This is a genomic window from Faecalicatena faecalis (genome assembly GCF_012524165.2).
Lineage (GTDB): Bacteria > Bacillota > Clostridia > Lachnospirales > Lachnospiraceae > Faecalicatena_A > Faecalicatena_A faecalis.
In genome coordinates this window covers 1-57,671 of the sequence record NZ_JABACJ020000006.1, presented here as the reverse complement: position 1 = coordinate 57,671, position 57,671 = coordinate 1, and the positions used below count along the sequence as shown (strand labels likewise).

Annotated in this window: 46 protein-coding genes (1 of these 46 running past the window's edge); 9 read left to right on the top strand and 37 right to left on the bottom strand. The window is 45.0% G+C overall.

Features of this window, described 5'->3' with window-relative positions; all coding sequences use genetic code 11:
• The 5 genes from amrS to HGO97_RS08315 form a co-directional block, all read right to left on the bottom strand.
• On the bottom strand, positions 1–441 hold the 5' portion of the coding sequence (gene amrS, locus HGO97_RS08335; RefSeq protein ID WP_216240851.1) for an AmmeMemoRadiSam system radical SAM enzyme. It extends 387 nt beyond the left edge of the window; 441 of the gene's 828 nt are visible here — the first part of the coding sequence; its start codon is at positions 439–441; its stop codon lies off the left edge, out of view.
• Positions 442–459: 18 nt separating this feature from the next.
• On the bottom strand, positions 460–1,845 hold the full coding sequence (gene amrA, locus HGO97_RS08330; protein WP_216240850.1) for an AmmeMemoRadiSam system protein A: 1,386 nt from the start codon (positions 1,843–1,845) through the stop codon (positions 460–462).
• A gap of 23 nt (positions 1,846–1,868) precedes the next feature.
• Positions 1,869–3,194 carry an amidohydrolase gene (locus HGO97_RS08325; protein WP_216240849.1) on the bottom strand — a complete coding sequence of 442 codons (1,326 nt, stop codon included), beginning with the start codon at positions 3,192–3,194 and terminating at the stop codon, positions 1,869–1,871.
• A 139-nt stretch (positions 3,195–3,333) separates the two neighbouring features.
• The gene (locus tag HGO97_RS08320) at positions 3,334–3,513 is read right to left on the bottom strand and encodes a chorismate--pyruvate lyase (protein ID WP_216240848.1); all 180 of its coding nucleotides are present in this window, start codon (positions 3,511–3,513) and stop codon (positions 3,334–3,336) included.
• A gap of 16 nt (positions 3,514–3,529) precedes the next feature.
• A complete protein-coding gene (locus HGO97_RS08315; protein ID WP_216240847.1) occupies positions 3,530–5,395 on the bottom strand; it encodes an ATP-dependent nuclease in 1,866 nt (621 codons plus the stop codon).
• A gap of 344 nt (positions 5,396–5,739) precedes the next feature.
• Between HGO97_RS08315 and HGO97_RS08310 the strand changes: the two genes are divergently transcribed.
• From HGO97_RS08310 to HGO97_RS08280, 7 genes are all read left to right on the top strand, one after another.
• Positions 5,740–6,705, top strand: a complete 966-nt coding sequence (locus tag HGO97_RS08310) for a Fic family protein (RefSeq protein WP_216240846.1) — start codon at positions 5,740–5,742, stop codon at positions 6,703–6,705.
• A 385-nt stretch (positions 6,706–7,090) separates the two neighbouring features.
• On the top strand, positions 7,091–8,755 hold the full coding sequence (locus tag HGO97_RS08305) for a propanediol/glycerol family dehydratase large subunit (RefSeq protein WP_216240845.1): 1,665 nt from the start codon (positions 7,091–7,093) through the stop codon (positions 8,753–8,755).
• An 11-nt stretch (positions 8,756–8,766) separates the two neighbouring features.
• Complete coding sequence (locus HGO97_RS08300) at positions 8,767–9,450, top strand: propanediol/glycerol family dehydratase medium subunit (RefSeq protein ID WP_216240844.1); 684 nt, start codon at positions 8,767–8,769, stop codon at positions 9,448–9,450.
• The gene (locus tag HGO97_RS08295; protein WP_216240843.1) at positions 9,451–9,843 is read left to right on the top strand and encodes a diol dehydratase small subunit; all 393 of its coding nucleotides are present in this window, start codon (positions 9,451–9,453) and stop codon (positions 9,841–9,843) included.
• Positions 9,840–11,657: a diol dehydratase reactivase subunit alpha gene (locus HGO97_RS08290; RefSeq protein ID WP_216240842.1), complete on the top strand. Its 1,818-nt coding sequence runs from the start codon at positions 9,840–9,842 to the stop codon at positions 11,655–11,657. The genes HGO97_RS08295 and HGO97_RS08290 overlap by 4 nt, the downstream gene beginning before the upstream one ends.
• Entirely contained in the window at positions 11,654–11,983 is a 330-nt protein-coding gene (locus HGO97_RS08285) for a glycerol dehydratase reactivase beta/small subunit family protein (protein ID WP_216240841.1), read from the top strand. Before HGO97_RS08290 ends, HGO97_RS08285 begins: the two co-directional genes overlap by 4 nt.
• Positions 11,984–12,038: 55 nt before the next feature.
• Positions 12,039–12,605, top strand: coding sequence for a cob(I)yrinic acid a,c-diamide adenosyltransferase (locus HGO97_RS08280; RefSeq protein ID WP_216240840.1), 567 nt, complete (start codon positions 12,039–12,041; stop codon positions 12,603–12,605).
• A gap of 146 nt (positions 12,606–12,751) precedes the next feature.
• Here HGO97_RS08280 and pcp read toward each other — a convergent pair whose 3' ends face one another.
• The 14 genes from pcp to HGO97_RS08210 form a co-directional block, all read right to left on the bottom strand.
• Entirely contained in the window at positions 12,752–13,396 is a 645-nt protein-coding gene (pcp, locus tag HGO97_RS08275) for a pyroglutamyl-peptidase I (RefSeq protein ID WP_216240839.1), read from the bottom strand.
• Positions 13,397–13,476: 80 nt separating this feature from the next.
• Entirely contained in the window at positions 13,477–14,472 is a 996-nt protein-coding gene (locus tag HGO97_RS08270; protein WP_246597364.1) for a M29 family metallopeptidase, read from the bottom strand.
• Positions 14,473–14,490: 18 nt separating this feature from the next.
• Positions 14,491–15,441, bottom strand: a complete 951-nt coding sequence (locus HGO97_RS08265) for a DUF979 domain-containing protein (protein WP_216240838.1) — start codon at positions 15,439–15,441, stop codon at positions 14,491–14,493.
• Positions 15,442–15,455: 14 nt separating this feature from the next.
• Positions 15,456–16,154 carry a DUF969 domain-containing protein gene (locus tag HGO97_RS08260; RefSeq protein WP_216240837.1) on the bottom strand — a complete coding sequence of 233 codons (699 nt, stop codon included), beginning with the start codon at positions 16,152–16,154 and terminating at the stop codon, positions 15,456–15,458.
• Positions 16,155–16,380: 226 nt separating this feature from the next.
• Complete coding sequence (locus HGO97_RS08255; protein ID WP_216240836.1) at positions 16,381–17,727, bottom strand: SPFH domain-containing protein; 1,347 nt, start codon at positions 17,725–17,727, stop codon at positions 16,381–16,383.
• Positions 17,728–17,775: 48 nt separating this feature from the next.
• Complete coding sequence (locus HGO97_RS08250) at positions 17,776–18,777, bottom strand: TPM domain-containing protein (protein ID WP_216240835.1); 1,002 nt, start codon at positions 18,775–18,777, stop codon at positions 17,776–17,778.
• 61 nt (positions 18,778–18,838) lie between these two features.
• On the bottom strand, positions 18,839–19,939 hold the full coding sequence (locus HGO97_RS08245) for a hypothetical protein (RefSeq protein WP_216240834.1): 1,101 nt from the start codon (positions 19,937–19,939) through the stop codon (positions 18,839–18,841).
• Positions 19,940–20,074: 135 nt separating this feature from the next.
• Positions 20,075–20,674, bottom strand: a complete 600-nt coding sequence (locus tag HGO97_RS08240) for a VanZ family protein (RefSeq protein ID WP_246597363.1) — start codon at positions 20,672–20,674, stop codon at positions 20,075–20,077.
• A 340-nt stretch (positions 20,675–21,014) separates the two neighbouring features.
• On the bottom strand, positions 21,015–21,962 hold the full coding sequence (locus HGO97_RS08235; RefSeq protein ID WP_216240833.1) for an alpha/beta hydrolase: 948 nt from the start codon (positions 21,960–21,962) through the stop codon (positions 21,015–21,017).
• Between the two features lie 173 nt (positions 21,963–22,135).
• Complete coding sequence (gene pgmB, locus HGO97_RS08230; protein WP_246597362.1) at positions 22,136–22,810, bottom strand: beta-phosphoglucomutase; 675 nt, start codon at positions 22,808–22,810, stop codon at positions 22,136–22,138.
• Positions 22,800–23,648 (bottom strand): MBL fold metallo-hydrolase, encoded by an 849-nt coding sequence (locus HGO97_RS08225; protein ID WP_216240832.1) that lies wholly within the window; start codon positions 23,646–23,648, stop codon positions 22,800–22,802. Before HGO97_RS08225 ends, pgmB begins: the two co-directional genes overlap by 11 nt.
• Before the next feature lie 73 nt (positions 23,649–23,721).
• Entirely contained in the window at positions 23,722–24,573 is an 852-nt protein-coding gene (locus HGO97_RS08220) for an MBL fold metallo-hydrolase (protein ID WP_216240831.1), read from the bottom strand.
• Between the two features lie 36 nt (positions 24,574–24,609).
• Entirely contained in the window at positions 24,610–27,423 is a 2,814-nt protein-coding gene (locus HGO97_RS08215) for an alpha-L-rhamnosidase (RefSeq protein ID WP_216240830.1), read from the bottom strand.
• Between the two features lie 64 nt (positions 27,424–27,487).
• Positions 27,488–29,176, bottom strand: coding sequence for a glycoside hydrolase family 3 protein (locus tag HGO97_RS08210; RefSeq protein WP_216240829.1), 1,689 nt, complete (start codon positions 29,174–29,176; stop codon positions 27,488–27,490).
• A gap of 255 nt (positions 29,177–29,431) precedes the next feature.
• Here HGO97_RS08210 and HGO97_RS08205 point away from each other — a divergent pair, with 255 nt between their 5' ends.
• Positions 29,432–30,550 carry an AraC family transcriptional regulator gene (locus tag HGO97_RS08205; protein WP_216240828.1) on the top strand — a complete coding sequence of 373 codons (1,119 nt, stop codon included), beginning with the start codon at positions 29,432–29,434 and terminating at the stop codon, positions 30,548–30,550.
• Positions 30,551–30,667: 117 nt separating this feature from the next.
• On the opposite strand, the gene HGO97_RS08200 is transcribed toward HGO97_RS08205, so the two are convergent.
• The 11 genes from HGO97_RS08200 to HGO97_RS08150 form a co-directional block, all read right to left on the bottom strand.
• On the bottom strand, positions 30,668–31,210 hold the full coding sequence (locus tag HGO97_RS08200) for a flavodoxin family protein (protein ID WP_216240827.1): 543 nt from the start codon (positions 31,208–31,210) through the stop codon (positions 30,668–30,670).
• 154 nt (positions 31,211–31,364) lie between these two features.
• Positions 31,365–33,629, bottom strand: coding sequence for a glycoside hydrolase family 3 C-terminal domain-containing protein (locus tag HGO97_RS08195; RefSeq protein ID WP_216240826.1), 2,265 nt, complete (start codon positions 33,627–33,629; stop codon positions 31,365–31,367).
• An 85-nt stretch (positions 33,630–33,714) separates the two neighbouring features.
• A complete protein-coding gene (locus tag HGO97_RS08190; protein ID WP_216240825.1) occupies positions 33,715–35,223 on the bottom strand; it encodes a family 43 glycosylhydrolase in 1,509 nt (502 codons plus the stop codon).
• A 90-nt stretch (positions 35,224–35,313) separates the two neighbouring features.
• Positions 35,314–36,699, bottom strand: coding sequence for an MFS transporter (locus HGO97_RS08185; RefSeq protein WP_246597361.1), 1,386 nt, complete (start codon positions 36,697–36,699; stop codon positions 35,314–35,316).
• 424 nt (positions 36,700–37,123) lie between these two features.
• Positions 37,124–39,334, bottom strand: coding sequence for a glycoside hydrolase family 3 N-terminal domain-containing protein (locus tag HGO97_RS08180; protein WP_216240824.1), 2,211 nt, complete (start codon positions 39,332–39,334; stop codon positions 37,124–37,126).
• A gap of 150 nt (positions 39,335–39,484) precedes the next feature.
• Complete coding sequence (locus tag HGO97_RS08175; protein WP_216240823.1) at positions 39,485–41,026, bottom strand: ATP-binding protein; 1,542 nt, start codon at positions 41,024–41,026, stop codon at positions 39,485–39,487.
• A 321-nt stretch (positions 41,027–41,347) separates the two neighbouring features.
• Positions 41,348–43,777 carry a glycoside hydrolase family 2 TIM barrel-domain containing protein gene (locus HGO97_RS08170; RefSeq protein ID WP_216240822.1) on the bottom strand — a complete coding sequence of 810 codons (2,430 nt, stop codon included), beginning with the start codon at positions 43,775–43,777 and terminating at the stop codon, positions 41,348–41,350.
• Positions 43,761–44,666: a glycoside hydrolase family 43 protein gene (locus HGO97_RS08165; RefSeq protein WP_216240821.1), complete on the bottom strand. Its 906-nt coding sequence runs from the start codon at positions 44,664–44,666 to the stop codon at positions 43,761–43,763. The genes HGO97_RS08170 and HGO97_RS08165 overlap by 17 nt, the downstream gene beginning before the upstream one ends.
• A gap of 41 nt (positions 44,667–44,707) precedes the next feature.
• A complete protein-coding gene (locus HGO97_RS08160) occupies positions 44,708–47,254 on the bottom strand; it encodes an alpha-L-rhamnosidase (protein WP_216240820.1) in 2,547 nt (848 codons plus the stop codon).
• Between the two features lie 224 nt (positions 47,255–47,478).
• Positions 47,479–49,602 carry a ferrous iron transport protein B gene (gene feoB, locus HGO97_RS08155; RefSeq protein ID WP_216240819.1) on the bottom strand — a complete coding sequence of 708 codons (2,124 nt, stop codon included), beginning with the start codon at positions 49,600–49,602 and terminating at the stop codon, positions 47,479–47,481.
• Position 49,603: 1 nt separating this feature from the next.
• Positions 49,604–49,849 carry a FeoA family protein gene (locus HGO97_RS08150; protein ID WP_216240818.1) on the bottom strand — a complete coding sequence of 82 codons (246 nt, stop codon included), beginning with the start codon at positions 49,847–49,849 and terminating at the stop codon, positions 49,604–49,606.
• Positions 49,850–49,977: 128 nt separating this feature from the next.
• On the opposite strand from HGO97_RS08150, the gene HGO97_RS08145 reads away from it, so the two are divergent.
• On the top strand, positions 49,978–50,418 hold the full coding sequence (locus HGO97_RS08145) for a metal-dependent transcriptional regulator (RefSeq protein WP_216240817.1): 441 nt from the start codon (positions 49,978–49,980) through the stop codon (positions 50,416–50,418).
• Here the strand turns inward: HGO97_RS08145 and HGO97_RS08140 are convergent.
• The 7 genes from HGO97_RS08140 to HGO97_RS08110 form a co-directional block, all read right to left on the bottom strand.
• Positions 50,370–51,566, bottom strand: coding sequence for an aromatic acid exporter family protein (locus HGO97_RS08140; RefSeq protein ID WP_216240816.1), 1,197 nt, complete (start codon positions 51,564–51,566; stop codon positions 50,370–50,372). The genes HGO97_RS08145 and HGO97_RS08140 overlap by 49 nt on opposite strands.
• 190 nt (positions 51,567–51,756) lie before the next feature.
• Positions 51,757–52,410: an XRE family transcriptional regulator gene (locus tag HGO97_RS08135; RefSeq protein ID WP_216240815.1), complete on the bottom strand. Its 654-nt coding sequence runs from the start codon at positions 52,408–52,410 to the stop codon at positions 51,757–51,759.
• Between the two features lie 94 nt (positions 52,411–52,504).
• A complete protein-coding gene (locus HGO97_RS08130) occupies positions 52,505–54,118 on the bottom strand; it encodes a recombinase family protein (RefSeq protein ID WP_016440803.1) in 1,614 nt (537 codons plus the stop codon).
• Positions 54,119–54,229: 111 nt separating this feature from the next.
• On the bottom strand, positions 54,230–54,439 hold the full coding sequence (locus HGO97_RS08125) for a hypothetical protein (RefSeq protein WP_002303258.1): 210 nt from the start codon (positions 54,437–54,439) through the stop codon (positions 54,230–54,232).
• Positions 54,440–55,425: 986 nt separating this feature from the next.
• Positions 55,426–56,640, bottom strand: coding sequence for an XRE family transcriptional regulator (locus HGO97_RS08120; RefSeq protein ID WP_009243662.1), 1,215 nt, complete (start codon positions 56,638–56,640; stop codon positions 55,426–55,428).
• Positions 56,637–56,789, bottom strand: coding sequence for a hypothetical protein (locus HGO97_RS08115; protein ID WP_009321351.1), 153 nt, complete (start codon positions 56,787–56,789; stop codon positions 56,637–56,639). Before HGO97_RS08115 ends, HGO97_RS08120 begins: the two co-directional genes overlap by 4 nt.
• A 299-nt stretch (positions 56,790–57,088) precedes the next feature.
• The coding region (locus tag HGO97_RS08110; protein ID WP_246597360.1) for an immunoglobulin-like domain-containing protein at positions 57,089–57,671 on the bottom strand (583 nt) is incomplete at its 5' end.

Sequence of the window (57,671 nt, the reverse complement as noted above, 5' to 3'; positions counted from 1 at the left end):
TGTCACCAGGACATTGACCATTCCGGCCTCTTTGACCAGTTTCGCCGTATCGCGCACATACTCGTATCCCACCAGAGGTTCATTGTAAGTGAAAGCCACGCCTGCATTTCCCAGATCTTTACATCCCAGCGCCTTATCTGCCAGATCCTGTGGCGAAATGTATAAGGTTTCTGCTTCTGCCGCACCTTCCATAGAAATCTCATAATTTTGACAGAAGGGGCATCTCAGATTACATCCATAACTGCCCACCGACAGGATCATACTCCCGGGATGAAACATGTTAAGGGGCTTCTTTTCGATCGGGTCCAGTGCCAGTGATGTCACCTGACCATAATTTTCGCATACGACCTTCCCATCCTGATTCTTTCTGGCCCTGCAGATTCCAAACTGCCCTTCTTCAAGCTGACAGCGGTGCATACATACCTGACAGACTGCTTTCATTTTTTCTCCTTTTCTGCGTCAAAAGTGGCGCACTACTTCAAAACGTTCCATTGAAACTTCTTCCCGCTCTCCGATCCCTGCCTTCCTTTTTGCAATGGCAACCTGTTCTTCTACCGTATCCACTCCATCCAGGTTCGGGAGCAGCAGACCTCTTTTGTAGCCCTTTGATACGACCACACCGTAACGCTTTACATCCAGTTCGTCTGTGGAGCTTATTTTTTCTGTGTCGCCCAGGACATCTACGCTGATCGTCAGCTTATCCAGCTCATCTTCTTCAATCGGCTGGAAACGTGGGTCGCGTGTGGAGGCGCTGACCGCATTATCAATAATTTCCTGTGCAATGGATGGCTGCACAGCCTGGATTGTTCCGATACATCCCCGGAGCCGTCCTTCTTCTTTTATTGAAACGAACACTCCGGCGCGCCGGGTATACATTTCCTCCGGCAGTCCACGGGGAACTTCAATCTTGTTGTGGTTCCTGATATATTCTTCGACGGTCCTTCTGGCAAGCTGCACATATGCATCCTCCTGTTGCCGCTGCTCCAGCACATGAGCCTTTTCCTGCTGCTCGTACTGGTCCAAAAAGTTCCGCGCAGGATTGCTGCCGCAGACTGCATAACCGCAGACTCCATAGCCGACCCCGAAGGGTCCTTCATAGGACATCCTCTCCGGGACCACTTCCGTGCGGTCCAGAGCGCCTGCCATGATCGTGAACGAACGGTGGCCGCATTCTGCCGCCTTTTCACAGAATTCCTCGGGAAATTCGAACAGCTCGCCAAATGCCGCCCTTCCCATGACATCCATGATCCGTTCATCATACACAGGACCTTCCGTCTGGAATCCATAAGGCCCCTCCGCCTTTAACCGATGGGAAAGATCGCCGCTGGCAATCAGAACGACTTTCCTGACCAGAACTTCCGCGGTCTCCTTGATACACTGCCCTAATTCGTAATGTTTTGTAAGAGAGAAACCGGAAAGTCCGATCCTGACCAACTTATACTGCTTCCAATACTGGTTGATAAAATATAGCGGGACCATGAATCCATGATCCAAGTGTCTGTCCCGTTCCCCCATTGTCCCGGCTGGCAGATCCCTTGCATCCGCCAGTTTACAGAGATTTTCCACAAATACCTGATCATATTGGGCTTCCATTTTTACCTGTCCTATCCCAAACTGTCCAAAATCTCCTTTCGCACCTTTTCCCGGAGATATATGGAAATAATCGGCATACATCACCTGGTGCGGGGACATTAAAACAATGGTTTCCGGTTCCAGCTCTCTGATTCGTTCTGCCACCTTTTTGTAGGCATTGATTGTCTTTTGAATCTTACGTTCCTCGCCGCGGCCGATGTCCGGCACGATCAACGGCGGGTGCGGTACCATAAATGCTGCGATAATTCCCATGATACGACCTCCTTCTTAAGATCTTACAATTCCTTCCAGGCTTCCTCGATTTTCGCCGGGTCCTGGACCAGCATCCAACTCCCCAGCGCCATACACTGTGCTGCATACAGCATTCCCTTCTGACCGATGCTCATTCCTGCCTGGGCCGTTGTGGACCAGTGATGGAGCGGGGTGCCTTTACACATGGCTGCAGCGCTGAGCATCACCGTCGGTACGGTATGGCTGACATCGGAGACATCCGTTCCGATGGAGAGAATCACTGGCTCATCCTCCAAAGGTTCCAGTCCGGTAAAATAGGTTCCGTCATTTTCCAGACCTGCTGCCGCGGTTATTTTTTCAGCAAACGCAAGCTCCTCTTTCGTGTATTCAGGCACAGGCACCTGCTCCATGGCATAATAAAATACTTCTGCCAGAGTGCGGTTCACCTTCATTTCCTTATTGCTGGTCACCAGCTCGATTTCCACCCGCGTCCCGGTCATCATGGCCGCCCCTTTTGCACAGTCATCGACCCGTTTGGAGGCATCTTCGGTTCTGGAGCGTTTCGCAGAGCGGATAAAATAATTGGTAGACGCATAGTCCGGCACGATATTGGCCGGTCCGTCCGTGTTGGTGTAGGTGTAATGCATCCGCACATCATCTGCCACATGCTCGCGCAGATAGTTCACCCCTACATTCATCAGCTCCGCCGCATCCAGCGCACTGCGGCCAAGCTCCGGGTGTTTGGATGCGTGGGCAGCGGTGCCGTAAAACTTATAGTTTTTCACATCCTGGGCCTGCCAGATATCGTAGCTCACCCGGTTCCGGTCAAACGGATGCCAGGTAACCGCCACAGACAGGTCATCGAAAACACCTGCCGCATTCATTTTGATCTTTCCAATCACGATTTCCTCCGCTGGACAGCCATAGACCCGGATTGTCCCGGCAGCGTTCTCTTTCTCCATCTGCGCTTTCAGGGCGCAGGCCGCCCCTGCACACGCAGTTCCCAGCAGATTGTGCCCACACCCATGTCCTGGGGTATGGGTCGGCTTATATTCACAGTCCGGCTCTTGTCCAAGCCCCGGAAGCGCATCATATTCCGCAAGGAATCCTACGATCGGCTTCCCACTGCCCCACTGTGCAATGAACGCCGTCTGAAAACCTGCGATATTCCACTTAATCTCAAATCCCTGCTTTTCCAGGAAATCCGCCAGACATTTCGAAGAATACACTTCCTCTCTCGAAAGCTCAGGGTGATGGAAAATATCATCCGCGGTATGGATCATCTCCTCCTCATTCTCTGAAAACCAGGTCTCCAAAGCCTCTGCTTCGGATAATTCAATATAGCTGCAATTCGCTTTATATTCTGTCATTTTATCATTCCTCCCCACCGCGAATTTTGCCTTAACCCTCGCGGTGTCTCACTTCCTGTCTTATTCTTTTCATTCCTGCATCAACTGATTTAAGAATATTCTGAAAATGGTAAGCAAAGGGGTCTGACCCCTTTGCATTTTACTCAATGATACTATACTGCAGATATTCATAGAGCAGCCTGGTGCCTTCGTTAATCTCCGGCGGGAGAAGCGCTCTTGCCACCATTTTGGCCTCTGCATTCGGATCTGTCTCATCTGTCCTCCTCAGCATTGCATAATCTCCGTCAATTTTTTCTACTATATAAGTACATGTCAGCATTTTCGTTCCTCCTCATTTATTTTTTTCGATTCTCAAAGTAAATAAACCTGTCGATTGAATCCAGGATATCTTTAAAATCATCCCTCGGCGCAAGATCGATATATCTTGTCAGCAGTTCCTGTTCCTGCTCTCTGTATCTTCCATAAAAGATGTCATACAGGTTATGCCCCCGCATATAAGTCTTGATCTCCTCCATATGTTCCTTCACATCCGTGATGCTTTCCAGGTTCTTGCCCAGCACCTCCTGCAAATGCCGCCCGCTCCTGATTTTATAGAGATATTCTTTCCACTTCTCCAGAAAAATCTCATAAAACGCCTCCTCTGATTCTATCACACCAAGCTCTGCCATAACCTTCGGATTCAGAAAATAGTTCTCGAAGGAATAGTAATGAAGAATCAGAACATTCTGCGGCATGACCCGGGGGAGTTTGTCGATATCCTCTACGCTTCGCTCCTCGTAATACTTACAGAGCTGCCCCTTAAGCTTCTCCGGGTCGTCGCCATCCCCATCGCGTATCATCAAGAACTGGTCTTTTAAATAAATCTGGTTCATATATTTCAGATTCGCATAAGTCTTGATATTTGTACAGCTATTGGTCGTAATGATTGCGATCCTGGACAGATTCCCGTCCGAATCATAAGTCTCGGAATAGTACTTCTTAATCAGCAGAGGCAGTCGGCTTTTATCCTGCTTTCCCTCCACAATAAAAACGAAATTTACATTCATCAGATCATTGGCTGTGTACCCAAGATCGTCCAGGATTGCGCTGATATCCGTTTTCTCTCTTGTCTGGGAATATCCATCTTCATCCAGCACCACCTGCCGGATCTGTCTGCTGTTGAAATTAGCCAGCAGATTCGGAGAATGGGTAGAAAATACAACCTGGTTTTGCCTGGACAGACGGTACAGGATCTCTCCCGATACCTTCTGCAGCTTCGGGTGCAGAAATAATTCCGGGTCCTCCACCATAATAATACTCGGCACCCGCTCCTCTCCCTGCGCATAAGTTTCCAGCAGAGACAGCATATAAATACTGCGCATGCCTTTCCCCATCTGCCCAATCGGACGCGTCGCGCTTCTGGCGGCACTTCTTTCCCGGTTCCTGATCTCCGTTGTCACAAGCAGCATCCGTTCCATATCCCGGTTCATGGAATAAATAATCTCCTCCTGCCCGCCATTCTTCCTGAAGTTCTCATTTACCTTCTTTGCAAATGCATCCAGATTCAGCTGATAAAGCTTATAATCGAGAAGCTTAGCCGTCTCAAATGCGTTCAGTTCTTCCGGCTTCTTCTGGTTGATCAGCCCGATGCAGGCAAAACAATGGTTGCACACCTTGGACTGGTCGAAAATACAGCAGTTGCGGCGCATCCGTTTTAACAGTTCATCCTCCTGTAGCATCAGCATATCGCTCTGCAGCTGGTCCAGTTCCCTCTTTGTGTCCATATAATAAATCTGAGGAAATACCTCTATAATATGAGGGTTATTCTTCTGTACCCCGTCATGGTACCGCACTCTGCCATCCTTATTTGCAATAAATTCAAAGCTTAAGTTCCCATGATCATCATAAGAAGGCAGCTTCTTCCTGAAATCCTTCATCCATGCCTCGCTCCTCCGGTACTGGCTCACAATCCCATTCTCCCGGAACCGCATCAGATCCTCCTCTTCCAATTTCAATGTCACGAAGACTTCAATATTGGAAAAGTCCTCCTGAAAATCCTCCGGCTGAATGCAGTAAGAACCTCCGACTGCACGGATTGCATCCAGGACCGCTGTCTTTCCTGTATTGTTCTGACCCACAAGAATCAGGGCGTTCTCAATATTCTCGATGTACATGTGGCGGATGGATTTAAAATTCCGGATCCGCAGACTCGTAATACGCATAGGCCGCTCCTTTTGGTTAAATGCAAACTGATCAATAAGATTTAATATCATTGTAACAAATTCAGGGGGAAAAGCACAGATATTTTACTTATATGAAAGTAGGAGCAGCATATTGAGTCAGTTGTTGGAAATGGATTGGACTAAAACCGGAGTTACAGCTGACCGAGCTAACCACTGTGGCAATAATTCCAATGAATAAGTTTAAGATCCACGGGGCATACTATTTATCTAAGATTCTGACTTTTACCTTAATTATAGGTCTATTTTAAGGGATAATTCCCTTGCGAATTGACTTTTCCCTTATTTTATAATAATATTTAAGGGAAACAAAAGGAGGTTAAGGGATGAGGGAATTTAACTATTCAAAAATCAGAGAACAGAAATGGGACTCTGATATCCTTGGATATATAGCAGCGATCTATAAAGAAGCCGGTAAACAGGAGCAATACTTAAAGCAGCGTCCAAAGGAGCTGGAAAAGCTTGTTGAGATCGCAAAAGTACAGAGTACCGAGGCATCTAATGCCATCGAAGGTATCGTCACCACCAACACACGAATCAAACAGCTGGTGGAAAAAAAAACGACTCCCAGAAATCGTGATGAACTGGAAATCGCCGGATATCGTGATGTTCTAAATGTCATTCACGAGAACTTTGATACTATTCCAATTTCAAGAAACTACATCCTGCAGCTGCACAAAATTATGTACAGCTACATGAACAATCCACTTGCCCCATTTGAAACACCAGAGGCCCTTGATAGAATCTGTGAAGAGTATAATCGAGTCATTGGAAACATGGAAGTTGAGCCCTTGATTGCAATACCAGTGTTTATTCACGACTTTTTATGTATCCATCCCTTTAATGACGGAAATGGCCGAATGAGCCGTTTACTCACGACACTCCTTTTATACCGAAATGGTTTTTATGTCGGAAAGTACATCTCACTGGAGGCTAAGATTGCACAGGCGAAAGACCTTTATTATGGTGCCCTTAGCCAATCACAGGATGGATGGCATGAAGGCTGCGAGGATACGATTCCATTTATCAAATATTTGCTTAGCATCATACTGGCGGCATATAAGGATTTTGAAGACAGATTTTCCATCGTTGAAACCAAATTACCTGCCATTGACATGGTAAGAAAAGCAACACAAAATAAAATTGGAAGATTCAATAAGCAAGACATCCGGGAACTATGCCCGTCCCTAAGCATCAGTTCCATTGAGAGCTCTTTACGAAAGCTGGTAAAGTCCGGTGAGTTAAGACGGGAAGGCACAGGAAGAGCAACCTGCTACATCCGGTTGAAGTAAATGCCCTTAATCAAATATACTTTCCCTTAAGAGAACCATGAATTTAAGGGGAAGAATAAATATTACGAGAAGCATCTGCCAAAACGGCAGGTGCTTTTTCTTTAGCACTCCTATATATTGCTTTCCCAGTCAGTAAATTTCATAAATGTTGTTTCTTGTGGTTTTCCATCTTCATCTTTGTGGTTTTTTGCTTGTTTCTCACAATATTAGATTGCTATTTCCCTGTGGTTGTTGTATAATAAAATTACTGTAATATTGGGGATATTGTACTTATCAGGCAGTTGATATCTGATAAGATATATCCCAGGAGCACACCGTAATACATGCCCTGCGGGCGGGTCCGCAGGAAGCTGTGGAATAAAGTATGCGTTAGGAGAAGAAAAGGATGAAGAGATCAAAACGTATTGAAACGCTGGATCGACGCCCCGTCAATCTGGATGGCTACATCAATGAGTGGCCGGAGATGGGATTTGTCGCAATGAGCAGCCCTTATGATCCGAAGCCGTCTATTCAAATTGAGAATGGGAAGATCGTGGAGCTGGATGGTAAGAAAAGAGAGGATTTCGATTTTATCGACCAGTTTATTGCAGATTATGCAATTAATATTGAAAGAGCGGAAAGATCCATGACAGTCCCTTCACTGGATATTGCCAGGATGATCGTAGATATCCACGTCTCCAGGAAGGAGATACTGGAGGTAATAAGCGGAATCACCCCTGCCAAGATGGTGGAGGTCATGAACCATCTGAATGTCGTGGAACTGATGATGGGCATGCAGAAGATCCGTGCACGTAAGACTCCGGGGAACCAGGCCCATATTACCAACTTGAAGGACGATCCGGTGCAGATTGCAGCAGATGCTGCCGAGGGCGCTTTACGTGGATTTGCCGAGGAAGAGACGACCATGGGTGTTGCAAGATACGCACCGCTCAGCGCAATGGCTCTTCTGATCGGGTCGCAGGTCGGACGCCCGGGTGTACTGACCCAGTGCTCCGCTGAGGAAGCGACCGAGCTGGAGCTGGGAATCCGCGGACTGACTACATACGCAGAGACCCTTTCCGTATATGGAACTGAAAAGGTATTTATCGATGGGGATGATACTCCATATTCAAAAGCATTTTTGAACTCCGCATATGCCTCCAGAGGCTTAAAGGTCCGTTTTACATCTGGATCAGGCTCTGAAGTACTGATGGGCAACAGCGAGAAGAAGTCCATGCTCTATCTGGAGTGCCGCTGCCTCTATGCGACCAAAGGTGCCGGAAGCCAGGGAATCCAGAATGGTTCCGTAAGCTGTATCGGCGTGCCGGGAGCTGTACCGGGAGGTATCCGTGAGGTTATGAGTGAGAATCTTGTCGCTGCACTTTTGGGACTGGAATGTGCATCCTCCAATGACCAGAGTTTTTCCAACTCTGACATGAGAAGAACCGCAAGGACTATGCTGCAGTTCCTGCCGGGAACTGACTTCATTTTCTCAGGATATGCGGCAGAACCGAACTACGATAATATGTTCGCAGGTTCGAACTTCGATGCGGAAGATTTTGATGATTATAATGTACTGCAGAGAGATATGCAGGTGGACGGCGGACTGAAACCTGTAACAGAGGAAGAGGTCATCCGCGTGAGGATGAAAGCCGGCAAGGCTGTACAGGCTGTATTTGGGCAGCTCGGACTCTCTCCGATTTCCGATGAGCAGGTGGAAGCAGTTGCTTATGCACACGGAAGTAAAGATACGCTTCCCCGTGATGTGACGGCTGACCTGATGGCTGCTGAAGATGTGTTAAAACGTGGAATCACGGGTGTCGATGTGGTCAAAGCGCTGGCAGAATCCGGATACCAGGATATTGCCGAGAGCGTACTGAACATGCTCAAGCAGCGTGTGGTCGGCGATTACATGCAGACTGCTGCCATTCTGGACAAAGATTTCCACGTACTTTCCGGTGTCAATACTCCGAATGATTACATGGGACCGGGAACGGGATACCGCGTAGAAGGCGAACGCTGGGAGGAGATCAAGAAGATCCCTCATATCATTAACCCACAGGATATATAGGAGGAAAGAGCATGCAGGTAAATGAAGATTTAGTAAAACAGATAACAAATGCAGTCCTCACAGAGATGAAGCACAGAACAGACGGAACAGGTGTTAAGGTGAGTGCACCTGCTCCTGTACCATCTATGGAAGGACGCGACAGGATCAATCCGGTCAAGACCTCCTACGCTTCTTATCCAAGGGCAAAGAAGGGAACGGACCCGAAGGAAGTAGTCATCGGAGTCGGCGCCGCTTTCCAGATGGAGATCAAGAAAACGATCTGCGGCATTCCGCTTGAGGACGTCCTGAAAAATGTAAAAGCAGGTATCGAAGAAGAAGGCATGATTCCAAGAGTCGTTAAGATTCTGGACACCTCAGACGTCTGCTTTATGGCACTGGAGGCTGCTAAGCTGTCCGGTTCCGGAATCGGCATCGGCATCCAGTCCAAGGGAACGACAGTCATCCACCAGAAGGATCTGTATCCGCTTTCCAACCTGGAGCTGTTCCCACAGGCACCGCTGATGGACCTGGAGACTTACCGGAAGATTGGAAAGAATGCAGCCAAATATGTCAAAGGCGAGCAGGTCGTACCTGTTCCATGTACCAATGACCCGATGTCCAGACCGAAATACCAGGTCAAAGCCGCTCTGATGCACATCGCAGAGACCGAGCAGCTGGATTCTGAAGTCGGAATTATCGAATGGGAGGGAAGATAAATGCAGTACCCATTAGGAGAACACGAGAAAGAGAAGATTGCGTCAAAGACAGGGAAGAAGCTGACTGACATCACTCTTGATGAGGTCATGAAGAACCATGTCTCTGCTGACGATATCAAGATATCCAAGGACATGTTAAAGGCCCAGGGCCAGGTTGCCAAAGAAGCCGGCAATGACCCGATGGAGAAGAACTTTGAACGTGCCGCTGAGCTGGTCGATGTACCGGACGATGTGATTTTGAAAATGTATGATAAGCTGCGCCCGAACCGTTCCACAAAGCTGGAGCTGGTTCTGATGGCTCAGGAACTGTTGGAAAAATATAATGCGAAAAACTGTGCACGCCTTGTCATGGAGGCCGCAGAAGTTTATGAGAAAAGAGGGATTCTGCTTTGAGTTATATCGCCGGAGTAGACATTGGGAATTCAACAACTGAAGCATGTGTAGGAGAAGTACGCTCTGATGGGAATATTCATTTTCTGACCAGTGCCTCCTGCCCTACGACCGGAACCAAAGGAACGGTCGCGAATACCCATGCCATCAAATCGGCATTAAAGCAGGCCATGAGTAAGATTGGCAGGGAAGTCGAAGACATTTCCCTCATCCGGCTTAACGAGGCGGCTCCGGTCATCGGCGATACGGCGATGGAGACCTTGACCGAGACTATCATCACGGATTCTTCCATGATCGGACATAATCCGTCCACCCCTGCCGGAGCAGGACAAGCCGTAGGTGAGATCCTTCTGATTGATAAGCTTTCCCGCGGGGTGCCGGGCACGCCTTATATTGTTGCATCCCCCAGTACCTATTCCTATGAAGAGGTGGCCGCGATTCTGAATCAGGCATCGGATTCTCTGAATATCACAGGTGTGATTCTGCAGGCTGACGAGGCTGTGCTTGTGGAGAACCGCCTGCGTAAAAAGGTCCCGATCATCGACGAGGTCTCCCGGATCGACAAGCTGCCGGACGGTGTTCTGGCTGCTATCGAGGTGGCACTTCCGGGCCAGACGGTGCGGATGCTTTCCAACCCGTATGGAATCGCAACACTGCTCCACCTGGATGCAGAAGAGACCCGCACAGTGACCCCAATCGCCAAGAGCCTGATTGGAAAACGCAGCGCCGTAGTACTCAAGACTCCCGGCGGAAATGTCCGTGAGAATATCCTGCCTGCTGGAGAGATTTATTTTGATGCTGAAAACAGTTCTTCCATCAATCTGGATGAAGGGGCAGAGAAGATTATGCAGGCTGTAGCCGATGCCGGAAATATCTACGACATCAGCGGACAACCAAATACTAACGTTGGAAATATGCTCACCCGAATTAAGCACGGGATGAGCGAATTAGATCAGACTCCGAATGCGGATATCCGCATCACCGATATCCTGGCCGTCGACACACTGGCACCGGTCCTGATTTCCGGCGCACTGGCAGGTGAGACATGTCTGGAGAAGGCAGTAGGCATCGCCGCCATGGTAAAGACACAGAAGCTTCCGATGCAGGAGATTGCGGAAAAGTTAAAGCTGGACCTCGGTACCGAGGTCAAAGTGGCTGGTGTCGAGGCAGTGATGGCAAGCCTGGGAGCGCTGACCACACCAGGAACGAAGCTGCCGCTTGCGATTCTGGATATGGGCGGTGGTTCCACCGATGCTGCTGTAATCTCCGAGGATGGAAAAGTGACAATGACACATCAGGCAGGAGCCGGGGAGCTGGTATCCATGCTGATTGAGACGGAGCTTGGCTTGGGAGACCGCCATATGGCGGAACAGATCAAAAAGTATCCTCTTGCCAAGGTGGAGAGCCTATTCCATATGCGCATGGAGAATGGACAGATGACCTTTGTTGATGAATCCATTGACCCCAGATTTTACGGCAGAGTCGTGCTTCTGGCTGAGAACGGTTTTATTCGGATTGAGAAGGATATTCCAATGGAAAAGATTGTCCAGGTACGCAGGGATGCAAAACGGAAGGTCTTTGTTACCAACGCTTTTAGAGCACTAAAAAAGGTGGCTCCGGGACACGATCTGAAAAATATTTCGAATGTAGTTCTGGTCGGAGGTTCCGCTGAAGACTTTGAGATACCCGAGATGCTCATGGAGGAATTTGCCGGGTACCGAATCGTATGCGGCCGAGGGAATATCCGTGGTACTGAAGGTCCTCGTAATGCAGTCGCCACAGGACTTGTGCTTTCATATGCAGGAGAAAGATCATGATTATAAAGAAACCATCTATTTTCATATATACATACCAGCCGGACGCTTCCACCTTAAAGGAGGTCTGCGCCGGAATCGAAGAAGAGGGCGTCTTTTACGAAATCAAAGAGATGGAGCAGGCTTCCCCTGACGAACTGGCATGGACTGCGGCCAATGACTCTATGCTCGGCTCTGGAATCGGTATGAATGGATGCAGTATTTCACTGCAGATGCGTGGGATACCAAAAGGCCACAGTATTGAAGGGTATCTAGAACCAGGTCAGGAGCAGTCAAGAAAACTGGGGGCCAACAGTGCCAGAGCTATCAAGAAGCTGCCTTTCAAATAAATGACTTACATATACGACTCGAATCTAAGCTACAACATGAAAAGGGGAGATGACTATGAAGATTTACACTAAAAATGGGGACTCAGGGAAGACCTCCCTCATGAATGGAATCAGTGTCTCCAAGTCCGATGACCGGATCGAACTACTCGGCACAATCGATGAATTGAGCAGTAATATCGGACTTGCAAAGGTAATTGCTGACCAGTCTTTGAGTGACCGTCTTTCCAAGATTCAAAAAGAACTGATGCAGATGATGGCAGGAATCGCTGACCCACGCAATCTGGACTATCGTTTTACGAAAGAAGAGATTCTGGCCCTGGAAGAAGAGATTGACCATCTGGAGGATTCTTTTCCTCGCGCTAAGGAATTTGTCCTGTATGGCGGCTGTGAACAGTCTGCAAGACTGGATGTGGCAAGAGCCGTGGCAAGAAGGGCGGAACGCCGTTTTCGTAAGGTCGCTCAGAATTATGGTGCAGACTCTAAGGCAATGCAGTATATGAACCGTTTGTCTGATTATCTTTATGTAGCGGCTCGGTATGCGGATTATAAGGCATCATCTGACCCGGATGAAGGGATGCGGCAGGAAGTTGTGAAGAATGTCATGAAGAGTATGGGAAGATAAAAACTGTGTTCATAAAAGAATAGTATAAAAAATAACTCCTTTTCAATAAGAATTAAAATATGTAATTCTTATTGGAAAGGAGTATTTCTATGTCAGCAGCGAAGAACTCTGCAGCACCATTCACATCACAAATGAAAGACGTAATCTCAATGAGTCTCCCCAGTGACAGCCTGTATATCTTCCTCATATTCCAACGCTGCCTCTACCGCATACCTAAGTGCATCTGCAATCATCTGGGCCGACATGCTCGGAGTTCCATCCGGCAGATCTGTTACCTGTTCGGGCAAATACGGCACGTGGATGAATCCGCCCCTCATACTTGGATATTTTTTATCTATCATGTAGAGCAATCTATACATAACATCGTTGCAGACGAAAGTTCCGGCTGTATATGATATTTTCGCAGGTATTCCATGAGATTTTATCTCGTGGACCATAGCCTTTACAGGAAGTTTTGCAAAATATGCATTCTCACCATCATCGTGAACCGGGCAATCCAATGGCTGTCTGCCCTCGTTATCAGGAATCCTTGCCTCAATCAGGTTGATAGCGACCTTTTCAATCGTAACGGCTGAGCGGCCTCCCGCCTGCCCAACACAGATCACGATGTCCGGCTTATTTTCAAGAATTCCCTTTTCAAGTATCTCCCCCTCTTTTTCAAAAACCGTTGGAATCTCCATTTTGATAATCTCAGCATCCTTTATCTGATCTGGCAGAAGCTTCACCGCCTCGTATGCTGGGTTAATATCTGCACCGCCAAATGGATCAAATCCTGTTATTAAAACTTTCATTCTCTTCTCCCCCTCTTTCTTTACATCCTACTGATCCGTATCAAATCTGCCGGAAACCTGATTGAACATGTAGTTTTCGTTCAGAAAAACTCCGGCTCTGGAATAATAATTTTTCCGCGTTCTATAATTTTCCGATTATCCACATAGATATCGGGACGTTTTGCCACGAGATCAAAATGCCCGTTTGCCTCGTGTACACCACCAAGAGCAATATTCCTTCCGACTCCTATATGAAAAGTGCCATATGCGGACTCATCCTCTATATAGGAATTACCACGGCATTTGGCATAGGAATTTAATCCAATTCCAAGTTCAGACGCCACATATATTCCGGAGTCATGAAAATCTGACATATATTCCTTTAACCGCTCCCCTTCCCGCGTCATCTCAATCTCGGTAATCCGCCCCTTCTCCAAATAAATGTGAAATGGATCTTCTACCCTTCCAATATACCCCAGAGACCCATCTGGAACAAGAATGCCTTCTGTTTTTGTCTCCTCGATGGGAACATACACTTCAATACTGGCAGAAGAAAACCCGTTTCCATCCTTGACCACTCCATTAAAAAACCCGGCCCTTCGATTCCTCTTATATAATTTCAAATCCGTTCCCAGCTTCGTGCGGACATGTATGACTGAGGAAGAATTCAGATATTTCATAATAATCCCAGCCATCATTTTACTCTTTTTTGTATCCATCATCATAAAACGGTATGACAGCATGGATTTCCCATTATTGGTCGACAATGGCAGAGACAAAAATTTACTTCCCCGCCGGATGGCTCTTTTCGTCGCCTTTGTTGTTACAAGAGAGTAGTCTGTGGCACCGATGACTGCCTGATATCCATCAAATACATCCTCATGATGGTCGAAAAAAATACCGACATGCTTACCTCTCTTCTCCACTACCATCAGATCTACCCGCTTCGAGCGCCTGTGGGCACAATGTCTGAGCACCTCCGCCTCCGGCATATGATTTTCGCTTGTTACAATTAAAAGCTTTTCCCATGGCTTGAGCCTTAGCCAGTCCCGAATCACAATCATGGCACCACGCTCTACTTTGCTATATTCCTTCATTTCTGCACCGCCCTGTTGTTATATGCTCACAAAAATCATATAAATAATCTGGAAAGACAAAATCAGGACGGCTGGAAGAAGCTGATTCTTAATGACGCCCATGCGGTCTTTCATATCAAGCATAGCGACCGGAACAATATTAAAATTCGCAGCCATCGGGGTACATAAGGTGCCGCAAAAACCGCAGGTGAGCGCCAGCATTCCGACCACCGCAGGGTCAGCCCCATATTGAAGTGCAAACGGAGCGCCGATTCCGACCGTCATCACAGTGATAGCCGCAAAGGCATTTCCCATGATCATGGTAAAAAGGGCCATCCCCACTGCAAAAATAATAATCCCCAGGATTACATTACCCTTCGGCACCACTCTGCCCACCAGGTTCGCAATCACACCTCCCACACCGGCCTCTGTAAAAACTGCTCCCAGACTGGCAAGCAGCATCGGCAGCATACTCAAAGGTCCTACCGTAGATAGAAGCCGCTCTGAATCTTTCAGAAAAACAATTGGTTTATTTTCCTTGGATAATATCATCAGAATGAGGATGGAAATGATGATTCCCGCTCCTACTCCGACCACGGCTCCAAGACTGGGCAGGAAAATAGCAAAAATAATCGCAGAAATTCCGATTGCAAGAGCCGGAGCAAAAATTTTCATGCCAATTTTTTCGGACATCCTCTTTATCGATTCTTCTGGAACATCTTCTATTCTCCCGATCTTTACCCTTTTAAAAATAGCCGGAATTGTCATTAGAACGATGAGACCGCCGTTCACTACAGGTGGAATAAACCTTCCGAATGCAAGGACTATCCCTAAAGAACACCAGAAAACTCCAGTTCCGATTTGAGAAGGATTCTCCTTATCCGTGGCATTTTTAATTCCTGTGTATAACGTAATTGCCCCCATCACAAGATAAATGATTTCCAGAAGCTTAGCCCCTAGTGTAATATCAGGACTGGTAAAATAAGACATAAGGCGCCTCCCTTTTATTTTGCTGCACGATTCTCTTTTTTATTTCCATAATACTTTTTATATAATTTTCTATCCTTCAAAAAATAATAGACAGTTCCCACTCCAAGAGCAAAGATTGCCACCGGTATCTCCACCTTCGCCAGGTGAATCAGTTCCACACTATAGCCTAGTGTCTCCAGTGTAGACTTCACCAACAGTGCACCGGAACCGCCAACAAACAGGACCTGCCAGAAAAACCAGGCAATATTTTCCATCCCCGATGCCATTCCTTTGAGCTGTTCCACATGTTCCTCATTCGGTTCATGTCCCCTTGCTTCGATTGCGCCGGAAGCCATCGGCATAACAATCGGCCGTACAAAGCCTGCTACGCCGCCAAAGCTGACATTAAATGCAGCAAACAATCCACGCATAATTCCATATGCGCCGATGACAGCTCCAGCAGAAGCATTTTTAATCCTTCCGATCAATTCTGCGGCGGCATGTTTGAGACCATTGCGTTCCAAAGTCCCTGTTACCAGCATGATCAGGATGAAAATAGCCATATTCCGATTGGAAATAAAACTCGTCCCCAGCGTTTCCAGAAGACCTACAACGCCTAGATCTCCGACCAGGGCCGTAACAATTGCGGCAATCAGGATAATTAGAATCGAATCCAGCTTGAGAGCAAAACCTATAATAACAATTAAAATTCCAGACAATTTTATCAGTTCCATTTCTCATCCTCCTTACATATGTAATAAAGTAAAATATGGAAACCTGATTTTTGCGGTACATGAAAAACTCTACATAATTATTTTCCATATTCAGATATCCGGCTTTGTATATTCTGCCTCATATACCCAAATTTTAGTCAAAAACTTTCATGATTATAAAAAATCCCAAACAAGAAGCCTTATGTAAACATGCTTCCCGTTTGGGATAAAAGTCACTTTCTTTTATTTATATAATATCGCCATCATCGAATGGATCTCCACATTCAGGACAGAACTTAGGAGGATTCGTCATGTCCTTTGGCTCCCAGCCACATTTATCACAACGATATTGTGGTACTCCCGCTGGTTTTTTTGCCCCGCACTCTGTACAGAACTTGCCTTTGTTCACGGTTCCACAGGAACAGCTCCATCCTTCTGCCGGTATCGGCCTTGGAGCTCCACACTCCGTACAGAATTTCCCGGTATTCCCCGTGGCTCCACAGCTGCAGTCCCAGCCAGATGCTATCGGCTGTCCTGCCATTGACGGCTGCCCTGCCGATTCCATATGCTGACTATTCTGTTGCTGCTGTCCCATCTGATAAAGATTCTGGGCGTTCATTCCTCCCATATTTCCTGCCATGCCCATTCCCATAAATGCCATTGATGCACCTGCGTTCTCGTTCTTTGCCGCCGACTGCATAGCTGCTCCCTGCGCACCTGACAAATACGCTGCTGCCATAGTCGGATTCCTGAATACGGCTGATCTCTGCAGTTCCTTGATATACTCTTCATCCTTTTCAGATGCACGAATACTGCTGATCGCAATAGATACAATCTCGATTCCTCTTGTACCATTCCACTTATCTGATAGAATTTCTTTCAATGCATCCGTCAATTCCATGGTATGCCCAGGCAGTGAACTATAACGGATTCCCATATCTGAAATTCGAGCGAATGCAGGCTGAAGCGCATTTAGCAGCTCACTTTTCAACTGACTGTCCAGTTCACTCGTGGAAAATTCAGTCTCCACATTTCCACAGACATTTTTATAGAACAGAATAGGATTGCTTAGACGATACGAATATTCCCCAAAACAACGGATTGCAATATCCATATCCAGCCCTATATTCTGGTCTATCACTCTAAACGGTACAGGGTGGGGAGTGCCATATTTGTTTCCCATCAGCTCCTTTGTGTTAAAGAAGTAAATCCTCTGATCTTTACCGGTATCTCCTCCAAATGTAAAACGTTTTTTAAATGTCTCGAAGGCCTCTGCTACCCCTTCCTCAAATCCACCCCTGAAAATCGTGGGTTCCGTAGAATTATCCCATACAAATTCTCCCGGTTCTGATGAAAACGCTACAATCTCCCCCTGATCAACAATAATCATGCACTGCCCTTCATTCACTGCAATGATTGCGCCGTTGCTGATGATATTTTCCTCCCCCCGCTTATTGGAACTTCTCCTGGACGTACGCTTTCTTCCCTTGGCAGCGATGACACCATCTTCCATAGATTCACAGTAAAAATATTCTCTCCATTGGTCTTCAAGCACCCCTGTTGCCGCTCCGACTCCTGCTTTCAATAATCCCATATCTGGTAACCTCCTAATTTAAAATAACATACATATAGGTTCTTATGTTTAAAACTTCCCACTGGCTCCTCCGTGTTTTTCTCCGTTTGAGCTGGTGTGGGTTGTCCCACCACCGCTTGATTTGGGCTCATGCTTCTCCAAACGTGTTTTTGTTATTTTGCTTGTCAAGAATTCATCATTTTTATAAATCTTGGCCCCAATATCTTTACTTTTATACACATCTGCATCATCCTGAGATTTTACCGCCTTCAGCTTTTTCTTCATTTTCCGCATAATAATCAATGTAATGATAAGACCACATATCAGTGCCGGAATAATATAATCTACCGGCGTCTTTTCATCCTCTTCGTCTTCTTTCTCCTGATCCTGCTCCTCCTGATTCTGTTCCACTTTATCGGTAGTACTACTGTCCTGAGGCTGATCCTTTTCCTCCGAAACTTCTATATCTGCACTTCCATTTGCTTCATCTGCTTCATTCGCTTCATTTGCTTCATTCGCTTCATTCGCTTCATTTGTTCCCTGTTCTGCTATTCCTGCATTATTATCTTTCGCCTGTTCTATTGATTTCATATGATTATCAGCTGTACGGTCAAGTGTATCCAGAAAACTATTAAACCCATTGCTATAATGGCCTTTAGAGAAATATTTTTCCGCTGCCTTCTGCCCCATTTTATTCAGTGCATAGTCAGAAAACATATCAATGGCTTTCCCATGTGTTGAGATTGCCCATTCCCGCTCCTGCATACTAAGCAAAAACAACACGCCATCTTTGGTATCTCCGATTCCGTATCCATTATTGTCGAACAATAAATCTGCCTCATTCTGAATATCCGCACCGTGTTTCCGGCTTTCTGTATACAGAACTACATCTATCTGAAATTTTTCAATCATACTATTGATCTTCTCTGTCAATTCTGCCTCTTCAGTATCCCTCAGGAGATTGGCATGATCAACTACTTTCGGCGGACTTGCTGCATCATCGGCTGAAACTGGCATTACATTTACCAGAAACAAACAAAGCAGTGCTGCCACAAATCGTATCTTCTTCATTCTCTGTCCCTCTTCCATCATATATAGTCACAACGTTTCTTGAAAACATCCTTTTCTAAAATCATAGTAAAAAAATCAACATTAGTATGTATATGATCAGACTGCTGCCAGCAAATATACCCAGAGTATATTTCCAGAACAGTTTCCAATCTACCGGTAATATTCCTGCCATCTTCCCGGTCTGTCCATTCATTGCAAAATGGTACATCTTGTCTTTATACTTTACATTTAATACCCATACGGGCAGTAATGCATATTTTACTGTTTTATTACTGTAGGAAGCAGTGAAGCCTCTTGAAGATACAGAACTATACTTGTAAGTTTCAACAGAATCATACAGAATACCTCCAAATGTTTTATCTATCCTCTTCTCCGCCCTGTCCCAACATTCGTCCTTAGCCTGATCATATTTCATTGCCTCATATCCCGACAAATAACCTTCCTGAAATGGCACAGCCTGATCTATCTCAAAAGGCTCAATGGATTCCATATAACTATCATCCATCTCAACCGAACCATCTACCGGTACATGTTCGAAATAGACCTCTCCATCTCTGGTAAGCAGGTAAAAATCCGTCTGCGTATACTCATAATCACCGTCGCTCCACGTCTTCTTCTTTTGGGCATCAAGCGTCATGGTTCCTTCTACCTTACAGCTATATAACCAGAACGGAACATAGATTCCCTTTATTTCCTTCAACCTTTGATCTGACTGAAACATCTTCGGTAAAAGCCGCTTTCCTTTACAAAATTTCTGATAAGCCTCTTTAGCGTCCTTGTCATCCAACTGGAAAGGTATGATCAGATCCGGGCGGAATTCTCCTGACACCTGTCCCGGCAGAATCAAAGGGCTGTCACAATAAGGACATTTTGTAGCCGCTGTAGTCTGGTCGGCATCCACCTCTCCACCACAGGCCGGACACGTATAGATGATCTTACCATCGACTTCTTTTACTTCCCATTCCTTTGGAGATTCCTGGGAACCTTCATCCCCTTCATATGTATCCTCCTGCTCGTCTGCTGATTCTACAACCTCTGCATACTTCTGGATTTCATCCATCTCAATCTCATTGCCGCAGGATGGGCACTGCAGCTTCTGGGTATCGCTGTTAAATACCAGATTTCCACCACAGGACGGGCATTTATAACCTTTTATGCTCATATTCTATACTCCTCTTTTCGTTTGTTTCGCTTTGTTAGAGAATATCTTGCGTTTATTATATCATAACCTATAAAAATTTCAAAAAAATTCCCCGTAAGAATCTAATTCTTACGAGGATTTCTTCATCCATCTTTTTTAATATTCATCCCAGCTTCCGCGCTTTCTATGCCGCCTCTGCATCTCCCGCTCATGTGCCCTCTGCTTCGCGCGCTTACGCTCCCATCTGCGTCTGCTTCGTTCCATCATCCTGGCCGGGGCAAGCACTGTCCAGCAGCAGATCCGTACCGTCATGATTCCAAAGAATACACCGATACTGTCGATCCCCACATCTTTAGCAGAAGGCCCTCTGCCATCCACAAAGGATTGATGGTACTCATCCCCGCAGGCAAATCCCACACAGATCAGTCCTGCCACCAGCATGAGCCAGATTCCCCGAAGTCCATATACATAAAACGGCAGGGATACCGTAACCGCCAGGATAAAATACTCCGTCATATGAGCAATCTTCCTCACGGGATATTCAATTTCATAGGCCTTCTCATCAATCTCCCAGTCCTCCATCCCTTTTTGGAGTACAATATTCCCAAATGTCACGATCTTATGACTGACCGTATAGCTTAAGTTACCTGAATCCGTTCCCGACTGCGCGGAAAAGGAAAAGATCACATACATCATAATAATCGCCGGCAAAAATGAAAGCGGCTTTAATAGGTACAAAATAGTTTTCTTGAACATTTAAAATCACATCCTTACATATCTTCACATCATAAATTACTGGTTGCTATCATCTACCAAAAGTATCTCACTATCATACCTTGATAGAAGAACAAAATCAAGCAGTTTGAAGAATGTGTGTTTGAAGAATGTGAAACCGGATATCCGGTCAACTGTTCACGATAATCCTTTTATTCGCCTTTAAATTTGATATATCAATCTCTGTTTCTATCCCTTGTGCCACGGTTGCCGACACATATATTTCTCCTGCCGTCTCTTTTACTGCTACTTGTATCTTTCCGTTGGCCGACAGATATTCTACCTGAAATTCATGTATTCCCTCCGGTAGATAAGGCCGGAATTAGCGCTCCATCATTTGCTCAAATGCCGTCTTTTGGGGCAGATCAAGGGCAAATCGTTTTTCCAGCCAGCACTCTGCCAGGCCGACCCATTTTGCCGCATCCTGATTGAGCATCGTCCTGGACATTGCGGATGCCTGGGTCGCAACACTTAAGCCATGATCCCCCTCCTCGAAAATATGAATCTCGAACGGCACCTTATGATCCGCCAGTGCATGTGCCATACGCAGGCTGTGCTGTACCGGGACCATCCTGTCTGCAGCCGTTGCCCAGAGGAACGTTGGCGGGGTATTTTCTGTGACGTTCAACGCCGGACTCACTTCTCTTAACTTTTCTTCGGAAGGATTGGCCTCCCCCAGGAATGCAGTATTAGATGCCGCGAAAAAGGCTGTATCCATCTCATTCTTCTTTACACCCTTCATGAAAATATAATCACTCAGAGTATATCCCAGGATTACAGCCGCCGGGCGGAGCATTTCGGCATCCACACCAAAGAATTCTGTAAGGAGCGGGCTATTCCAATATACAGAATACATCGCTGAATTGTGGGCTCCCGCTGAAAAACCACATACGGCAACACGTCCCATATCAACGGACCATGCCTTTGCATGTTCCCGGATGTACAGCATGGCTTTTCCGATATCGCGTACCGGAGCAGGATGTTTTGTCTTTTCTTTCGGCTCAATCTGTCTGGTCAGATCCGGGAACTGATTCTTCCCTTCGTCATATGTAGAATACCTAAGGACAAATGCATGATATCCCATGGATGCAAATTTCAGTGCAACAGGCTCAGCCTCCCGGTCTGAACAGTTAAAGTAGCCGCCTCCCGGGCAGATCAGGACTGCCGGGCGATTCCCCTGTGCATGGAGTTCTCCCTTCTCCGCAATTACATATGTAGTCAATGTCACGTCTTCTCGATCCGGATACAATTTAATCTCTTCTGTCAGCATATTTAGTTCCTCCTTCTTCCTACTGCCATCTACTCTAAAAATACTTTATCTATTAGTTTAACGTTCTATCGATTTTTGGCAATGTGTTTTCACGACAAACACAAAGGGTAAAAGCGACATTTTATAAGTGAAAGCGGATATTCTAAATCCACCTCGCTGCTTCCTTGATAAGATTAACCTTGTATCGCAAGTAATTCACGGAACGACTCGATCTGATAATCAGCCTTCGCATATCCTGCTGCATCTCCAATCCCGACTGCTGTCATCCCTGCCGCCTTAGCCGCATCGATTCCTGCATAGGCATCCTCCACGACTACACATTCCTTTGGTTTTACACCCAGGAATTCGCCTGCCTTTGTGAATACCTCCGGGTCTGGTTTGGAATGGGTAATGTTATTTCCATCTGAAATTGCATCGAAGGCATCCAGAAGCCCCACCTTCTCGAGAATAAACTTCGCATTCCTGCTGGAGGAACCGATTGCCAGCTTGTATCTCTGCTCATGAAGTTTTTTCAGGGTGTCTCTCACCTCATCAGTCACATCCGCGGGTGTCATTGTCGCCAGGAGTTTCCGGTATGTATTATTTTTCTCCTCCATCAGCTCCGCCTTTTTTTCGTCTGATAATGGTTCCCCGTCATATCTCTCCAGAATGATTTCCAGACTTTCCGCCCGGCTCACCCCTCTCAAGCGATTATTGATCACCTCATCAAAATAGATTCCCATTGCATCCGCCATCTTCTTCCATGCCTGGTAATGGAACTTGTCTGTAAATACGATGACTCCATCTAAATCAAAAATAAATGCCTTCACGATTTTCTCCTTCATTCCTGTATCATTTTTATTTTCCATACACCTTCATGACCTGCTCTTTTTCGATAAAAATGCTTGCGTTTTTATATCTGACCCTGCACAGCTTGTCTGCGCCCGGGTCCATCTCCACATAAGGATGGTTCAGCTTGTCCTCTATCACAGCCGTTCCTGTAAAAATGCTGTCCACAAGACCAATATATTCATCGATATAGCTCTTCGCGATCGGATAACCATTATGATTCGGGAGCAGATAATCAAAGCTGTCGGAAAGTTCTTTCAGCCGTAAAAAATTCTCTTTAAAATGATTCAATCTTATCTTTACATCATAAGGTGCATCCGGGTTCTTTGAGTTATCGAACAGCATGACCTGCGCGGCCTCTAATTCGTCCCCACAGAAAAGCATCCGATGCCCCCGGTCCAGATAGAACAGACTGCTGTTGCAGTGGGCTGGCTTGACATCCAGTACCTCTATGGTCCGGTTCCCAAGTTCCAACCGATCCCCTTCTTGGATGTAGATTTTTTCATAATCGGGATATGGCAGCTTTGCCAAATCAAAGGGCACAGCCCCCGGCGTTTCTACAGAAGGTGCATCCAGGCTGGCCCCACGGCTTAGGTATACCTGCTCAAATTCCCCATTTCCAGCGGAGTGGTCGGGATGATAATGGGTATTGGCTGCGATGACCGGCTTCTCTGTCAGCCGCTCTACATATTTCCTCAAGTTTCCCACTCCATATCCCGTATCTAAAAGGAGAGCCTTCTCCTCCCCTTCCAAAAGATACATGTTCTCGGTTCCATTCATAAAATTAATCACCCAGGTAGTGTCATCTATTTTCCATGACATATAGGTGCCAAAGATCTGTTCTAACGTTGGTTCCATCCTGTTCCCTCCTGCTCTTCCATTCTGCATACTTCTCTTCATGCGTTCTGCTGGTTTTTCTTCTGCTTCCCTCTTATTTTTCCGCACTGATTACCACTGCGGCAAACCCTGGCTGAAACATCTCCTTTAATGTCATCCCATCCACGGCACACACACGGGGACAATATTCTTCTCCGAAAAATGCATGGAACGGCTCACCTTTTTCATAATCAGCCTCTTTTGCTGCCCGGATGTATAACAGAAAATCCTCTCGTTCTATCACATCAGGATTGTGTCCGCCTATATACCCGGCTGCATTGAGAGCATACATTTTTTCTAAAGTCTGAATATATTCCTCACGGCTTGTCGTCTCTTCTGAAAACAGCCACACAAAATGTCCGGCTGCATCTCCAATAAAAAGAAGATTCTTTTCCCGGTAAAAAACGGAAATTCCTCCCTTTGTATGTCCAGGAGTTTCCAGAATCTCCATATGGATTCCACCCAGATCAAAGACGTCCCCCTCTTTCACTACTCTTAAGTCTCCACAGCCAAGAGCCGCATATGTTTCCATATGAAACTCCTCTGGAAGACCGTTGTATTCGTTTCCGGTCTCATAATCCAGGTTGTGCTTTGCACGTTCTGCATTATCCCTGCGTATGTTTTCAGAAGTATGCTCCCTGCACAGTTCCATATCCTTTTCATGGATATAGACCGGCTCTTCAAATTGAGCATTTCCGCCTGCATGGTCACAGTGACCATGGGTATTGATAATATACAGCGGCTTTTCTGTAATCGTACGGACCACTTCCCTAAAGTTCCCATAGCCATACCCTGTATCAATCAGCATTGCACTCTCACTTCCCACGATCACGTAAGAAAATACATTTTCAGGGCTTGAGATTCTATCATAACCGTCCATTTTCTCTATCTGGTAATATGTCTCCATTCTCTTCTCCTCTCGAAGGAAAATAATCTTCCTTTTCTACTGAATCACTTCGTTCACAGCTACCTCTAATTCTGTAATTTCTGTGATTGCCTTTTTAAGCTCATTCGGATCAAACGGAAGATATCCCATACTTAAAATCTGCTCCAATGTATTGGCCCCCATTTCCGGGTCACCTGATGCCGCTATGCCGGCAATCGCAGGTGCATATTTTCCAAGGACTTCCAGGGCCTTTTTATCTTGTGCGATTCTGTTCAGTGTTGTTCCCTTATGGTATGGTCTGCGCAGGTCGTGGTCCGGTCTATATGCGAAATCATAGGCTCCTGCAGAAAGAATCTGTTTTCCATCCGGGTAATCCGGCAGCTCTACCTCTGCCTCACATCCAAATGGAATCTCTACATGCACGTTCAAGGTTCCGTCTGACTCAATGCTCCAATTGCTGACATATAATCCATTCACGGAGTCATACAGACATTCCAGTTTCCCCAGTCTGATATCCGGGTGCGGTGCAATGACTGCACGCTTGAAGCCAGGCTTTAAAGGACGGATTCCTGCGGCATATGCATAGACAAATTCCATCACGGAACCGTAGGCATAATGGTTCAGGGAATTCATTCCCGTATCACTGATCGTCCCATCCGGCAGCACAGAATTCCAACGTTCCCAAATCGTCGTAGCACCAAGGTTGACACTGTACAGCCAGCTCGGGAAGCCTTCCTTTAACAGGAAATCATACGCCGTTTCGTACAGCCCGGCTTCTGCCAGAACCGTACATAACAGAGGTGCCCCCACGAAACCACATTTGATTTGATTACAGTCTTTCTTTAATCTCAAGCGAAATTGTTCAATCAGCTTTTCACGGTCTATATACAAGCCAAATTTAAGTGCAATCACATAAGCCGCCTGCGTATCTACTGCCAGACGTCCCGTCGGTGTAAAGAATTCTTCCTTGACTGCCTGTGAGATCTTTTCTTCTAATTCTTTGTAGTGAGCCGCATCCTCCTGTTTTTCCAGCCTCTCTGCCATCTGTCTTACGATCTGTGCGGAACGGTAATAGTAAACAGAAGCAATATAATCATCATCCGTGCTCCCCTTGAAGCTGGTCGGAGTCGGTCCGTCCAATGCGAGCCAGTCCCCGAAATGGAATCCGAAATTGAACAAATACTTCTTCTGCCCTCTCTGTGCATCTCTTTGGTCAATATAATCTACCCAATCCTTCATCAGAGGATAACAGTATTCCACTTCTTCCAGATTTCCATAGGTGGTATACAGTGTATGGGGCAGGAATGTTGCGATATCTCCCCAAACACTTCCAACATCCTCTTTATGACCGATATTCGGTAGATAATTGGGGACACCGCCGTCCAAATACTGTTGTTCATCCCTCAGGTCCTTCACGAATTTATGGAAAAATGCGCGGGTATCCATATGGTAGCTTGCAGTCGGTGCAAAGACCTGTGCGTCTCCTGTCCAGCCGAGCCGTTCACTCCTCTGCGGGCAGTCTGTCGGCATATCGATAAAGTTGGACTTCAGTCCCCAAACAGTATTTTTATATAATCTGTTGATCTTCTCATTTCCAGTGGTCACATAACCGGTCCTGCGCAGATCAGAGTATAAGACTTTTCCTATAAAATCTTCCTTCCGGCACTCTCCCGGCCATCCGCTCACGCGGACATAACGAAATCCAAAAAAGGTAAAATGTGCCCGCACCCTTTCCGGAGTTCCATTTGACACATAGACAAACTGGGACTTTGCTTCCCGGTAATTCTTATTATAAAAATTTCCTTCCTGGAGGATCTCCCCAAAATCAAGTACGATTTTTGTTCCCTTTGGAAAGTCCGCATGAAATTCCAGATATCCGGCAAAATTCTGTCCCATATCCAGAACGGTCTCCCCGGCCGGAGTCTGCACGATTTCCTGCACCAAAAGCTGTTCTTTTACAAGCACCGGAAGACTCATACGGTCCATCAGATGGGCCTTACACAGATTCTTTGTTCCTATGCTTTCCTCCAGGGCTTTCAGGACCTCCACCGGACGCTTTGGATTCTCTTTTCCATCCCAGAGGGTACGGTTTAAAATTTCTCCGAAATAAATCCCGGAATCCTCGATGTCAGAGCCGTAATATTCCCAACTTTCATCTGTACAGATGCACTCACTGGTCCCGTCCTCGTACTCCAGATGCAGCTCCGCGATGGCTGCCATCCGGTTACCATAATTCTCCTTTTGCATATCCAGCCCAAAGGTGCCCATGTACCAGCCTTTTCCAAGAAGGATTTCCAGGGTGTTCTCCTGATCCACTTTCAGAGCATCATCCAGAGGAAAGGTCATCACCTGGATGTTTTTCTCATAATTATTCATATAAGGAGCCAGATACTCTTCTCCTAATTTTTCCCCGTTCAAATATGCCTCAAATAATCCCACACCTGTGGCATATAATCTGGCACGGCGGATTTTTCTGGAAATTGAAAAGTTCCTAATCATCACTGGATGAAAGGTATCCTCCTTAGACGGGCTGATCCAGTCCGCTCTCCAGTCCTCGTTCCTCTTCCCCGTCTCAAATGTACAGACCTCGCTGACTGCCTGATCTCCTTTATCCCCGGTCACTGTAATTCGGTAAAAGTAGCTGGTTCTGGGCTGCAGTTTTAACTCCAGCTTCTCACCACTCTGATCTAAATCTGCCCCTTCCTTTTTGTAAAGAATTTCCTGAAAATCTTTCTGAGTACTTACTTCAATCACAACATTAGTCTGCTTTTTACTCTCTGTCTCCCGGACATTCCAGGAACAGATCAGTTGTTCAAAGAGGAACCCTCTCGGATTCTCAATGCCATTGATTCTGATATTTGTAATTCGCATATTGATTCCTTTCTCATATTAGCTGTATCGTCTGCTGTTGCTTTTCCGGGTTTCCATCAAGACATTAATACTTTAAGTCCTCTCTCCCGCAAAATGGGTCCACTGGAGATTTTCCCTTAAATTCGCTTCTCCCTAATATTTTCTCTACAACTGCCTGAATGACGTATTCTGAATTGCAGTAACCATTGATATAGGTCTGAACCATCGGCGCATCCAACAGGTGATATGGGTTCCCCACACTGACGAACAATACGGGAAGCTCATGGACCATCCATGGCATATTATTGCCAAGCCCGAACATGGTGTGCCAGTTCAAACGAGATACGGTCTTGTTCGATGCCGTCTCAATATTTCCGATATAAAGTACCAGGTCATAACGTTTCTTAAAGTCTGTTACGGTATCCTCCATCACCTCGAACCCTTCTGGTTCATATACCGTGACCTCGAATCCTTCCTTAGAAAGCTTTTCCACAAAGGAGGCGCATACCCTTTCATTGGATGGGAAATCCCCCATCATTTCCAGAAGGATTCTTTTGTGCTCCTTCGGCTGAATCGGAAGTAACTGCTGGGTATCCTTTACAAGAGTCACGCCCTGATCTGCACACTCTGCCGCCCATGTGTCATGAACCGGGCACCTCAGGATCTCCAGTGCTTCCGGTCCCGGTACAAGCGTACCAGCCTTCTGTTTTTCGACCAGTCCCATGGCAGCCTTTGTTGCCAGAATTCTCTTCACGGCTTCTTCCAAACGCTTCTCAGAGAGAATTCCTTTTTTATAACCTTCTTCCATAAAACAGAAGTCTTCTTCCATGTTCCTGTTGAATAGAATCACATCACACCCGTTTTCAATGCTGAGTGGAATCGCAGTCTCTCTATCACAGGCGGAACAAAAGCCTACCATCGGTGTCGCATCTGTCGTAATTAAACCGTTGAATCCTAATTTTTCTCTTAACAGGTTCATCAGCAGGTTTTTGGATAATGTTGCCGGAATCACTCTATCTGCCTTGTTCCTGTCAAAATATTCCTCATAAGCCGGCATTGCAATATGGGCCGCCATGATGGTCAGAGTTCCGGCCTTAATCATTTCCTCATAAATCTTTCCGTAGGAAGCATCCCACTCCTCACAGGAAAGGGAATTGACACTCGTTACAAGATGCTGATCCCTCTCATCCACTCCGTCTCCCGGAAAATGCTTTACAGAGGTCGCCACGCCTTCCTCTTTCGCCGCGCGAATATACGCCTTTCCCATTCGGATTACGGTATCAAGATCAGAACCAAAGGTACGTACATTTGTAATCGGATTGTGATAGTTCAAATCCAGATCCACGACCGGGGCGAAGGACCAGTTGACACCGACTGCGGCACCCTCACTGCAGCTCACCTTCCCGAGCTGATAGGCCTTTTCTTCATCCCCTGTGGCTGCCGCGAGCATCTCCCGCCCATAATAGGTTCCCTCGATTGCAGAACCATTCCCGCCGTATTCCAGGTTAGACGCTGTCAAAAGGGGGATTTTGGATGCTTTCTGCAATACCGCATGTGCCTGCCTTAATTCCTCTCCCGGTCCTTCCCTGTACAGCATCCCGCCGATATGCTTTGTCTCTGCCAGTTCCTTTAATTCCTGTTCCTCTTTTGTAAAAACGATAGGACAGAATAATTGTCCGATCCGTTCCTCGTGACTCATAGAATCATATGTATCTTCTACCCATTTCACTTGTTCTTCGGTTAAATAAAATGGCTTTTCATGATATTTGATCATGCTCTCTTCTCCTTTTGATGCGCTCTAAATATTCTTTTCCACTTCTTACTATTCATTCTAAAATACTTTCCCCGAAACCTCCATGTATTATTTTTTTCAGAATCCGACGTATTTTCATATGCACACTTCTGTTATCCTTCGGGGATATTACCACGGCATAAGATAAAATCTGTTCCTTGAACTGGGAATTAACTTTTGCTATACTGAAGGCATCCATAATATCCGACTTTATTTTGGAACAGGGAGGAAAACGGTATGCCATATTATATTACCTACGGGGAATTTCAAAAACAGATGAAAGAATATTATCTGCGTACAGGGAACCGCATGCAGTTTCCTGAGATGTCAGATTATTTATATCGAAAAGGACTTCTAAAGGACACGCCGCCGGAGGCACCTGCTTCGAAAGAAATGTTCGGAAATATGACCGATGAAGAATTTGACCGCATAGTAGATTCCCTGGTACTTACATTGACCCCTAACCAGGCGGTGAATTCGAAGGTAGCTGAGACCGATATCATCCCCAAGACGAGAGATGTGTTTATTATCAGACATCCCCGATATACACGGCCGTCTCCCCACACCCATAATTATTTTGAAATTGATTATGTCGTGCAGGGCAGTTGTACCTTTGTCTTCGAAAAGACGAGCCGGGTCATGAAGGAAGGAGAAATCTGCATCATTGCGCCGTCCTCCGAACATGATCTGGTCATTGACGACGACTCGACTGTATTCTGCATTATGTTGAGAAAGAGCACCTTTGACACCACCTTCTTTTCTCTGATGTCGAGGAAGGACCTGCTCTCCTACTTTTTCAGGACCATCCTGCAGGATGATTCCCACGCCAATTATCTGCTGTTTTTTGCGGAAAATAATACATGGTTAAAGACAATCGTCCGCAATGCCATGGGGGAAAGTTACAAGAATGACGCTTACAGCAATACCTGCTGCATCAGTTGGATCAACCTGCTGTTCTCAAATCTTCTTCGAAATTACAGCAAGACCCTGCAGTTCTATAACTACCAGATGGGATCTGATTTCTCCCTGGTGCTGCAGTATATCCAGCATAATTATCAGACACTCAGCCTCTCATCGCTGGCAGAGATGTTCCACTATAGTGAGCCACATCTGTGTACCCTGATCAAGCAGAATACGGGGCATAACTTTACAGAGCTGATCAAACGCTTGAGGATGGCCGACGCGGTGGATTACCTGACGAATACGAATCAAAAGATCAGTGAGATTGCAGAACGAATCGGATATAATTCGGCGGACCATTTCTCAAGAGTATTCCGGGGAACCTACCATATGTCGCCGCAGGAATACCGGAAGATGCATAGTGGAGAAAATGAGGCATTTCAGCCTTTTACTTAGACAAATGAGTAAAAATGAACCCCCAGCCGGGAAGATTACCACAGTTAACGTGTGGTGCGATTCCCGACTGGGGGTATTTTCATATTCCTACGATAAGATCAAGACCTTTTTTACCGTTTACACATTCTTTCCCATCTCATAAGCTTCTTTTAGTGCCTCGCTGCTCTCACGTACACTGCCAGGTGCATCTACACCTACACCTCGCACAACACCGCATAATTTCGCCCTCTCAAAACATGCGATCCATCCTTCTAAACCATGGACAGCTCCATCAACAGCCCCCTTCTCATTTTCTGCTGCTGTTCCAATGAGATAAACTTCACGGAATTTGTAATCCAGTGAAAAAAGTGCATTAGCGCGGTCGATCATGGTCTTCATCTGACCCGACATCTCATAATAATAAATCGGTGTTGCCCATACGATGACTTCTGCATTCAGCATTTTCTGTGTAACTGCATTTGCATCATCCTCAATCACACAGCGTCCAAGCTTCTGACAGGCAAGACAGCCTTTGCAAAAATTGATGGTCTTATCCGCTAAAGAAACAATCTCCACATGATTGCCCGCTTCACCTGCTCCTCTGGCAAACTCCTTCGCCAAAATTTCTGAATTGCTGTCCTTCCTTGGACTGGTTGATATGATAAGTACATTTTTATTCATGGAAATATCCTCCTGTTTCACTTTTGTTTTCTATCTCTCAGTCCATTTTAGTTCTGGAGGCTTACGTATGTCAAATATCTGTCAGATATACACTTGTATATGTTCTGGCTATTCTTATTGCATTATGATACTGTTGCCAAACTGATTTTATCGATTACTGGTTAGCTGCGTGATTTAATACCTGGATGAATTCCCCCAATTGTCCATCGTCCATCCCAGTCATTTTAGTCAATTCGCGGAGTGGCATCCCATCCAATACATGCATTTCCATCTCATCTGACAGCGCCTCATCTTCGGATTCTTCTGTTTTACCGAACCTACTTCTCATCCGCTTCACAAGCCCGCTAATGACTGGGGCTGTTTTGGGATTTCTGATCAAATCTCCAGCTACCGTATTTCGGTGTACCTTTACAGGTAAAGCCACAGTACTTATTAATTCCACCACTGCACTCAATCTAATATCTCTGGATGAATGCCCTATCTGTACCTCATATTTCCCACTTGGGACATACCAATCATGAAGATCCACATTATATTCCGCAAAACTACGTTTGTTCAGTTCCATAATGACTGTTTTTTCCTCACCAGGATTCAAATAAATTTTCTCAAAATTCTTTAATTCCCGAATCGGACGGTTGGATGTTCCTGTCTGATTACTGACATATAGTTGAACCACTTCTTTCCCTGCACGATTTCCTGTATTTTTTACCTTCACAGATATGGTCAAGCAATCCGTATCCTTCATGCACTCTTTAGACAGCTTCAAATCACTATATTCAAATGACGTGTAGCTAAGTCCATGTCCGAACGGATAGCGCACCTCCATATTTTTCTTATCATAATAGCGGTATCCTACAAAGATTCCTTCCTTATACTCGACTTTTTCTCCGTCTCCCGGGAAATTCAGATACGACGGGTTGTCAGACAACTGATAAGGAACCGTCTCTGCCAGTCGACCACATGGATTCGCATCTCCATAAAGCAGCTTTACCGCTGCCTCACCGACAGCCTGACCTCCCAGATACATCTCCAGGATTCCCTTCACCTCATCTGCCCACGGCATTTCCACTGGTGAACCATTATGCAGGACAACCACGGTATTCGGCTGTACCTGGCAGATTTCCTGAATCAGATGATTCTGACAGTCAGGAAGGCGCATATGCTGTCTGTCATACCCTTCTGACTCAAAAGAATCTGGAAGTCCTGCAAATATAACCGCTGTTTCTGCCTGTTCTGCTGCCTCCACAGCTTCTCTAAGAAGAACCTCATCCACTTTATCCTCAACTGTCATATATCCCTGTGCATATACGATATCTGCAAAATCAGATGCAGCACTTACTGCATCGCTTACCTTAAAGGCATTAATATGCGAGCTTCCACCTCCCTGATATCTCGGTTTTTTAGCAAATAGTCCGATAAAAGCTGTCTTTCCGTTCCTGTTGAGAGGAAGAATTCCTTCATTCTTCAGCAGAACGGCAGACTCCTCCTCAATTTTAGCGGCCAAATTATGGTCCTTTTCCTTGTCCCAGACAGTCTCTTTGCGGTGATCCACATAGTCGTAAATCACATTTAAAACCCTCTCCACAGCCTGATCAAGTACTGCCTCATCCAATGTCCCATTTTCTACTGCTTTGATGATTTCCTTGTCATTGATACCATTCGTGGACGGCATCTCAAGCTCCAGGCCAGCCTTTAGACCTTCTACCCTTCTGTCTACTGCCCCCCAGTCTGACATGACATATCCTTCAAATCCCCATTCCTCTCGTAATACCTCTGTCAAAAGCCAGGGATTCTCAGAAGAATAGATTCCATTGATCTTATTATAAGAACACATCACTGTCTTAGGATGAGCCTCTTTAATCGGAGTCTCGAATGCCGCCAGATAAATCTCGCGCAGAGTCTGCTCGTCCACCTCGGATGACCCGGTCATCCTGCGGTATTCCTGATTATTCGCCGCAAAATGTTTGATTGATGTCCCTACCCCCTGCGACTGAACTCCTTCTATATGCGATTTTGCCATCTGCCCTGCCAAATATGGATCTTCGGAAAAATATTCAAAATTTCTTCCGCATAATGGGGAACGTTTGATATTCACTGCCGGACCTAAAATAGTAGATAAATCTTCTGCCTGACATTCATTTCCGATTGCAGTTCCCAATTCTTTTAACAAATCTCTGTCAAATGAACATGCAGTAGCACACGCTGATGGGAAACAGACTGCCTGAATACTTTCATTGATCCCCAGGTGGTCAGCCTGTTCATCCTGCTTACGGAGTCCGTGCGGTCCGTCGCTGACCATCACCGATGGGATTCCCAGCCTTTCAACATATTTCAGATGCCAAAAATCCTTACCTGAACACATGCCTGCTTTTTCTTCCAATGTCATCTTCTGTATGATTTCCTTGATATTTCTGCTCATTTTATATAACTCCCTTCTCTTGCGTCGTTACAGCTCACACCATTCAAGTGGCAGCATAACGATCCTTTATTACGCCCATCTCTTATCACTGAATCGAAAATTCTGCAAAATCTAAATCCCCTTCTTTCACCTTGAAATAAAGGGCATGTTTTCCTTCTACCTGATCCAGTTCAGATCGGGTTTCTGTCCAATTCTCTTTCCCGTCCGGCACTTCTACTGTAACACTTGCGATTCGTTTTCCTTCTGGCGAATCCAATAGAACCTCCATCTCGCCGCTTCCCCGCAGTACCAACCGGATTTCCTTTTCATCACCGTCAAACTGGAAATACTTAAACCCTGCGACTGCCCCATCCCTCATATTATGAATAAATGGGCGCATACTATGCTCTGCATTCTCATCGGTTTCCTCTGTAATGTAAGGCATCTCCTCTGGAAGTGCTGGCAATGGCTGTCCAGGCATGCTCATAACGACCTGTCCTACCTTTGTACGGTCACCTTCTGTTAGATGACATGCAATATAGCTTTGATAGGTCCCCCTCGCCGGAAGTCCACCTTCATTCAATCCACAGCTTGTTATCTCAATCTGCGGAATTGTACCATCCTCTAAAATCTGTACTCTATCCGCACATCCTTGGCGGCTGAATGCGGTCCCATGTGTATGCCTGTGCCAGAAGATGTAAACAGAATCGTCGGAGTTTCCTTTTGGAATCACAACAAGCCCGCCATGATTATTTCCCGTATAATTCACAGGCAGCGAATTCCCCTGATATCCGATATCCCCATTCGATACGATGACTCCCCGGAATTCAAACGGTCCCTCTGGACCTTTTGCCATACCATAACAGAGTTCATGTCCCTGCAGACTGGAGTATACAAAATAATACCATTCCCCGATTTTACGAATACTGGAAGCCTCAAAAAATGGATGTTCCTGATACCCTGTGCCCTCTGCTGTCTCTATCCCATGTGCTACACAGACCGGCTCACTGATTATGGTATGCATATCGTTTCTCAGCTTTACCATCATTGCGCCCGGATAATCTGCATTCTCCATCCCTGGAAAACGGACAGGCGGACAGAAGCCATAATATAAATAGTTGCCGTTCTCCTCACATAAAATCGCCGGATCGAACCATCTTCCCACCTCTGGGATACTTCCATCTTCACGAGTCACGTAATCCAGGAACTCATATGTTCCGGCAGGAGTATCACACACCGCGACCGAGATCACATTTACAGTATCCAGGGAGTAATACAGATAAAACCTTCCATCCGGCCCCTGTGTAACATCCGGGGCATACAGAAGACGGGGTCCTTCTCCTGTAAAAGCTGGTTCATATTGAGGGAGCTCCTTTCCATACGGTGCCCCATTGATCGGGTCCTGTTCTTTTCTATAAATAACTCCTTCACATCTCCAGTCACTCAGATTATCTATAGGTGCGCTCCAGCATACATAATCATCCTCGCAAAAGGAGGTCCCGTTTAATTTATCATGACTTCCATAAATATAGATTCTGTCTTCAAAAACATGAGGCTCCCCATCCGGTATCGTTTCCCAGAATGGCAGATATGGATTAAATACGAACTTTTTCATTTGATCAAATTCCTTTCAGATACAACTAGACTCCCCACTTCCGCGGGGAGTCAATTCGTTGTTTAATTTTAATTTTTTATCTTTGTCCTCTTACATATTTGCTTTCATTTCTTCAATCTCTTTCTCATATTTTGCAACTGGATTGAATAATACACAGATGATCAAAATAATTCCTGTCAATGAAGGTGCTCCAAATTTCAGGAAATTCAAAGCGAACATCGTAGATTCCGGCTGCTGTCCGATGGCACCTGCAATATATCCTGATGCAGACAGAACCGCTAAAATACCTGAGCTTACAACTGTGTTTCCACATTTCTGTGCAAATCCTTTGATGGATGAGATCACACCATTTGCAGATAATCCCTCTTTATACTGTATGTAGTCGATAGAGTCATTTACAAGTACATTCACAAGTGCATTCTGCATAGAAGCAAAGCATGTGGATAAGAAGGTCACTACACATAAAAATGTAAAGTTTGTCTTTCCAAAGAAGAACAAAATCACATAGCAGATGATGGAAAGTGTCTGTGACACAATCAGTGACTTCTGCCCTGTCTTACAGATTTTAAGCACGATTGGCATAAGTACGACCATGGAAATCAGTGCTCCGATTGAGATGACACCCATATATACGGAAATCAGGTCAGGTCTTGCATAGTAATACATCATATAATAAACAGATGTGGAGAACATCATTCCATATCCCATGGAAGCCATGATCCATGCAATGATATTCGGGAACAACTCCTTATGTTTCAGGATTAATTTCATGTCTCTTAAAGCTGTACCTTTTTCAACCGGCTGTAAATATTTCTCTTTTGATGTTGCGAATAATCCCCAGAAGGAAATAAATGCGAGCACTCCGCAGATAAGCATCAATGGAATATATCCGTTGCTAAATCCCAGTCCCTGGAAAAATCCTGTAATCTGTGGTGTAAAGGTGTTTCCAATTGTGAATGCGAATGCACATACACCAGCGCCCATTGTAATAATCATGTTTCTCTGCTCATTGTTCTTTACACATGCCGGAAGAATTGCTGACTGCGGCATGGTAAACATGGTAACTGTCATTCCATATCCGATATATACAACTAATACATAGATGATCTTTCCTGTTGTTGAGAATCCCCAGTCAACCCAAAGCAGTGTTGAAAACAGGGTCAATAAGATTGGAGCTGCAATAAAATAAGGTCTGTAACGTCCCCATTTTGTATGTGTCCTGTCAGCAATCACACCCATGATCGGGTCATTGATCGCATCCCACAGAGTAGCTACAAACATGATCATGGAACATGCTGCTGCCGGAATTTTTAAAGTGTCAGTCATGAAGACTGAGAAAAAGCTGGCAATTACTGCTGCAATCAACATTGCACCACCATTGACTGATGTAGCGTGGAACCATTTAAATGCTGCGGTAACTTCTTTGTCCTTATTCTTCGGAACTGCCACAGTGCCTGCTGTCATTTCGTTTTCCATAGTTTCTTTCTCCTTTTCCTTTACTAACTTTTCACCTTCGTTCAAGATAGTTATATTTTAGCGTGGCGCAGTGTATAATTCCATGTTATAAATTACCTCAAATCCGACATTTTTTCATATGCTCTTTCTGCACCCGACATTTTTTATTCCAGACCCGACATATCTTACGAACGGCTTGAAAACGTTGGTTTTTAAGGAATTGAGCTTTCATATGCTTTATTTTTACCTATTTCTATTATCTACAATATCCCCACATTTTTCAACTGCAAACACAATGAAGTTCTTAGTTTCCAGCAAAATCCTGACCATGAAAATCTTAGTTTTCTTAAAGTTCAATTTTTTGACCTTCATCCAATGTTCCAAAATGATATAAAAAAAGATATCCACTCAGGACTTTTTCCTGTGTAGATATCTTTTTCTTCATTTATTCTAATATCACTTTTTCACATAAGGTACATCTGGAGTCACCGCCAACATAGAAGAGAAACTCTCCCGGCTCTACTACATAGTTCATATTCCAATCATAATACCCTAGTTCTTCAAAAGGTATCGTAAATTCCACCACCCTTTTCTCTCCCGCAGCAATCTCTATCTTTTTGAATGCTTTTAGCTGCCTTACCGGGCGGACTCTTTTTGCAGCCAAATCCCGTACATAACATTGCACTACCTCTGCCCCGTTAAAAGAACCGACATTTTTTACAGACACACAAATCCGAAAGGCTGACTTTTCCTTTTCGATATGGAGGTCTTGATATTCGTACTGCGTATAACTAAGGCCGTGACCAAACGAAAAGACCGGCTCGAGCGGAGCATCCAAATACTTCGAGGTAAACTTTGACTTCCCTCCTGGACGCCCTGTATTGATATGTGCGTAATACATTGGACACTGCCCGGATGCATAGGGAAATGTCACCGTAAGCTTTCCACTCGGATTCACATCGCCAAACAAGATGTCTAGTACTGCATTCCCAGCTTCTATCCCTGGATGCCATGCTTCTAAAATCGCCGGCATATTCTCTGCAAGATCAGGAATTGCCAAAGGCCTGCCATTAAACAGAACAATAACGACCGGCTTTCCAGTCTTTAGCAAATCCCCGGCAAGTTTAACCTGGGTCTCTGGAAGTGTGATTGCCGCCCTGCTCGCAGCCTCACCGCTCTCATCCTTTTTCTCACCAAGCACGGCAATCAGGACCTCTGATTCCGATGCAATCTTCAACATATTTTCACCATTTTGACTATATCGATAGGAAATCCCGCGTGCCTCACATGCATCCAGAATGCTGACACAATCCTCTGCATTGGCTCCAATCGCCCAGGCACCTGTCATCTCTCCACGGTCCGCCGCCAGCTCCCCAAAGATTCCAAGACGTGTCCCTGTCTTCAAAGGAAGAATTGGCTTAAACCCACAATCTGCAGGAGAAGAATACGCACCATGATACTCCTCATTTTTCAGCAGTACCATAGAATTCGCTGCTGCCTCCCGAGCTAATTCCCTATATTGGGGCCGTAGTAGTGTAGCCTTTTCACGTTCCTCATCTGTCTGATATGGATGATCGAACAGACCCAGCTCGAACTTTACCCTCAGAATGTTCTCAACTGCAAGGTCTAACACGGATTCAGAAAGCTCACCGTTCCTGACAAGCTCTGCAAGCTCCTCCACATACACATTTGAAGTCATATCCATATCCATCCCTGCTTCCAGGGCCGCTTTCGCTGCACTCTTCCTGTCGCAGACAATTCCGTGCTCCACACATTCACCAATTGCATTGGCATCGCTGATGGTCATACCATCGAATCCCCAGTCCTCACGGAGCACCTTTCTTAACAGCCATTCATTGACAGAACAAGGGATTCCGTTAATATCATTAAACGCAGGCATCACAGCCCTTGCACCAGCATCGATGCATGCCTTATATGCAGGAAGATATTCCTCATAAAGTCTCTGCATGGACATATCTACACGGTTATAGTCCTTCCCTGCCTCCACGGCTCCGTACGCTGCAAAATGCTTCACACAGGCAGCCATAGCATCATCTGCGGTCAAATCTTCTCCCTGAAATCCACGCACTTTAGCGGCTCCATAAAGTGCATTGAGAAGCACATCCTCACCCGCGCCTTCACTGACGCGTCCCCAACGTGCATCCTTTGCGGCATCTACCATCGGGGCAAAGGTCATATGTACTCCTGCGGAGGTCGCTTCCTCTGCCGCCATCCTGGCAGTTCGTTCCCATAGCTTTTCATCCCAGGCACAGCTCTCTGCTAATGGAATGGGCGTCACAGCCCGGAAACCATGAATCACATCATATCCGAACAATAACGGAATACCGAGCCTGGTCTCCTCCACTGCAATCTTCTGCAGACGGTTCGCGGTTGCAGCATCGCCGATCCCGTTATAGGAACCGATTCTGCCTGCCCGCAGATCCTCCTCATGGAAATCCTGTTCTGCTGTGCTCATCAGTCTTCCAAATTCCTCCTGACTGATCCTCCCATCGAACATCATATCCAATAGTTCCTCAAAGCTGACCTCAAAAGCACCTACAAGGGAAGGCCCGCACTGCTGAAGCTGTCCGACCTTCTCTTCCAAAGTCATCTTCTGAATCAAATCTTCTATTCTCTTCTGATAATTATCCTTCATGATTCATCCTCCGAATTCCTGATATTAGATGCCTATTGAACTGCATATGTCCAATTTAATCATTCTCTATCTCATATCTTAAAAGGAGGCCGCCGCAATATCCATGTTATATTTTCTTGAGAATCCGACTTTTTTTCATTGTGAGAAACATCAGGTCCTTTCGCGCATACCAGTCGTATAATATCTCTGAAGCTTGCTCTGCGGCTTCTCGGGCATAGTCATCGCCAGCTTTCCACACTCCAGCAAAGGATTCACATACTTTTTCATAGCATAATATAAGGTCTTTACACCCATGAATTCCGCAATCTCTGTCTTAAGCCTGGGCTGTATACAGAACTTTAATAAATCCTGAACTCCTCTCTCTTCCTGCTTCTCCTTATCATTCTTTCCCGTCTCTATCTCTCTGCTGACCTCATATAATGCACTCTCTCTGACGAACATCTCCTGGCTTAGTTCACGATGGTAGGTAAACGTCCCGTTATAAAGAATCACCACAAATTCATTCCGACGGTTCTCAAAAATAGGCTCTGGAAGACCAGCAAGTGCCATCTCCTTTCGAATCGTGGGAATTCCCGAGTATCTGTTCTCCGCTCCTGTCAGGCTCTCTGCCATGACCGCCAATGCCGGATTACGAAGATCAGGACGAGCCCGGCCCAATTGTTCTACCGTCATCCTTCCGTAGAGATTCCCCGGACTGTGTATCTCCAGACGATCCTGAAAGAAATTAATCTGCACTGGAGTTCCTTCCGTATGCATACTGTAGTCTCGGTGAATCAGAGCATTCAGAATGGCTTCCCTGACTGCACTCACCGGATATTCCGTCTTATCCCTGCGTCTGCCTGTCTCTGAATCAATGATTGTCTTCACCTTCATGTTACGCTTACAGAATCCGACTGCCTCCTCTACCATCTCAGCTATGGTCCCGCAAATCCGCTTATTATCCATGAACCGCTCCAAATCTTCTCCGACATCCCCTATCTCATATCCTGGAACCACCACGGCCGTAATGCCATACTGGGGAAATACTCCCTGCGGATAGATGCAGAAGTTCATAATCCCCGCAAGAGTGGGAATCCCTCCCCGCGTCACATTCAGCATCTCCAGCATCTGCGCCTCTTCCAGCAAGGAAAACTGTGGGCGCTCGGCCTTCTTATCGTTCAAAAAGCGTTCAATCCTGCCACGGTCCAGCATGGAAAGGTCAACCCGATCTACTGTCCGCTCATCATCATGCACATGCCTGCGGTAGGCTTCATAACTATAAATCTCATAATCCGTCATCGGAAGATCCGCATCCCCCACCCTCACGTATGCTCCCTTCACTCTGCCAGCCCCCTTGTAATAACAAGGACGTTCAGACAAATCAACGGCAGGAATCTCTGCAGAACAGATATTCACACCTTCATATTCCGTAAATGTAAAAACGGCCCTTACCGGAGGTTCCATCTGGTTGCACTGTTCCGTCACCTTCTTCTGAAGATCCTGCAGGTCATATACTCCCACTGCCTCAAATAAAAGCCGTTCATCTAATCCAAACAAAAGAATGCCTCCGCTGTCCTGGTTAGAAAAACTAGACAGGGTATCATAGAGTCTCTTAGGACATCCTTCTTTTGCCGTCTTCACTTCTATATACTGTGCCTCTGCACGCTGTGTCCTGACTTTTTCAGCGAGTTCTTTTAATTCTTCTTCTAACATCTGATCCCTTCTTTCAAATAATCTGTTTCAATTTACGCTTATTTTTTGAAACATATGACAAGTTCTTCTATTTAAATAGTACCATTTCAATCTTTATTTTGCAAGTTTATTTTTAGTTTTATATTTTTGTTTCAATATTTCAATATTTATTTTGTATATTTTTCTTCTTTAGTAATTTTTTCTTTTAAACTAAAAAAGCAGGCGCTTCTCCCTTTCTCCCCATACCAGACTATTTCATCATACAAATACTGGTTGTACATGGGGCAGATCGGTTTTCAAACGCCTGCCTTTTTATTTTGATTATATTACCTTTAATGCCTCTTATATGAGGTTAAGTTCTGCAGTCTTTCCATCCTCTGCGCTTACTTTTACCTGGATCTTCCCGCTTCCGGTCCTCATAAGAATGATCTGCGCACGGCCGTGGAAGGTCTCTGTCACACCCTCGTTAAAATTATATTTCGGCTTTGGATTTCCGCTGCCAAATCCGACCGCTTCTGCACATCCCTCGACATTCAGAGTTATTTTCATATCACTGTCTGTTACTGTATTGCCATCCTGATCACAAAGTACTGCATCAATATAGATCATTTGGTCCTTCATCTCTGGCTCTGCTGTCAACACAAGATTTCTATCCTCTCCGGCGGTATGAAGCTCTATTTGGCCCATTTGATTTCCATCTTCATCATAAGAGACCGCCAAGATTGTTCCCGGCTCGTAGGTGGTTTCAAATAATGTCCTGAATCCTGCTGCTTTTCCGGCTGGTTTTCTTCCGCACGACTTCCCATTGATAAATAGTTCTGTTTCTTTTCCTTGTGAATAAACTTCGACTACAACCGGTTTTCCTTCACACCCGCCCCAGGTCCAGCTCGATACGGTATCACTGATGACCCACGGAGTCTTGATCAACTGCTGACCATATCTGTTCGGATCCTGTACGGCAATATAAGGCTTTGTACGCAAGCCGAACACAGCCTCACGGTAATAAGACGCCGGTCTGCGGAATCCTGTAATATCCAGGTCACCAGGGTAAGCAAGCTGGCATGGGAACCCTGCTCCAAATCCGCCTTCGCCCCACTGATACGCCGGCACACCGACTCCTGCCTCTCCGATATAATCCCATCCTGTCCAGGTAAAATCCCCAATCACATGATCCAGCTTCTCAACCAGATTCCAGTTTCTTGCAATTTCCGGTGGATATGTCTCGCTTCCTACGATTACACGGTTCGGATAAGCCTCCCCATCCAGCTCGTATCTGGCGGTCATATAATTATAACCTGCTATATCTACACCTGCACAGGCCTTTTCTAGTCGTTCCGTAATTGCATTGTGGACCACGATTTCGTCCATATGTCCATCCATCAAAGTCATAAAATCATTGACATTTCCATCGATTTTTCCTGCCTTGCTTAAATCGGATACCACATCTGCCACAATCCTATCTACCTGGTCTCCTGCTGCAAACACACCATTGATGGATGCCAGCGTAAATCTGGTATCATCTAATTCCTTTATTTTACTGCTCAGGTCATGACAGATCTTTGCACCATGATCCGTACCGATTTCCGGGATTTCATTTCCAACAGAATATAGGATAACAGAGGGATGATTAAAATCCTTCCTCACCATTGCCGTCACATCTTTCTCCCACCACTCCTGAAAATACAGACCATAATCGTAATTGGACTTGCATCTGTTCCACATATCAAAGGTCTCGTCCATCACAAACATCCCCAATTCATCACAGGCACGCAGCATCGCAGGTGCCATCGGATGATGTGACATGCGGATCGCATTAAATCCGGCTTCTTTCAGCTTTCTGATCTGTCGAAATTGTACCGAATCATAGGTCGCTGCCCCTAAAAGACCGCTGTCATGATGGATGCATGCTCCTCTGAGCTTTACAGTACTGCCATTCACACGAAGTCCCCGCCTTGCATCTAAAGAAAGAGTTCGGATTCCAAATTTTTCACTACTTTCATCTATGACTTTGCCATCCTTTATCAAACGAGTTACACAAGTATATAGAACAGGCGTGTCATCGGACCACAGCTCCGGTTTTACTACTGTCACTCGTTGTGACATCTTCCGTTTTTCCTGTGCAAAAACTGTTACAACAGTACTATCCTGTGCTGCTATATTTCCTGCTGTATCCTGAATGACAGTCTCCAACACGAGTTCTGCTGGTGTATGGAAGCAATTTTCTAATTCAGTATCAACATGTAAAACTGCATACTCCTCATCTGCTGATTCCGTTTTTACCTGAACGCCTTCCGGGACGATATGCACAAGGTCGGAAACAAGAAGGTAAACATCCCTGTAAATTCCACCGCCAGAATACCATCGACTGTTGGTCATTGCACCATTTCTCACCTGGACGCGGATTTCATTTTCCTGTCCAAATCTCAGAAAATTGTTCAGCGGCACATAAAATGTGGTATAGCCAAAGGGATTTTTCCCAGCAAGCTGTCCATTCACATAGACGAAAGCATTCATGTAGACGCCTTCAAATTTAAGCATCACTGTCTTATCCTTGTATTCTTCTGGTGCCTGAAACAGCTTCACATAATTATACACATCTCCATCGCGATAGCCTGTATTTACTCCATTCAGACTCTCTTCATGAGCTGGCTTTTCAATCATTGCGTCATGAGGCAGTGTCACCTCCCGTGCAATATCCGGTATGTTCCATACCAACGCAAAAGAATCCCCCTCTATCCAGAATTTCCAATTATCATTAAACTTCATTTCCATCTTTCTTCTTCTCCTCTTCCAAAAGAAATAATCCATCTTCTATTTTTACATCCACAAATTGAGGACGTTCCTGATACTTATCATTCGGGAAATGTAACGTAAATTTCAGTTTCCCGTCCCGATTCCGAAAGAGCATTCCATGGCCTCCGTTCTCGGGATAGACCGCCTTCTTCTGCTGCCTCCATGGACCTGATATCGTCCCGCTTGCTGATAGCGCCGCACCCACTGCATAACCATGATTGCTCCAACTGGACCAGGTCATATACAGTCGTCCGTCTTCCATCTTCATCAAACAAGGGCCGTCCGTAAAGTAGACATCTCCCTTCATTCCGAACTCCGCCTCTGCAACTGGAACCGGTCTCGCCCAGTCTGCCTCTGCAGCAGAAAACATCAGCTCCGGCTTGGACTTGCTCGTCTTTAAATCCTGGGATAGCTCGATATAACACATATCACCATCAGGATGATCTTCAAAAGAATGGGAAAAGACCAAATACGGAATCTCATTGTCAAAGTAAAGTGTCCCGTCAATGCAGGACCAGTCATCTGGTGTCAGCCTGCCGCTGTATATCTCAAATGGTCCCGTCGGAGCCTTGGCCTTCAAAATATAAATTCCTTTTTTCTGACTCTCACATCCAAACGTAGTGACCAGATAAAAAGCCTCTTTATAGCAATAACATTCCGGCGCCCAATAATTCCTGTCTGCGAAAAATCCCTCCGGCCTGCGGAAGATCTCGAAAGGTCCCTCCCAGTCCTCGAGGTTCTCGCTGACAAAGCAGTCAAACCCGTCTGCAGTCTCCCAGCAGGTCTCGCTTCGTGTGCCATACATATAATACCTGTCCTGGTGGACCATAATATAGGGATCTCTGATATTTATTTCACTCGTCTTCATAATGAAGCCCCTTCCTAACTCTTCTTTTCTCTGCCTGTCCCTTATCTTACGAACTGATATGTTCCCGCTGTAAGCTTCTCACACTTCCCATCCGGGAATCTCATCCTGGCCTGTGCTCCAAACGGTACCTGTACCTCATATGTCACGCTTCCGTCGTTCTGACAGTTCCACTTGACTGTGTACCTTCCAGCCGCAGTATCAAGCGTACATTCTGCATACTTCAGACACTTATCAGGATGCGGCTCAATGACTGCCTCTCTGAAACCTGGGCGCGATGGACGGATTCCGCACACATCGCTGTACATCCAGGCCTCGATACTTCCATAACTGTAATGGTTGAGGCTGTTCATCCCTTCCTCGCTGATTTTCCCATCAGGAAGTACCGAATTCCACCTCTCCCAAATTGTCGTGGCACCCAGATTGACACAGTACAGCCAGCCCGGAAATTCCTCGTTCAATAACAGGTCAACGGCTGTTGTATGATGCCCTGTATGTGTAAGCGCCGGACATAACAGCGTGGTCCCAACAAATCCCGTGTTCAGATGGCTGCCATTTCGCCTCACTCTTTCCTCCAGCCTTTCGCCTTCCTCTTTCTGTTTCTCAGGCATCAGGCCAAACTCAACAGCAATTGCTGAGCCAGTCTGTGTCTTACATACACAGCATCCATTCTCATCAAAATAGGTCGTCTGTATCGCCTGTAAAATCTCTTCTGCCAGTCGTCCATACTCCTTCGCATCCTTCTCATATTCGCAGATTTTTGGGTCCTCTTGGCGGATACCTTCAGTTAACATTTTTGCTGCCTGAGAAATGATTTTCGCACCCTGATAATAATATGCACTTGCAATATAGAGAGGATCGGTCGCCCCGAATGGTCCTGGCTGCTCATTGTCTAGTGCCAGCCAATCCGCAAAATGGAAGCCGTCCTTGATCAGATGTGGTCCACCCAATGCTTCTTCCTTTTTCCTCTCACAATTGATCCATGCCTTCATCCCGGGATAACACTCTTGAAGCAGAGTCCTGCTGCCATAATGAAGAAATACATTCCACGGAATGATGACTCCTGCATCTGCCCATGGACAGGAACCATGCTCTGCTACCATCCCCTTTTTCAGCCTCGGTACGACGTTCGGCACGGAGCCGCCCAGGATACTCTGCTCTGCCCGCATGTCCCATAGATACTTGCGGTAAAATGCAGGCATGAACATGTTGTAGCAGGCTGTCTCGGAAAATACCTGCGCATCCCCTGTCCATCCAAGACGTTCATCTCTCTGCGGACAATCGGTGGGCACATCCAGGAAATTATCCTTCTGACTCCAGAGTGCATTCAAAAATAATTGGTTCACTTTTTGATTACCGGTCTCTATCCATCCAGTCTGGTCAAAATCACTTCTTAAATGATATGCCGTAAAATCCTTTTGATCTACCATGCAGTCACACTCTACCTTCATATAACGGAACCCGTAAAACGTAAAGTGGGGCCTGACATGTGCCTTTTTTCCATTTGATATATAGATGAATTCTGTCTTTGCTGTCCTTAGGTTGTCGTGATAAAAGCATCCGTCCTGCATGATTTCAGATGATGTTAATTTTATTTGAGTGCCTGCCGGGAGACTGCAGTCGAACTCCACCCATCCCGTCAGGTTCTGCCCAAAATCAAATACCAGCTCCTGTTTTGGGGTCTGAATCACTTCCTGTACTGGAAAGCTTTCCTTTTTTACAATGGGAAGGCTGTATCTGTCCGACAACTCTTTGCAGCCCTCAGGTTCGCATATACGCACCCCTTTCCAGTCGTCCAGCTCCTCCAGGCGCGCATCATAGACCTCACCATCATAGATATTGCTGAACGTAATTGAAGATGCTTTACTTTTCCAGCTTTCATCCGTACAGAGAAGCGTCTCTGTCCCATCATCCTGCTCCATGTAAAGCTCCCCGATCGCATAGCATCGATCACCATACAGATTCGTATAGCCGCCGTCAAACCCCAGTCTTCCTTTGAACCAGCCGTCTCCGAGCCAGATTCTAATCTCATTCTTTCCTCTTTCCAGATAATCTGTCACATCATATGTCTGGACCTGAAGGTGAAAATCATAAGAATGGTACCCCGGAGCCAGGAATTCATTTCCTACCTTTTTTCCGTTTATGTACACCTCATAGATGCCCAAGCCGCAGAGATATAATCTGGCTTTTACAGGCTTTTTATGGACATCAAATGTTCTGGCAAGGATGGGCTGTACCGACTGATCCAACGCAGGAGTGATCCATTTCCCCTGCCAAGGCTCGTCCATCTTCCCCGTTTCGAACCAGCTCTCTTCTGCTGCCTTCTCCTGGTTATCTGCAGTGACACAGACAGACCACTGATATCTTGTGCGTGGAGACAGACTTAGATCCACTGGATAATCCAGACTATCTGCAGATTCCTCTTCTTTGCTGTCAAAGAGGACATCTTTTCCCTTTTTTACCATAATCCTGGCTGACTTCTGATATTTTGCGCCATCAGCCTCTTCTACTTTCCATGAAAAGCTCAATGGATTTATCTGAAATCCCATCGGGGTCTCGATGTGATTTACTCTAAGCTGTGTCAACTTCATTTCTTATGTCCTCCCTTTTCATCTATAAAAAAATAATCTGTCTTTGCTTTTTGTAACAAGTAGATAACCGGACATCATACCTATGAAAAGCGACATCTCATACCTATCCCTTTTTTCTCACTATACTTATTTTAAAAGCCTTCTTCTTAAAACACCACTTCATAAATTTATGGAAATCCGACATTTTCTAAGATGATGAAATTTTGAATCTCCATTGATGGGGGCTAGCCCCCCATCACGATCCGTGCAGTCTGTGCCACACCAAAACAAAGTAACAGCCCTGCAACAGTCGGAATCATAAGCGCTGCAGCCGTCCACCGCCAGCTCCCAGTCTCCTTTTTGATTGTCAGAAGTGTCGTCGAGCAGGGCCAGTGCATCAATGAGAACAGCATCGTACATGCTGCTGTCACCCAGGTCCAGCCATGATTTACGAACAGAAGCTTCATCTCCGACAGATTCCCCAATTCCATGATACTTCCCTGGGACATATATGCCATAATAATGATCGGAATCACGATTTCATTTGCCGGAAGTCCTAAAATGAACGCAATCAATATCACTCCATCCAGTCCAAATAACTTTGCGGCCGGATCGAGCATTGTCGCGCAGTGATTCAGCAGACTTTGATTTCCTATGAAAATATTTGCCGCGGTCCATATAATCAGACCTGCAGGTGCGGCCGCCATAACTGCACGACCCAGGACAAACAAGGTTCTATCAAAAACGGAGCGTACAATCACCTTGCCGATCTGAGGCCTTCGATAGGGCGGAAGCTCCAGAGTAAAGGAGGATGGCACCCCCTTTAATACCGTTTTAGATAAGGCCCAGGACACCAAAAAAGTCATTCCAATTCCCAAAAGAATCACGAGTGTCAAAATAAATGCGGACAAAAGCGAAGAGATACCTCCACTCTGTGTACCAATAAAAAACATCGTAATAATTGCAATCAGCGTCGGAAAACGGCCATTACACGGTACAAAACAATTGGTCAGAATTGCGATCAGCCGTTCCCTAGGTGAATCAATGATCCGACATCCAGTCACGCCGACCGCATTACATCCAAATCCCATCGCCATGGTAAGGGCCTGTTTTCCACAGGCACAGCATTTTTTGAAAGGTTTATCCAGATTATATGCGATCCGAGGCAGGTATCCCGCGTCTTCCAGAAGAGTGAACAGTGGAAAAAAGATTGCCATAGGGGGAAGCATTACGGAAATCACCCAGGCCAGCACCCGATAGATGCCCAGTACCAGCATTCCGTGAAGCCATGGCGGTGCACCCATATATTGAAAGAAACGGGTCAGTTGATTCTGGATTTGGAAGAAAAGCTTTGATAACATCTGGGACGGATAGTTCGCTCCCACAATGGTCAGCCACAAAATCCCCATCAGCAATATGGCCATGATTGGATATCCCAGGACTCTTCCGGTCAAAATCTGATCTATTTTCCGGTCCTTTAAATCCGGGCGTTTCTTCGTACATACGACAGCTTTACTGCTGATTTTCTCAGCGGTCTGCATAACTGAGGACACGATTTCTTCTTCCAGATATGTCTGATCAAGTCCCGCATCTGTCAGTTTTTTCCTTGCTCTGTCTAAACACTCCTTTACAGATGGTATACTACAGATGTCTTTTCCAAAATAGTTTTTCACCTGTTCCCCTAATGTATCGTCATAATCCAGCAGCTTTAAGGCCAGCCACCGGGAATTCAAGCGACCCAGAGTTTCCCCTACCGCAGGCTCCAAAATAGAAATTGCCTCTTCCAGAACATTTGGATAGATTACTTGAAAACTTTGATTTCTTTTGCATTCCAAGCTTTCCACATCTGCTGCCCTTACTTCCCCATCTATTTCATGCATCATCTGGTCCAGTTCCTTTAGAAGCTCATCCAGTCCCTTTTTGTCCCGGGCGATCATTCCGACGACCGGAACTCCCAGCTCACTCGATAATACATCCAATCTTACATGGATTCCTTTTTTCTCTGCTTCATCCATAAGATTGATACAAACAATCACCCGGTCTGTGATTTCCATTGTCTGAATGACAAGATTCAAATTTCGTTCCAAACATGTAGCATCACAAACAATCACCACTGCCTGTGCATCTCCAAAGCAGATAAAGTCCCGGGCGACCTCCTCCTCGGCTGAATGTGCCATCAGGGAATAGGTCCCCGGAATATCAACCAATTGATAAGAATATTCCCTTGTGCTGCAATACCCTACCGCATTTGCCACTGTCTTGCCCGGCCAGTTCCCGGTATGCTGATGCATATTTGTCAGACTGTTAAAAACGGTACTTTTCCCTACATTTGGATTTCCCGCGATTGCAATCATTTTTTCTCTGGACATCTCAAGCTCCCTCCGGCATTTGAATCAAAATTCTCCTTAAGTCATCGGAACGTATGGCAATCACTGCTCCCCGGACCAAAAATGCATGAGGATCTCCCCCGGGACTTTTTCCTACACATTCGACCTGGGTCCCTTTTACCAGTCCAATATCTAAAAGACGTCTGTGAATACTTCCATCCGTCCTCAATTCCTTAATGACTGCTTTCTGCCCCGGCTGTACGTCATTCAGACTATGTTCCTTTTTCATAAGCGCCACCGCCCTGTCATAGAATTTAGGATAAGGAAACTTTCTTTCCTGCTTCTATAATATTAAGGAATCAAAAAAGTGTGACTGATCTAAAACGTGACTTTGTAAAGAAGAGGAGAAACTTTTATATGGGCAATAGAAATGATTTTTATACACAAAAAGGATATGAACTACATAATACAGATGATCTGACTGCATCTATGGAGGACTATCTGGAGATGATCTGCCGGATGTTAAAACAGCAGGATATCGTCAGAATCCAGGAGCTGTCTGAAAGGCTTCATGTAAAACCCTCTTCCGCCTCAAAGATGGTCAATGCTTTAAAGGAAAGAGGGTATCTCTCATTTGAAAAGTACGGTTATCTGACTGTCACTCCGAAAGGCCGCGAGGCTGGAAACTATTTGCTTTACAGGCACAATGTCCTGCATGAATTTCTCTGCCTTCTCAACGACTCAGAAAATGAATTGGAGCAGGTCGAAAAAATCGAACACTTTATTGACAGAAGGACAATCGAGCATCTTCAGGCCCTGTTAGATGAACTGAATTCCTCTACCGCTTTTTCCCAATAGACCTGGAACTGCGTGTCATCGATACATTCTACGAACTCGCGTTTATACTGTAGAAATTCCTCTAAATCCATCAGGATATGATACAGAACTGCCCTGCTCTCAAACTCCTCACGGGTGACCGGAAGTTCCTCACGTTTCATATCCTCAAACAGCTCTTTCAGACGCATAAGCTGCTTTTGTGGATCATTCATTTCCATTACATGCTCTGATAAATATAGGATAAACTCGGCGATGATGTCTGCCTGTCTGGGCATTTTCTTGATTTTCTCTAATTCAGAATGCAGACTCTGCAGCGATTTACACTGCTTCATACGCATCTCAAAGTAACGGCTGTAATAGCTGGTATGCGCCTGAAATGTATTATACTGATAAATCCGTGCCTGCTCCTGAAACTCTTCCACTCTCTGCTCAAGCCGGTCTAATTTCACCCAGACCGTATCCGTACATTGCTCTGCCCTATCCTGCTGCGCTTCCTCATTTCCTTGCGTTTCCTCTTTTCCTTGCATTTCCTGAAAATTTTCTCTGGACAGATCATAGGCAAGCATCTTCAAAACGTCCCGAAAATCTGCTTCTACATATCGGATTCCAGTAATAATTTTTTCTCTCTGTCTTCCGTTATGCTGAAATAGGTTGACGACCACAGCAATCAGGATACCAATTAGAACAATCAGAAATTCGTTAACAATAAAGCGGGGACTAAAATCCCGGGTAGATAAAAAGTGGGTCCCGATTACCGCATTCACCGATGCAGTCACCCTCCAGCCGATCCATTCACTTAGTATAATTAGAAAAAATACAAACACGCCAAATGCAGCGCCATTATTATTGATTTTTGTAAATACAGCATAGCATAACACAACAGCCATCACAAAGGTCAGAATACGTGCTGCTGATAACTTTAATGTCTCCCACCTTGTCGTCAATATCGTTAATAAAGTGACCATCCCTGCCGAAGCCGCGAATTCCAAATGCAGCGCCGAGGCCGCAAACATCGCCGCTCCGCTCCCCGCTGCAATTCTCACTGACTGAATCAGGATCGCAGGCTCAAAAACGAATCTCGGCCTTTTGGGATAGATGTTTTTCCAACGGAGCCTGAACGATTTCCTTTTTAAATTATGACCGTCTGTCTCTTTATAAACCTCTGGCATTCTATTCTCCTCTCCCTTTTCCCTATATGATTGCCCTTTTTCTGTCACATATCCAATATGACCTTACCCTGTTTTCATAAAAAAATCAGATATCAAATACTTACGAAGCTTCATTTTACCATACAAAAAGCGCTCCAGGGAAGTATGGATGCATGTGTCCATATACTGCCCTTAAGCGCTTTTAATGTTCTTATTTGATATGTGTCCCTACCAGAGTAAAAATATCCAGCAAAGGTTTCCATAGATTCGGATGGTGTTGGAGAAGGAAGTGTCTGATCGTCTCTTCCGCAATGCCCTTATAATATACCAGCTCATATACACCGTCAGGATTTTCTGCAATCACCGTCTTTCCTGCTGCCGCAACGCCGACCGCAATCTCTCTGCCATAGACCGCAACTCCGCCCGCGTAGATACCGACCGCCGCTGTACCGACTGCCAGTATGCCCAAGGCGACTGCCCCCATTGCAGCGCCTCCGCAGGCAATGGCCCCCAAGGCCAGCAGCCCAAGAGCAAGACATCCCACAGAAAATACACCTACAGATATCAAGCCAATACTAATCACTCCTATGGCTAAATTTCCAATTGCAATGATTCCTTTCGCCGCACAATTTTTCCCAAGCTTTCGTGAAAATCGGATAGAAACGAGCGGAAGTCCTGCAATTGTTGTCTTACTCGTGAATTCATATCCGTGGATATAGCTGCGGATTTCCTCCACAGTCTCCTCAAACTCGATCTGCCCGGAATCCCTGCAAGGATATCGAGCCTCTTCCTCTTTTATTCTATCGAGTGGTACGTTCTTGTCTAAGGAGTCCTCTTCTATATAATCTTTTACAAGATAATCCACGCTCACCTGAAAGATCTCGGAAAGTGTGATGATCTTTGCCAGCTCAGGAAGTGCGGTACCGGTTTCCCTTAGTTAAAAATATTACTCTTGTTGATTACTCAACTTTTCCGATAAATCGGTAATATATCTCAATTTCCTGTATTCTTTCGTTATCCTCATTCGTTGTTGCTTCATGTATGAGGATTTTTTCTATCATGGCATTTAATAATGGTGCTGTCAGTTCCTTTGGTACGGAATATTCCTTGATTAACTCAATCCACTTTTCAGCACCTATCATATCCTGTTCCATTTTACTTAGTTCTTCTCTTAGGCTTGTTATCTGCTGTTCCAGTTCTATCTGTTCTTTTTGGTACTTGCTGGACAACATCACAAAATTTCGCTCTGTTATCTTCTCACAGGCTCTATCTTCATACATTTTCGCAAATAAACGGTCAATCTCATTTTGTCTGTTCTCGGCTTTCTTCAATGTACTTGCCTTTTTCTTCTTTTCCCGTATTCGCTCTGCATTGCCAGCCTTTTGTATCTTATTCAATACCTTTTCTTCGTCCTGCTGTACTGCCTTAGCCCAATACTGCAAGCGTTCCAATACGGCTTGATACAGCACATCATAACGAATGTAGTGCATAGAACAATTACCTTTGCCAAACTGCCCGTAGTAACTGCAAGCATAATAACTGTAAGGCGTTTTATTTGCCTTATTCGTTCCAAATCTCATAGACCAGCCACAATCCGCACACTTGACAAGCCCTGCAAAAATCGGCGTTGCCTTTTCCTTTGTCTGTCTGCGTCTTGATTTTATCTGCTCCTGCACACGATAGAACACTTCCTTGTCAATAATCGGCTCGTGAGTGTTTTCTACTCGAAACCATTCACTTTCGGGTTTACGCACTTTCTTTTTACTCTTGAACGATACCGTAGACTGCATATTGTGAACACTGTTTCCGATATAAACCTCACTTTTCAATATCGCCTTGACATGAGCAATCGTCCACTCATAACGCTTACTTTCGGGTTTTCCCTCAAAGATATGTGCAAAAGTACCGTATCTTGTAAAATTTAGCCATGACGCTGTCGGAACTTTTTCTGCTCTTAACTGCTTTGTGATTTTTGCACTTCCGTAACCTTGATAGGCTAGGGAAAAGATTTTTTCAATAATCCATTTTGTTTCATCATCAATCAACAGTTTTCCTTTGATGTCAGGGTGTTTCTTATATCCTAACGGAGCATAAGCACTGTAATGAGCCCCCTCCGCAAACTTTGTCTTAAATGCTGATTTGACTTTACGGCTTGTATCTCTTGCCACCCATTCATTGATGATGTTCTTAAATGGTGCAATCTCACTTTCGCCTTTTTCGCTGTCTACACCGTCATCAATCGCTATGTAGCGGACATTATGACTAGGGAAATACAATTCTGTATATTGTCCTGTCATAATATAATTTCTGCCAAGACGGGAAAGGTCTTTCGTTACAACACAGTTGATTTTTCCTGCCTCTATATCCTCAATCATTCTTTGAAAACTCGGTCTGTCAAAATTTGTTCCCGACCAGCCGTCATCAATATATTCATCAATGACATTCAAATGATGTTCTTTTGCATATAAACGCAACATACTTCTCTGTGTGGTAATGCTGGAACTTTCGCCCTGTAATTCATCATCTCGGCTTAACCTAAGATAAAGTGCAGTATTGTAAATCTGTTGTTTCATTGTCAGTTATCCTCCTTTATAACTAACCCGTGTTTACAATACCTGCTTGCAAGTAAAGTATAACACGGGTACTTTTTGTCATTCAATCTATTTCTTACAACTGCACTGATTTTATGCGATTGTCTGCTTTGCTTTTTCCAGCATGACATCAGTTAGAAGTTCTTCCATTGTTTTGCCCTTTTCGGAAAAATGCTCTTTTACTACAATCTTTGTCTTTCCTCTGTTGCCAATGCCACACTTGCCATTTTTCTTTTGAATTGTTTTTACAGCATTATCAATAACACATACCCCCTTTCTGTAAAATCTTTCTAAGCAATTCAACGGCTTTTGTCATAGCCCACAGGAGTTCCACCTCTGCATAGTTCTTATGTAGCCGTACCCATTGCGTGCGACGCTCTGAACGCTCAAGCTGTGGCTGTACTGGAGTATCATTATCTGACAGTACAGGTCATGGCGATAAAAGAGGACAAATCTTTTATAAGAACACAAATAGGTTTTCGCTCGCTCTTGCAGGGGAAAGGTCGTGGCGTATTTGTTTCAACGGCTCGCTGTCTGTCAAACGTATTGAATTGCTTTATTCAGTTGTCAAAGAACACGAAAGAAGAAAATCATCTTTCCTATATACTGCGTTGGAAAAGAGGGGAAACGTAACCAAAATCCAAAACTTTTTCCGTTATTAGTACAAATGGAACGGTTCATTTTGGCAATCAACGGTTGATTTTCTCCTTTTTCACTACTATCTGTACAGCAAACGTCCATTTGCTAAGTTGAAATGGAAAAATTTTAACTTCTTTTCTTGCACCATATAGGGATAGACATTGTCATTTTGCTAAGTTAATGACGAAAAAAGATTATTTTTCTTTTCACACCCTAACTACCCAAACCATACCGTTACTGCCAACAATAGAATGAAATATTTTCTTTGCACCATATAGGGAACGGAAACCTTAAATTGTTAGGTTTAGAATAAAGTATTTTCCTCTTTTCACATCAACACTCAACTGATAATGCCTGTTTGAATACAAAATGATGATGCTTTTCTTCTTTTCATAGAACACTGTCCACAAATCACGAATTTCCGTCATTTTTTCAAAACTTTTTTCTTCTTTCACTTCATATAGGGACAGCAAGCCCCGATTTAATGACCTATTTTCAAAAAAAGTTTAGATTTCCTTTTCTCGCACCATATCTGTACGCAAGTAGCCGTTTTGTTGCAGATTTAATAAAAAATTTATTTTTCTTCTTTCACTTCACATAGGGAATGAAAACAGCTCTTTGCTGACTAAATCTGAAATTTTTCAATTACATTAAAAAATACCGTCATTCTCTTGTGGAACAGCGGTATCTATACGTTCTTCTATGGTTGATTTCTCTAATTGTAATAAATGTTTATGCTTGTCTTTAAGTTCTGCCTGCTCAATCATATCTTTCAGTATCGTTGTATGATTTTCTCTGTCTAATGCCTGTACCATTTTTATTGTTGGTGCAACTTGTCTTTGTAGCCAATGCAACGCTTTTTGTAAAGTGTAAGGCTCTGGCTTTGTGGTTAAGCGTATCGGCTCTCTGTTTTCCCCTACAAACCATGCCCAATCATCATTTGTTATCCATTGACTTTTTGGCTTGTCGTCCTCTCTGTCAACAAAGCGGACATAATGATTGATGATAGAAAAAGCGGTGCGTTCAGCGTCCCGATAGGTCAGTAAATCTACAACCGCATAATAGGCTCGTTCATTCTTCATGCGTATTTCAAAACGGTTCTTAATCTCCGTATCTTCAATTTCTGTGCCATTCTTGACATACTGCTCATAATTTTTCTGATAAGCACACATATATAATTCGCTACTTGTTGAACCGAGATATAAGGTTTCTCCTGTATTCTTTGGTAAATCGCTACCGCATTTTTCTGTACCGCTGTAATCTTTCTGCATACGAAAATAGGAAACACATTCGCCAGCCTTGTATTTTTCCTTTAACTTTGGAATATCCAATATTCCTGCTCGGTCATTGATAGCCAAATCAAGCCGTTTCATCACACCACCAGCCGTCATACAATCCAGCATGAAGTCATACCATGAGCGTTCCTGTGCCAGCAGATAACATTCCATTTGCCGACAGCCTTTGCCTTTCAGTTCCAATAAAACACCTAAATGCTCCTGCATGGAACACATGATATTGATGTCGCCAAGTACATATTTGCTTTCATATCCGTATTTTCCATAATCTTCATAAAGCATATAATCAGATTTCAGTTGTAATACATCACGGATAATCGCCAATGCGTCCGTAGTAGGAAAGCGGACACGAAAGTAATCAATCAATAAGAATAGTGGTTCTTGCGGATTGAAACGCTCAATCTGTTTTTCTATGACTTCTCTTAATTCGTCATTCAATGGCTGTTTCCCTTTTTCAATGCGGTTGTAATATTCACGGCTGATACCACAGGCAACAGCAAGCCTTGTTTGTGTTACTCCGTATTCCTCACGCTTTTGTCTTAGTTCTTCAATAAAGTTTTTATCATTCATTCTAAAATTCCTCCAATCAAAAAAGCAACTACCGTATTTGATAATTGCCTATACTTAAATTTCTGCAAAAGAAAAAGACAATCAATTTCTCGTTTGAAATCAACTGTCTTTCCTATGTCTTGTTCAATTTTCCCAAGTGATAATGGCATAATTTATATCACACCATGTAAAATGCAGTTTCGCCTTGTAAATACAGCGTTTTCCGCTTGTTAATGTATATTGACTCTTGTTTTTTGTGCCCCCCTTGTTAGATAACGGGGGCTTTGAACGGCTCGCAGACTCGCCCAACCGACGAAGTGAACCAGCCCCTCGCCAGCAAGCTGGCGTGCCGGAAAGTCTGGAGACTTCCGCTACCGTGTCCGGTTCACTTCGTCGGTATAAAAATTTCTTATGATAACACACAACAGCCTGTTATCTCTTTATCCTTCCATGTTTTTAAAGAAACACCTTATTTATGCTCTAAGGCTTTCTTTTTCTTAAATACCGCTAGAATTGCGATACCTAATGCACTGATGACTAATAAAGAAGTGAATAGACCTACATTTGTCTGATCGCCTGTTTTTGGATTGCCTGTATTGTTTATTTTATCTCCACCGTTATTCGGCTTTTTCTCTTTATCCGTATTTGGTGTTGATATTTTTCTCTCTTTGACTGTGACTTTAATCGTCTTAGTATAGGATGCTCCTTGGCTGTCTGTTACCTTGTAGGTTACTTCATATACCCCAGCTTTGGTTGTATCCACCTCATTCTTCACAACTTCGAGATTTGCTGTGATGTCGCCGTCTTCCTTATCGCTTGCTGTTACATCTGCTTTTGGGTCAAAGGTATCACCGACTGTAATTGTTTTATCGGTCGCTGTGATAATTGGTGCTTCGTTCAGTGTTTCCATCTTCGGATTCACTGTAACCTGAATTGTTGTTGTATAGGATGCTCCTTGGCTGTCTGTTACCTTGTAGGTTACTTCATATACCCCAGCTTTGGTTGTATCCACCTCATTCTTCACAACTTCGAGATTTGCTGTGATGTCGCCG

Bases quoted from the DNA above. Each gene is read 5' to 3' on its own strand.
- amrA (WP_216240850.1), bottom strand. From the start codon at position 1,845: ATGGGAATTATCGCAGCATTTATGGTACCGCACCCGCCGTTGATCGTG.
- HGO97_RS08325 (WP_216240849.1), bottom strand. From the start codon at position 3,194: ATGACAGAATATAAAGCGAATTGCAGCTATATTGAATTATCCGAAGCA.
- HGO97_RS08320 (WP_216240848.1), bottom strand. From the start codon at position 3,513: ATGCTGACATGTACTTATATAGTAGAAAAAATTGACGGAGATTATGCA.
- HGO97_RS08315 (WP_216240847.1), bottom strand. From the start codon at position 5,395: ATGCGTATTACGAGTCTGCGGATCCGGAATTTTAAATCCATCCGCCAC.
- HGO97_RS08310 (WP_216240846.1), top strand. From the start codon at position 5,740: ATGAGGGAATTTAACTATTCAAAAATCAGAGAACAGAAATGGGACTCT.
- HGO97_RS08305 (WP_216240845.1), top strand. From the start codon at position 7,091: ATGAAGAGATCAAAACGTATTGAAACGCTGGATCGACGCCCCGTCAAT.
- HGO97_RS08300 (WP_216240844.1), top strand. From the start codon at position 8,767: ATGCAGGTAAATGAAGATTTAGTAAAACAGATAACAAATGCAGTCCTC.
- HGO97_RS08295 (WP_216240843.1), top strand. From the start codon at position 9,451: ATGCAGTACCCATTAGGAGAACACGAGAAAGAGAAGATTGCGTCAAAG.
- HGO97_RS08285 (WP_216240841.1), top strand. From the start codon at position 11,654: ATGATTATAAAGAAACCATCTATTTTCATATATACATACCAGCCGGAC.
- HGO97_RS08280 (WP_216240840.1), top strand. From the start codon at position 12,039: ATGAAGATTTACACTAAAAATGGGGACTCAGGGAAGACCTCCCTCATG.
- pcp (WP_216240839.1), bottom strand. From the start codon at position 13,396: ATGAAAGTTTTAATAACAGGATTTGATCCATTTGGCGGTGCAGATATT.
- HGO97_RS08270 (WP_246597364.1), bottom strand. From the start codon at position 14,472: ATGAAGGAATATAGCAAAGTAGAGCGTGGTGCCATGATTGTGATTCGG.
- HGO97_RS08265 (WP_216240838.1), bottom strand. From the start codon at position 15,441: ATGTCTTATTTTACCAGTCCTGATATTACACTAGGGGCTAAGCTTCTG.
- HGO97_RS08260 (WP_216240837.1), bottom strand. From the start codon at position 16,154: ATGGAACTGATAAAATTGTCTGGAATTTTAATTGTTATTATAGGTTTT.
- HGO97_RS08255 (WP_216240836.1), bottom strand. From the start codon at position 17,727: ATGGGATTATTGAAAGCAGGAGTCGGAGCGGCAACAGGGGTGCTTGAA.
- HGO97_RS08250 (WP_216240835.1), bottom strand. From the start codon at position 18,777: ATGAAGAAGATACGATTTGTGGCAGCACTGCTTTGTTTGTTTCTGGTA.
- HGO97_RS08245 (WP_216240834.1), bottom strand. From the start codon at position 19,939: ATGAGCATAAAAGGTTATAAATGCCCGTCCTGTGGTGGAAATCTGGTA.
- HGO97_RS08240 (WP_246597363.1), bottom strand. From the start codon at position 20,674: ATGTTCAAGAAAACTATTTTGTACCTATTAAAGCCGCTTTCATTTTTG.
- HGO97_RS08235 (WP_216240833.1), bottom strand. From the start codon at position 21,962: ATGCTGACAGAAGAGATTAAATTGTATCCGGATCGAGAAGACGTGACA.
- pgmB (WP_246597362.1), bottom strand. From the start codon at position 22,810: ATGGAAAATAAAAATGATACAGGAATGAAGGAGAAAATCGTGAAGGCA.
- HGO97_RS08225 (WP_216240832.1), bottom strand. From the start codon at position 23,648: ATGGAACCAACGTTAGAACAGATCTTTGGCACCTATATGTCATGGAAA.
- HGO97_RS08220 (WP_216240831.1), bottom strand. From the start codon at position 24,573: ATGGAGACATATTACCAGATAGAGAAAATGGACGGTTATGATAGAATC.
- HGO97_RS08215 (WP_216240830.1), bottom strand. From the start codon at position 27,423: ATGCGAATTACAAATATCAGAATCAATGGCATTGAGAATCCGAGAGGG.
- HGO97_RS08210 (WP_216240829.1), bottom strand. From the start codon at position 29,176: ATGATCAAATATCATGAAAAGCCATTTTATTTAACCGAAGAACAAGTG.
- HGO97_RS08205 (WP_216240828.1), top strand. From the start codon at position 29,432: ATGCCATATTATATTACCTACGGGGAATTTCAAAAACAGATGAAAGAA.
- HGO97_RS08200 (WP_216240827.1), bottom strand. From the start codon at position 31,210: ATGAATAAAAATGTACTTATCATATCAACCAGTCCAAGGAAGGACAGC.
- HGO97_RS08195 (WP_216240826.1), bottom strand. From the start codon at position 33,629: ATGAGCAGAAATATCAAGGAAATCATACAGAAGATGACATTGGAAGAA.
- HGO97_RS08190 (WP_216240825.1), bottom strand. From the start codon at position 35,223: ATGAAAAAGTTCGTATTTAATCCATATCTGCCATTCTGGGAAACGATA.
- HGO97_RS08185 (WP_246597361.1), bottom strand. From the start codon at position 36,699: ATGGAAAACGAAATGACAGCAGGCACTGTGGCAGTTCCGAAGAATAAG.
- HGO97_RS08180 (WP_216240824.1), bottom strand. From the start codon at position 39,334: ATGAAGGATAATTATCAGAAGAGAATAGAAGATTTGATTCAGAAGATG.
- HGO97_RS08175 (WP_216240823.1), bottom strand. From the start codon at position 41,026: ATGTTAGAAGAAGAATTAAAAGAACTCGCTGAAAAAGTCAGGACACAG.
- HGO97_RS08170 (WP_216240822.1), bottom strand. From the start codon at position 43,777: ATGGAAATGAAGTTTAATGATAATTGGAAATTCTGGATAGAGGGGGAT.
- HGO97_RS08165 (WP_216240821.1), bottom strand. From the start codon at position 44,666: ATGAAGACGAGTGAAATAAATATCAGAGATCCCTATATTATGGTCCAC.
- HGO97_RS08160 (WP_216240820.1), bottom strand. From the start codon at position 47,254: ATGAAGTTGACACAGCTTAGAGTAAATCACATCGAGACCCCGATGGGA.
- feoB (WP_216240819.1), bottom strand. From the start codon at position 49,602: ATGTCCAGAGAAAAAATGATTGCAATCGCGGGAAATCCAAATGTAGGG.
- HGO97_RS08150 (WP_216240818.1), bottom strand. From the start codon at position 49,849: ATGAAAAAGGAACATAGTCTGAATGACGTACAGCCGGGGCAGAAAGCA.
- HGO97_RS08145 (WP_216240817.1), top strand. From the start codon at position 49,978: ATGGGCAATAGAAATGATTTTTATACACAAAAAGGATATGAACTACAT.
- HGO97_RS08140 (WP_216240816.1), bottom strand. From the start codon at position 51,566: ATGCCAGAGGTTTATAAAGAGACAGACGGTCATAATTTAAAAAGGAAA.
- HGO97_RS08130 (WP_016440803.1), bottom strand. From the start codon at position 54,118: ATGAAACAACAGATTTACAATACTGCACTTTATCTTAGGTTAAGCCGA.
- HGO97_RS08120 (WP_009243662.1), bottom strand. From the start codon at position 56,640: ATGAATGATAAAAACTTTATTGAAGAACTAAGACAAAAGCGTGAGGAA.
- HGO97_RS08115 (WP_009321351.1), bottom strand. From the start codon at position 56,789: ATGCCATTATCACTTGGGAAAATTGAACAAGACATAGGAAAGACAGTT.